At 63.9% G+C, this 56219-nt stretch carries 56 protein-coding genes and 1 pseudogene; 29 read left to right on the top strand and 28 right to left on the bottom strand.

The features are described 5' to 3' along the window. Positions 1 to 18 precede the first annotated feature (18 nt). Positions 19 to 447: a VOC family protein gene (locus tag HV798_RS22700; RefSeq protein WP_025138363.1), complete on the bottom strand. Its 429-nt coding sequence runs from the start codon at positions 445 to 447 to the stop codon at positions 19 to 21. A gap of 112 nt (positions 448 to 559) precedes the next feature. On the opposite strand from HV798_RS22700, the gene HV798_RS22695 reads away from it, so the two are divergent. The 13 genes from HV798_RS22695 (at position 560) to HV798_RS22635 (ending at position 12521) form a co-directional block, all read left to right on the top strand. Then, entirely contained in the window at positions 560 to 904 is a 345-nt protein-coding gene (locus HV798_RS22695; RefSeq protein WP_175216540.1) for a GFA family protein, read from the top strand. Positions 905 to 1195: 291 nt separating this feature from the next. Beyond that, the gene (locus HV798_RS22690) at positions 1196 to 2086 is read left to right on the top strand and encodes a nitrilase family protein (RefSeq protein WP_025138365.1); all 891 of its coding nucleotides are present in this window, start codon (positions 1196 to 1198) and stop codon (positions 2084 to 2086) included. Positions 2087 to 2147: 61 nt separating this feature from the next. Next, positions 2148 to 3326 (top strand): substrate-binding protein, encoded by a 1179-nt coding sequence (locus tag HV798_RS22685; protein ID WP_025138366.1) that lies wholly within the window; start codon positions 2148 to 2150, stop codon positions 3324 to 3326. A 59-nt stretch (positions 3327 to 3385) separates the two neighbouring features. Continuing rightward, positions 3386 to 4219: a branched-chain amino acid ABC transporter permease gene (locus HV798_RS22680; protein WP_025138367.1), complete on the top strand. Its 834-nt coding sequence runs from the start codon at positions 3386 to 3388 to the stop codon at positions 4217 to 4219. Then, positions 4212 to 6035 carry an ABC transporter permease subunit gene (locus HV798_RS22675; RefSeq protein ID WP_175216539.1) on the top strand — a complete coding sequence of 608 codons (1824 nt, stop codon included), beginning with the start codon at positions 4212 to 4214 and terminating at the stop codon, positions 6033 to 6035. Before HV798_RS22680 ends, HV798_RS22675 begins: the two co-directional genes overlap by 8 nt. Continuing rightward, positions 6032 to 6745: an ABC transporter ATP-binding protein gene (locus HV798_RS22670; protein WP_025138369.1), complete on the top strand. Its 714-nt coding sequence runs from the start codon at positions 6032 to 6034 to the stop codon at positions 6743 to 6745. The genes HV798_RS22675 and HV798_RS22670 overlap by 4 nt, the downstream gene beginning before the upstream one ends. 30 nt (positions 6746 to 6775) lie before the next feature. Next, positions 6776 to 7936 (top strand): transporter substrate-binding domain-containing protein, encoded by a 1161-nt coding sequence (locus HV798_RS22665; RefSeq protein WP_175216538.1) that lies wholly within the window; start codon positions 6776 to 6778, stop codon positions 7934 to 7936. 2 nt (positions 7937 to 7938) lie between these two features. Further along, complete coding sequence (locus tag HV798_RS22660; protein ID WP_025138371.1) at positions 7939 to 8586, top strand: ANTAR domain-containing response regulator; 648 nt, start codon at positions 7939 to 7941, stop codon at positions 8584 to 8586. Then, a complete protein-coding gene (locus HV798_RS22655) occupies positions 8583 to 10076 on the top strand; it encodes a M81 family metallopeptidase (protein ID WP_175216537.1) in 1494 nt (497 codons plus the stop codon). Before HV798_RS22660 ends, HV798_RS22655 begins: the two co-directional genes overlap by 4 nt. A 297-nt stretch (positions 10077 to 10373) precedes the next feature. After that, complete coding sequence (locus HV798_RS22650; protein ID WP_175216536.1) at positions 10374 to 10781, top strand: carboxymuconolactone decarboxylase family protein; 408 nt, start codon at positions 10374 to 10376, stop codon at positions 10779 to 10781. A 9-nt stretch (positions 10782 to 10790) separates the two neighbouring features. Continuing rightward, complete coding sequence (locus HV798_RS22645) at positions 10791 to 11399, top strand: LON peptidase substrate-binding domain-containing protein (protein ID WP_175216535.1); 609 nt, start codon at positions 10791 to 10793, stop codon at positions 11397 to 11399. A gap of 125 nt (positions 11400 to 11524) precedes the next feature. Then, on the top strand, positions 11525 to 12346 hold the full coding sequence (locus HV798_RS22640; protein ID WP_175216534.1) for a ParB N-terminal domain-containing protein: 822 nt from the start codon (positions 11525 to 11527) through the stop codon (positions 12344 to 12346). Between the two features lie 16 nt (positions 12347 to 12362). After that, complete coding sequence (locus HV798_RS22635; protein WP_175216533.1) at positions 12363 to 12521, top strand: hypothetical protein; 159 nt, start codon at positions 12363 to 12365, stop codon at positions 12519 to 12521. A gap of 260 nt (positions 12522 to 12781) precedes the next feature. Here the strand turns inward: HV798_RS22635 and HV798_RS22630 are convergent. The 4 genes and pseudogenes from HV798_RS22630 to HV798_RS22615 all read right to left on the bottom strand — a co-directional run. Next, positions 12782 to 13021 (bottom strand): annotated as a pseudogene (locus HV798_RS22630) (integrase core domain-containing protein); the annotation flags it as partial. Between the two features lie 401 nt (positions 13022 to 13422). Beyond that, positions 13423 to 14568 (bottom strand): phosphorylase family protein, encoded by a 1146-nt coding sequence (locus tag HV798_RS22625; protein ID WP_175216532.1) that lies wholly within the window; start codon positions 14566 to 14568, stop codon positions 13423 to 13425. Further along, positions 14565 to 15017: a response regulator gene (locus tag HV798_RS22620; protein WP_175216531.1), complete on the bottom strand. Its 453-nt coding sequence runs from the start codon at positions 15015 to 15017 to the stop codon at positions 14565 to 14567. The genes HV798_RS22625 and HV798_RS22620 overlap by 4 nt, the downstream gene beginning before the upstream one ends. After that, the gene (locus tag HV798_RS22615) at positions 15014 to 18004 is read right to left on the bottom strand and encodes a hypothetical protein (RefSeq protein WP_175216530.1); all 2991 of its coding nucleotides are present in this window, start codon (positions 18002 to 18004) and stop codon (positions 15014 to 15016) included. Before HV798_RS22615 ends, HV798_RS22620 begins: the two co-directional genes overlap by 4 nt. 340 nt (positions 18005 to 18344) lie before the next feature. Here HV798_RS22615 and HV798_RS22610 point away from each other — a divergent pair, with 340 nt between their 5' ends. Together HV798_RS22610 and HV798_RS22605 are read left to right on the top strand one after the other, a co-directional pair. Next, positions 18345 to 18680, top strand: coding sequence for a hypothetical protein (locus HV798_RS22610; RefSeq protein ID WP_175216529.1), 336 nt, complete (start codon positions 18345 to 18347; stop codon positions 18678 to 18680). Positions 18681 to 18742: 62 nt separating this feature from the next. Next, a complete protein-coding gene (locus HV798_RS22605; RefSeq protein ID WP_175216528.1) occupies positions 18743 to 19744 on the top strand; it encodes a LysR family transcriptional regulator in 1002 nt (333 codons plus the stop codon). Here the strand turns inward: HV798_RS22605 and HV798_RS22600 are convergent. Together HV798_RS22600 and HV798_RS22595 are read right to left on the bottom strand one after the other, a co-directional pair. After that, on the bottom strand, positions 19679 to 20446 hold the full coding sequence (locus HV798_RS22600) for an SDR family oxidoreductase (RefSeq protein WP_175216527.1): 768 nt from the start codon (positions 20444 to 20446) through the stop codon (positions 19679 to 19681). The genes HV798_RS22605 and HV798_RS22600 overlap by 66 nt on opposite strands. Positions 20447 to 20590: 144 nt before the next feature. Beyond that, the gene (locus HV798_RS22595; protein WP_025140497.1) at positions 20591 to 20842 is read right to left on the bottom strand and encodes a hypothetical protein; all 252 of its coding nucleotides are present in this window, start codon (positions 20840 to 20842) and stop codon (positions 20591 to 20593) included. Between the two features lie 217 nt (positions 20843 to 21059). Here HV798_RS22595 and HV798_RS22590 point away from each other — a divergent pair, with 217 nt between their 5' ends. After that, complete coding sequence (locus tag HV798_RS22590) at positions 21060 to 21368, top strand: hypothetical protein (protein WP_175216526.1); 309 nt, start codon at positions 21060 to 21062, stop codon at positions 21366 to 21368. Positions 21369 to 21488: 120 nt separating this feature from the next. Here HV798_RS22590 and HV798_RS22585 read toward each other — a convergent pair whose 3' ends face one another. From HV798_RS22585 to HV798_RS22570, 4 genes are all read right to left on the bottom strand, one after another. Continuing rightward, positions 21489 to 23183: a nicotinate phosphoribosyltransferase gene (locus tag HV798_RS22585; RefSeq protein ID WP_175216525.1), complete on the bottom strand. Its 1695-nt coding sequence runs from the start codon at positions 23181 to 23183 to the stop codon at positions 21489 to 21491. A gap of 36 nt (positions 23184 to 23219) precedes the next feature. Beyond that, positions 23220 to 24077, bottom strand: coding sequence for a ribose-phosphate diphosphokinase (gene prs, locus HV798_RS22580; RefSeq protein WP_175216524.1), 858 nt, complete (start codon positions 24075 to 24077; stop codon positions 23220 to 23222). Positions 24078 to 24176: 99 nt separating this feature from the next. After that, complete coding sequence (locus tag HV798_RS22575; RefSeq protein WP_175216523.1) at positions 24177 to 24830, bottom strand: NUDIX hydrolase; 654 nt, start codon at positions 24828 to 24830, stop codon at positions 24177 to 24179. A 153-nt stretch (positions 24831 to 24983) separates the two neighbouring features. Next, positions 24984 to 26261, bottom strand: a complete 1278-nt coding sequence (locus tag HV798_RS22570; protein ID WP_246289057.1) for a DUF1254 domain-containing protein — start codon at positions 26259 to 26261, stop codon at positions 24984 to 24986. Between the two features lie 322 nt (positions 26262 to 26583). Here HV798_RS22570 and HV798_RS22565 point away from each other — a divergent pair, with 322 nt between their 5' ends. Beyond that, positions 26584 to 27879: a DUF1254 domain-containing protein gene (locus tag HV798_RS22565; protein ID WP_175216573.1), complete on the top strand. Its 1296-nt coding sequence runs from the start codon at positions 26584 to 26586 to the stop codon at positions 27877 to 27879. A 54-nt stretch (positions 27880 to 27933) separates the two neighbouring features. On the opposite strand, the gene HV798_RS22560 is transcribed toward HV798_RS22565, so the two are convergent. From HV798_RS22560 to HV798_RS22530, 7 genes are all read right to left on the bottom strand, one after another. Further along, positions 27934 to 30144, bottom strand: coding sequence for a TonB-dependent siderophore receptor (locus HV798_RS22560; protein WP_425486165.1), 2211 nt, complete (start codon positions 30142 to 30144; stop codon positions 27934 to 27936). A gap of 357 nt (positions 30145 to 30501) precedes the next feature. After that, positions 30502 to 31524, bottom strand: coding sequence for a FecR domain-containing protein (locus HV798_RS22555; protein ID WP_246289052.1), 1023 nt, complete (start codon positions 31522 to 31524; stop codon positions 30502 to 30504). Then, positions 31521 to 32021: a sigma-70 family RNA polymerase sigma factor gene (locus tag HV798_RS22550; RefSeq protein WP_029954397.1), complete on the bottom strand. Its 501-nt coding sequence runs from the start codon at positions 32019 to 32021 to the stop codon at positions 31521 to 31523. Before HV798_RS22550 ends, HV798_RS22555 begins: the two co-directional genes overlap by 4 nt. Before the next feature lie 168 nt (positions 32022 to 32189). Then, positions 32190 to 32885 (bottom strand): phosphoglycolate phosphatase, encoded by a 696-nt coding sequence (gene gph / locus HV798_RS22545; RefSeq protein WP_175216520.1) that lies wholly within the window; start codon positions 32883 to 32885, stop codon positions 32190 to 32192. A 56-nt stretch (positions 32886 to 32941) separates the two neighbouring features. Beyond that, positions 32942 to 33382 (bottom strand): ribose 5-phosphate isomerase B, encoded by a 441-nt coding sequence (gene rpiB / locus HV798_RS22540; RefSeq protein WP_175216519.1) that lies wholly within the window; start codon positions 33380 to 33382, stop codon positions 32942 to 32944. Positions 33383 to 33472: 90 nt separating this feature from the next. Further along, positions 33473 to 34051, bottom strand: coding sequence for a sugar O-acetyltransferase (locus HV798_RS22535; protein WP_217481192.1), 579 nt, complete (start codon positions 34049 to 34051; stop codon positions 33473 to 33475). Between the two features lie 116 nt (positions 34052 to 34167). Next, complete coding sequence (locus HV798_RS22530) at positions 34168 to 35043, bottom strand: aldo/keto reductase family oxidoreductase (protein WP_175216518.1); 876 nt, start codon at positions 35041 to 35043, stop codon at positions 34168 to 34170. A gap of 115 nt (positions 35044 to 35158) precedes the next feature. On the opposite strand from HV798_RS22530, the gene HV798_RS22525 reads away from it, so the two are divergent. Next, complete coding sequence (locus tag HV798_RS22525) at positions 35159 to 36058, top strand: LysR family transcriptional regulator (RefSeq protein ID WP_175216517.1); 900 nt, start codon at positions 35159 to 35161, stop codon at positions 36056 to 36058. 8 nt (positions 36059 to 36066) lie between these two features. On the opposite strand, the gene HV798_RS22520 is transcribed toward HV798_RS22525, so the two are convergent. Continuing rightward, complete coding sequence (locus HV798_RS22520; protein WP_175216516.1) at positions 36067 to 36684, bottom strand: CGNR zinc finger domain-containing protein; 618 nt, start codon at positions 36682 to 36684, stop codon at positions 36067 to 36069. A 124-nt stretch (positions 36685 to 36808) separates the two neighbouring features. On the opposite strand from HV798_RS22520, the gene HV798_RS22515 reads away from it, so the two are divergent. From HV798_RS22515 to HV798_RS22505, 3 genes are all read left to right on the top strand, one after another. Then, entirely contained in the window at positions 36809 to 37720 is a 912-nt protein-coding gene (locus HV798_RS22515; protein WP_175216515.1) for an alpha/beta fold hydrolase, read from the top strand. Positions 37721 to 37849: 129 nt separating this feature from the next. Beyond that, complete coding sequence (locus tag HV798_RS22510) at positions 37850 to 38446, top strand: NAD(P)H-dependent oxidoreductase (RefSeq protein WP_175216514.1); 597 nt, start codon at positions 37850 to 37852, stop codon at positions 38444 to 38446. A 25-nt stretch (positions 38447 to 38471) separates the two neighbouring features. After that, entirely contained in the window at positions 38472 to 39080 is a 609-nt protein-coding gene (locus tag HV798_RS22505) for a TetR/AcrR family transcriptional regulator (RefSeq protein ID WP_175216513.1), read from the top strand. A gap of 29 nt (positions 39081 to 39109) precedes the next feature. Here HV798_RS22505 and HV798_RS22500 read toward each other — a convergent pair whose 3' ends face one another. The 3 genes from HV798_RS22500 to HV798_RS22490 all read right to left on the bottom strand — a co-directional run bounded on the left by HV798_RS22500 (position 39110) and on the right by HV798_RS22490 (position 42077). Then, a complete protein-coding gene (locus HV798_RS22500) occupies positions 39110 to 39853 on the bottom strand; it encodes a hypothetical protein (RefSeq protein ID WP_246289049.1) in 744 nt (247 codons plus the stop codon). A 147-nt stretch (positions 39854 to 40000) separates the two neighbouring features. Then, positions 40001 to 41029 carry a MerR family transcriptional regulator gene (locus tag HV798_RS22495; RefSeq protein ID WP_175216512.1) on the bottom strand — a complete coding sequence of 343 codons (1029 nt, stop codon included), beginning with the start codon at positions 41027 to 41029 and terminating at the stop codon, positions 40001 to 40003. 70 nt (positions 41030 to 41099) lie between these two features. Then, on the bottom strand, positions 41100 to 42077 hold the full coding sequence (locus HV798_RS22490; RefSeq protein WP_175216511.1) for an alpha/beta fold hydrolase: 978 nt from the start codon (positions 42075 to 42077) through the stop codon (positions 41100 to 41102). A gap of 68 nt (positions 42078 to 42145) precedes the next feature. Between HV798_RS22490 and HV798_RS22485 the strand changes: the two genes are divergently transcribed. Then, a complete protein-coding gene (locus HV798_RS22485; RefSeq protein ID WP_175216510.1) occupies positions 42146 to 42598 on the top strand; it encodes an RrF2 family transcriptional regulator in 453 nt (150 codons plus the stop codon). Here the strand turns inward: HV798_RS22485 and HV798_RS22480 are convergent. Further along, positions 42549 to 42887, bottom strand: a complete 339-nt coding sequence (locus HV798_RS22480; RefSeq protein ID WP_175216509.1) for a hypothetical protein — start codon at positions 42885 to 42887, stop codon at positions 42549 to 42551. The two genes, HV798_RS22485 and HV798_RS22480, sit on opposite strands and share 50 nt — an antisense overlap. 140 nt (positions 42888 to 43027) lie before the next feature. On the opposite strand from HV798_RS22480, the gene HV798_RS22475 reads away from it, so the two are divergent. The 7 genes from HV798_RS22475 to HV798_RS22445 all read left to right on the top strand — a co-directional run bounded on the left by HV798_RS22475 (position 43028) and on the right by HV798_RS22445 (position 49099). Beyond that, the gene (locus HV798_RS22475) at positions 43028 to 43708 is read left to right on the top strand and encodes an RraA family protein (RefSeq protein ID WP_175216508.1); all 681 of its coding nucleotides are present in this window, start codon (positions 43028 to 43030) and stop codon (positions 43706 to 43708) included. Then, complete coding sequence (locus tag HV798_RS22470; protein WP_246289047.1) at positions 43705 to 44991, top strand: aminotransferase class I/II-fold pyridoxal phosphate-dependent enzyme; 1287 nt, start codon at positions 43705 to 43707, stop codon at positions 44989 to 44991. The genes HV798_RS22475 and HV798_RS22470 overlap by 4 nt, the downstream gene beginning before the upstream one ends. A gap of 81 nt (positions 44992 to 45072) precedes the next feature. After that, positions 45073 to 45894, top strand: a complete 822-nt coding sequence (locus HV798_RS22465) for an ABC transporter substrate-binding protein (RefSeq protein WP_246289044.1) — start codon at positions 45073 to 45075, stop codon at positions 45892 to 45894. A 16-nt stretch (positions 45895 to 45910) separates the two neighbouring features. Beyond that, positions 45911 to 46600 carry an amino acid ABC transporter permease gene (locus HV798_RS22460; RefSeq protein ID WP_025140472.1) on the top strand — a complete coding sequence of 230 codons (690 nt, stop codon included), beginning with the start codon at positions 45911 to 45913 and terminating at the stop codon, positions 46598 to 46600. After that, positions 46593 to 47282, top strand: coding sequence for an amino acid ABC transporter permease (locus HV798_RS22455; protein ID WP_025140471.1), 690 nt, complete (start codon positions 46593 to 46595; stop codon positions 47280 to 47282). Before HV798_RS22460 ends, HV798_RS22455 begins: the two co-directional genes overlap by 8 nt. 23 nt (positions 47283 to 47305) lie before the next feature. Then, complete coding sequence (locus tag HV798_RS22450) at positions 47306 to 48040, top strand: amino acid ABC transporter ATP-binding protein (RefSeq protein ID WP_175216507.1); 735 nt, start codon at positions 47306 to 47308, stop codon at positions 48038 to 48040. A 117-nt stretch (positions 48041 to 48157) separates the two neighbouring features. Continuing rightward, on the top strand, positions 48158 to 49099 hold the full coding sequence (locus HV798_RS22445) for a LysR family transcriptional regulator (protein ID WP_025140469.1): 942 nt from the start codon (positions 48158 to 48160) through the stop codon (positions 49097 to 49099). Positions 49100 to 49175: 76 nt separating this feature from the next. On the opposite strand, the gene HV798_RS22440 is transcribed toward HV798_RS22445, so the two are convergent. From HV798_RS22440 to HV798_RS22420, 5 genes are all read right to left on the bottom strand, one after another. After that, entirely contained in the window at positions 49176 to 49562 is a 387-nt protein-coding gene (locus HV798_RS22440; RefSeq protein ID WP_025140468.1) for an I78 family peptidase inhibitor, read from the bottom strand. 106 nt (positions 49563 to 49668) lie between these two features. Next, positions 49669 to 50889 carry an MFS transporter gene (locus tag HV798_RS22435; RefSeq protein ID WP_175216506.1) on the bottom strand — a complete coding sequence of 407 codons (1221 nt, stop codon included), beginning with the start codon at positions 50887 to 50889 and terminating at the stop codon, positions 49669 to 49671. 54 nt (positions 50890 to 50943) lie between these two features. After that, positions 50944 to 51822 (bottom strand): amidohydrolase family protein, encoded by an 879-nt coding sequence (locus tag HV798_RS22430; RefSeq protein WP_175216505.1) that lies wholly within the window; start codon positions 51820 to 51822, stop codon positions 50944 to 50946. A gap of 132 nt (positions 51823 to 51954) precedes the next feature. Beyond that, positions 51955 to 55179 (bottom strand): error-prone DNA polymerase, encoded by a 3225-nt coding sequence (locus HV798_RS22425; protein ID WP_175216504.1) that lies wholly within the window; start codon positions 55177 to 55179, stop codon positions 51955 to 51957. Between the two features lie 27 nt (positions 55180 to 55206). After that, positions 55207 to 56219: Y-family DNA polymerase (locus HV798_RS22420; RefSeq protein WP_246289042.1), on the bottom strand; the 1013-nt coding region annotated here is incomplete at its 5' end.

Below are 56219 nucleotides of genomic sequence, written 5' to 3'. Positions count from 1 at the left end.
GCCGGCACCCGCAGCGCGCTAATGGGTCAACCGCCCGCCGCTGATCATCCAGCGGGTCTCAAAGCGGTCGATCAGCGCGCCATGGGCTTCGGCCCAGAACGTTTTCTGCAGCGGCATGGTAACGCTGCCGCCTTCCGCCAGCATGTCAAAAATGCGGTGGGCGTCCGACACCGTGGGATACGCCAGCGACAGCGCCATGCCCTGCTTGCCGGGGTAGGGGTGCCCGGCGGTGGCGTCGCTGGCCATCAGCAGTTGTTCGTCCAGCGCCAGGCGGGCGTACATGATGCGTTCGGCATCTTCGGCCGACAGGTCCGGCATGGCCGCGTCCGGCGGCGCGTCCGTGTAGCGCAGCAACGCTTCGATGCGCCCGCCCAGCACGCGTTCGTAGAATTGCATGGCCTCGGCGCAGTTGCCGTCGAAACTGAGATAGGCGGATAGTCGGGGCATGAGGGGTCTCCTTTGGTCAGGGGCCGCGACGGCAGGCGCCGCGTCGTTTTATGATGGCTGTCGGCAATCGCATCGGTCGCAGAGACACGACCGCCACCCAAGGAGCCAGGCCATGCAACAAGGAAGCTGCCACTGCGGAAAGATTACCTTCGAAGTCGAAGGCGAGCCGTCACAGGTACTGGAATGCAACTGTTCGCACTGTAGCCGCAAGGGCTACCTGCTGTGGTTCGTGCCGCGCGGCAAGCTGCGCATCACGTCATCGACAGACAGCCTGTCGACCTACAAATTCAACAAGCACGTGATTGCGCATCACTTCTGCGCCCACTGCGGCTGCGCGCCGTTCGGCTTTGGCGCCAGCCCCACCGGCGAGGCAACTGCCGCGGTGAACGCGCGTTGCCTGGTCAGCGTGGATCTGGCGGGCCTGACGCGTATTCCGTACGACGGCCGCAACGCCTGACGCCATTGTCGCACCGGGCCACGGCCCGGGAAATCCCCGCCGCAAAATCCGGGCCTCATCACGCTGTCCGGGAAACCTCTTATTGTCCGCGGCGCCAGCGCATCCCTATGATTCGCCACAGGATCAGCACTGATCCCAAGGCGCCAGGCCCAGGCCCGCGCCGCAGTACCCGGTAGCACCCCGCAGCAATAACTGCTGCCCGAACTTTCCGTCTGGCTATAGAAGCCCCCGACTCACACGCACTGCGTGGTCGGGGGCTTTTTCGTTTTCAAATCCGCAACAGGAGACCGCATGCAAGTTTCACAGCCGCAGGACGCCGCGCCGTCCGCGATCCGGGTGGCCAGCGTGCAGACCGCCCCGCAAATGGGGTGCGTGGCCGCCAACCTGGCGCGTTCCATCGAACTGGTCGAACAGGCCGCCGCCCAGGGCGCGCAGCTGGTGGTGCTGCCCGAACTGGCCAACACCGGCTACATGTTCGAGAGCCGCCAGGAAGCCTTTGCACTGGCCGAAACGGTGCCGGACGGCCCCAGCGCCCAAGCCTGGATCGCGCTGGCGCAGCGGCTGGGCATCTATCTGGTCGCCGGCATCGCCGAACGCAGCGGCGACCGGCTCTACAACGCCGCGCTGATCGCCGGCCCCGCCGGTTACCTGGGCACCTACCGCAAGCTGCACCTGTGGGGCGACGAAAACCTGTTCTTCGAACCGGGCGACCTGGGCCTGCCGGTGTTTCACACCGAACTGGGCCGCTTGGGCGTGGCCATCTGCTATGACGGCTGGTTTCCCGAGGTCTACCGCCTGCTGGCCATGCGCGGCGCCGACATCGTGGCCGTGCCCACCAACTGGGTGCCTATGCCGGGCCAGACGCCCGACGGCCCGGCCATGGCGCATGCGCTGGCCATTGCCGGCGCCCACAGCAACGGCCTGACCGTGGTGTGCGCCGACCGCGTCGGCACCGAACGCGGCCAGCCGTTCGTGGGCCGCAGCCTGATCGTCGGCTCGCAAGGCTGGACGGCTGCCGGCCCCGCCAGCTTCGACCAGGAAGAAGTGCTGGTCGCCCCGGTGGACCTGGCGGCCTCGCGCCGGGCGCGGCAGTTGAACGCCTTCAACCACGTGCTGCGCGACCGGCGCTGCGACCTGTATGACGAACTGCTGGGCGCCACCGACGCGCCCCGGCAGGGCTGAACCCGACTCTCTTCACACCCCACGTACAACGGCGGATAGCCGGCCCCCAAGGAGAAATTCCATGACGTTCTTGCAGCGCAGCTTCCCCCGCAGTTTCCTTACCCGACTTTCCTTCGTCGCCTTGCTGGCCGGCGCGGCCGGTGCACAGGCCGCCGAGCCCTTGCGCATCGGCGTGCCGGTCGGCCTGTCCGGCGCCAACAGCGTCGTCGCACCCGGCGTGGTGCAGGCTTCGCAACTGGCCGCCGACGAAATCAATGCGGCCGGCGGCATCCTGGGCCGCCAGGTCGTGCTGGAAATCGCCGACGACGCCTCGGGCGCGGTCGGCGCGCAAAAGGCCTACGACACGCTGGTGTTCCAGAAAAAGGTGGATGCCATCATCGCCATGGAAACCAGCGCGGCCCGCAACGCGGCGCTGCCCATCGTGTCGCGCGGCAAGGTGCCGTACATCTACACGTCTTTCTACGAAGGCCGCTCGTGCAACCGCTGGATGCACGTCAACGGCTGGGTGCCCGAACAGCAGGTGGCGCCGGTGGTCGACCACTTCATGAAAGAACGCGGCGCCAAGACCTTCTTCCTGGTGGGCAGCGACTACGCGTTTGGCCGCGGCATGCTCAAGTTCACCCGCGAATACATCGAAAAGCAGGGCGGCCGCGTCGTGGGCGAGGAATACCTGCCCATCGACGGCTCCGACTGGACGCCCGTCGTGTCCAAGATCCGCTCGGCCAACCCCGACGCGCTGATCAGCTCCACGGCCGGCGGCGGCCCCAACGTCAGCCTGGCCAAGCAGGTCAAGGCCGCCGGCCTGACCATGCCCTACGGCAACCTGGCCATCGACGAAGCCACCGCCAAGACCATGGGCGAAACCGCCGTGGGCATGTACCTGTCCGCGTCGTACCTGACCAGCATCGATACCCCGCAGAACCGCAAGTTCCTGGACGGCCTGAAAGCCAAGTTCGGCGCCGACGCCAAGACCGCCAACGAGTTCTCGGGCCCGCAGTACGAAGCCTTCTTCCTGTACAAGGCCGCGGTCGAGAAGGCCGGCAGCACGGATTCGCAGAAAGTCGTGCAGGCGCTGAGCGAAGTCTCGTTCGACGGTCCGCGCGGCCCGGTCAAGATGGACCGCCAGCGCCACGCCGCCCTGACCATGCGCCTGGGCCAGGTGCAGCCGGACGGCTCCATCAAGATCCTGCAGACCTTCAACCAGGTGGACCCGGGCGCGCAATGCCCGGACCTGAAGTAACGCTTCCTGGCATGACGCAACACGCGCCGCCGGCCTGGCCGGCGGCGCTGGAGAGCACTATGGGTTTGATGCTGGACATCCTGAGCACGGCCGCCATGCTGTTCATCGTGACGGCCGGGCTGATGATCATCTTTGGCGTGATGAAGATCGTCAATTTCGCGCACGGCGCCATCATCACGCTGGGCAGCTACGCCAGCCTGGTGGTCACGCAGCTGGGGCTGGACCCCTGGCTGGCGCTGCCCTGCGCACTGGCGGCCGGCGTGCTGGTGGGCATGGCGGTCGAACGGCTGATCGTGCAGCCGCTGTACAAACGGCCGCTGGACGCCATCCTGGCCACCTGGGGGCTGGGCATCGTCATCGGCCAGCTCATCACCATGGCCTTTGGCCGCGAAGTGCAGTTCGTGGATTCCCCCATCCAGGGCGCCGTGCCGTTCCTGGGCACCGAATATTCCGCCTACCGCCTGTTCCTGGTGCCGTGCGCGCTGCTGCTGTATGCCGCCATGACGCTGCTGCTGAACGGCACCCGCTTCGGCGTGCGCACCCGCGCGGTCATCATGAACGAAGACCTGGCGCGCGGCCTGGGCATCAACGCCGAACGCATCCGCTTCACCACCTTCGGTCTGGGCGCCGGGCTGGGCGCGCTGGCCGGCGCGCTGATCACCCCGCTGTCCAGCGTGGACCCCGGCATGGGACTGCCCTGGCTGGTCAGCGCCTTCATGCTGGTGATGGTGTCCGGCAACTCGATCACCGCGCTGCTCGTGACCTGCCTGGTCTACGGCGCCTGCCAGGTGCTGGTGAGCGTGTACGTCAGCCCCATCCTGGGCGGCGTCACCATCGCCGTGCTGGCGGCCCTGACCCTGCGCCTGCGCCCCAAAGGATTCGCCCATGACTGATACCTCTCTAGCGCAACAGGCACCGGCCGCGCCCGCTGCCGACGCCCGCCGCAGCGCGCGGGGCCGCGACCTCTTGTGGCTGTCCGTGCTATGCCTGGCCCTGACGGTCGCCGGCCCCTGGCTGTTCGACACCTACCTCTTGAACGTGCTCATCAAGGCGCTGTTCTTCGCTGTCGCTGCCGTGACGGTGGACATCCTGTGGGGCTACACCGGCTACCTGACCTTCGGCCAATCGGCCTTCTTCGGCGTGGGCGCCTATGCCGCCGGGCTGGCCTTCACCCACTACGGTTTTTCCCCCGCCACGGCCGGGCTGGCCGTGCTGGTGGCCGTGGGCGGGGCGGCCCTGCTGGCCCTGGTCACCGGCTGGCTGTCGTTCTACCGCGGCGCCTCGCCGTTCTTTGCCACCGTCATTTCGCTGGTGCTGCCCATCGTGCTGACCCAGGTGGCGCTGTCTGGCGGCACCTACACCGGGTCGTCCTCGGGCCTGACCGGCTACGACACCTTCGACCTGTCGCTGGAAGCCTGGTACGTCATCGCCGCCGGCGGCCTGTCGATCGTGTCGCTGCTGGCCTGGGTGGCCGTGCGCAGCGACGGCGGCCGCATCCTGGTGGCGCTGCGCGACAACGAGGCGCGCTGTAGCTACCTGGGGCTGAACACCGCCCAGTGGCGCATCGCGCTCTTGGTCGTGTGCGGCGCGGTCGCCAGCCTGGCGGGCTTTGGCTACGGCGCCTTCAGCGGCGTGGTCGCGCCGGAACTGACCGGCCTCGTCTTCGGCACCGAGCTGATCATCTGGGTGGCGCTGGGCGGGCGCGGCACCATATGGGGTCCGGTGCTGGGCGCCATCCTTATCAACGTGGCCGGTTCCTACCTGAGCGGCAACCTGCCGTTCGTGTGGCAACTGCTGCTGGGCGTGACCTTCATCCTGGTCATCCTGCTGCTGCCGCGCGGCCTGTTGCCGCTGCTGCTGGCGCCCCTGCGCAAGCGGCGTCCGGCCCCGGCGCCGCACCTGGTGGCCCGCCCGCTAGCGGCTGCAGGGCAGGGCGGCCCGGCCGCCCCGCGCGCCCTGGGCCTGTCCGGCGTCGCCAAGCGTTTCGGCAGCCTGAAAGTGCTGGAAGGCATCGACCTGCAAGCGCGCGGCGGCGAACTGCTGGGCCTGATCGGCCCCAACGGCGCCGGCAAGACCACGCTGATGCGCTGCATTGCCGACGGCGCCGAGCGCACCGACGGCGAGGTCGAACTCTGCGGCCATCCCGTGCGCCGCGACGGCCCCGAGCAATGCGTGCGCTTCGGCCTGGGCCGCAAGTTCCAGAACGCCAACATCTTCGACACCCTGACCGTCGCCGAAAGCCTGCGCATCGCCACCACCCTGCGCGAACGGCCCTCGTGGCGCCGCCGCGCGCCGCAGCTGGCCTTGCCGGCCTACGCGCTGGAAGTCCTGCGCATGACTGGCCTGGACCAGCAGCTGGACAGCATCGCGCGCGACCTGTCGCACGGCCAGCAGCAGGCGCTGGAACTGGCCATGGTGCTGGCGCTGGAGCCGCGCGTGGTGCTGCTGGACGAGCCCACCGCGGGCCTGTCCAAAGACGAACGCGCCCGCATCGGCCAGGTGCTGTCATCCCTGGCGCACACCCACGGCCTGTGCTGCCTGCTGGTCGAACACGACCTGGACTTCGTGGCCGAAGTCGCCACCCGCATCATCGTGCTGCACCAGGGCCGCATCGTCATGGACGGCAGCTTCCGTGAAGTCGTCGAATCGGAACTGGTGCGCACCATCTACGCCGGCAATGCCCCCACGCCCCAAGGAGCCGCCACATGACCCCCGCCACCCCGGCCCTGCACCTGGAAGGCGTTGCCAGCGGCTACAAGGGCGCCGTCGTGCTCAACGACATCTCGCTGTCGGTGCCCAGCGGCGCCTGCGTGGCGCTGCTGGGCAAGAACGGCATGGGCAAGAGCACGCTGCTCAAGACCGTGATGGGCTACCTGCCCAAGCTGCGCGGCCGCGTCAACGTGGGCGCGGTCGACGCCACCCGCCTGCGGCCGCACGAGGTCGCCCGCTGCGGCGTGGCCTACGCCGCCCAGGAACAGCCGCTGTTTCCCGACCTGAACATCCGCGACAACCTGCGCCTGGGCCTGGCCCACGACAAGCTGTTCGACGAACGCTTCGGTGAAATCGCCGACCTGTTTCCCGTCTTTGCCAGCCGCCTGCGCCAGCAGGCCGGTACCCTGTCGGGCGGCGAACAGAAAATGCTGCTGGTCGCGCGCGGCCTGATGCAGCGGCCCGCCTTGCTGCTGCTGGACGAAATCACCGAAGGCCTGCAGCCGTCCGTCATCGACCGGCTGGGCCGCGCGCTCAACTGGGAACGCGAGCGCCGCGGCACGTCCATGTTCATCGTCGAACAGAACGTGGCGTTTGCCCTGGACGTCGCCGACCGCTACCTGGTCCTGAAGCAGGGCGCCATCGTCGACCAAGGCGAGGCTGGCGCACCCCAGGCGGTCGGCCATATCATGGGCCACTTGAAGGTATGAAGCCCAACACACTTTGCAAAGGATGCCGTTATGACCCCCCGCAATGACAGTGACGCCGCCGGGCAGGGTTGGCGCATCGGCGTGCTGTACTCGCGCAGCGGGGTCACCGGCACCACCGAAACCCAGCACTTCTTCGGCACCGTGCTGGCCGTCGAAGAAATCAACGCCCTGGGCGGCGTGCTGGGCCGCCCGCTCGAACCCGTGGTCTACGACCCCCGCAGCGACAGCGAAGAATACCGCCGCCTGGCCGCCCGCCTGCTGCTCGACGACGAAGTCAGCGTCATCTTCGGCGGGTGCACCTCGCACTGCCGCAAAGCCATGCTGCCCGTCGTCGAACGCAGCAATTCACTGCTCTGGTACGCGTCCGTCTACGAAGGCTTCGAATATTCGCCTAACGTCATCTACACCGGCGCCGCGCCCAACCAGGGCAGCATGCAGCTGGCCGCCTACCTCATCCAGCACTGCGGCTCGCGCATCTTCCTGGTCGGCGCCGACTACATCTACCCCCGCGAAACCAACCGCATCATGCGCGACACGGTGGAAGAACACGGCGGCGAAATCCTCGACGAAACCTACCTGCCGCTGGGCTGCGACGACAGCGACATCATCGACGTCGTGCGCGACATCCGCCGCATCCAGCCCGACGTGGTCTTCTCCACCCTGATCGGCGACGACGCCCAGCGCTTCTACCGCCGCTACCACGAAGCCTGCCAGGCCGACCCCGCCGCGCCCCACATTCCCATCGCCAGCCTCACCATGGCTGAATCCGAGGTTGCCGAAATCGGCGCCGAACTGTGCGTCGGCCACATCACCGCCGCCACCTACTTCAACACCGTCGACAGCCCCGCCAACGCCCACTTCCTGGCCCGCTGGCACGCCCGCTTCGGCGAGCGGCCCGCCAGCGTCTACGCCGAAAGCGCCTACAGCCAGGTGCACCTGTTCGCCCGCGCCCTGCAACGCGTGGGCAGCATGGACACCCGTAAACTGGTCCAGGCCGTGCACCAGGTGGGCTTTGACGCACCCGAAGGCCGCCTGTCCATCCTGGCCGAAAACAACCACTGCGTGCTGACCCCGCGCATCGGCGTCTGCCGCGCCGACGGCCGCTTCGACATCGTCTGGGAAAGCGGCGAACCGGTAAAGCCGGACCCCTACCTGACCGCGTTCGGCCTGGACGAATTCTGGTTGAAATAAGCATGGACCATAGCCTTCGCCGCCTTTATGAAGACCTGCGCAGCGTCGCGGTCGCCGTGGCCTATCCGCCCGGCGAAGACCGCGACCTGCTGGTCGAACAGCTCAAGCGCATCGGTTGCCGCATCCACCTGTGCTGGCCGTTTCCCGACAAGCCCCCGGCGGGCGCCGACGTCGTCTTCTTCCAGGTCTCGCAGTGCGGCCAGAACAGCTCGGCCTGGTCCGCCAGCGAGGTCGAGGCCACCCTCATCGCCCTGTCCGAATACGAAACCCCCACCACCTTGAAGCAACTGCTCAAGAGCAACGCGCACGGCGTCCTGACCCGGCCGTTCCGGTCCGCCGGCATTCTCAGCACCCTGGTGCTGGCGCGGTCCGCCAAGCAGTTCCAGAGCCGCCAGCAGAACAAGATCGACAAACTCGAAAACACCATCAAGGCACGCCGCGTCATCGAAAAAGCCATCCGCGTGCTGATGGACCACCAACGCCTGGACGAGCGCGCCGCCTACGAACACATGCGCACCCGCGCCACCGGCCTGCGTGTCAGCGTCGCCGAGGTCGCCGCCATGATCATCGAGGCCAGCGAAGCCATGGAAAAACTGGGGCTGGGCGGCGCTGCACGCCCCGACCCCACCCCCGGAGGAGGCAAGGCATGAAAGTCCTGATCGCCCGCATGAACCACGAGACCAACACCTTTTCGCCCGTGCCCACGCCTTTGTCGGCCTTTGGCAACGACGGCCCCACCTATGGCGCCCAGGCCTATGAAGAAAACAAAGGCAAGCGCACCGCCATGTCCGCCTTCATCGACCTGGCCGAGGCGCGCGCCGCCACCCTCGTCACCCCCGTGTCCGCCACCGCCTACCCCAGCGGCCGCGTCGACGGCGACGCCTACCGCCAACTGTGCGACCGCATCGTTGCCGGCGCCCACGGCTGCGACGCCATCCTGCTCGACCTGCACGGCGCCATGGCCGTCGAAACCACCGACGACGGCGAAGGCGATCTGCTCGAACGCCTGCGCCAGCAAGCCCCCGACGTGCCCATTGCCGTCGCCCTGGACCTGCACGGCAACGTCACCCAGAAAATGGTCGACAACGCCGACGTCATCATCAGCTTCAAGACCTACCCCCACATCGACATGTACGAAACCGGCGAACACGCCGGCCGCATCCTGTTCGACTGGCTGTCTGGCGGCCCCCGGCCCACCATGGCCTGGCGCCGCCTGCCGCTCATGAGCCACACCCTGCGCAGCAACACCGCCGAAGGCGCCATGCGCCGCGCCGTGCAGGCTGCCCGCGGCGCTGAGGCCGGCGGCATGCTGGGCGTGTCCGTGCTCGCCGGCTTTGCCTTGGCCGACATCCCCGATCCCTGCCTGACCGTCGTCGTCGTCGCCGCCCGGGATGCGGACGGCGCCGACCGCGTCGCCGCGGGTCTCGCCGCCGCCATCTGGGAAGACCGCGACGGCTTCGTCTACGAAGCCGAACCCCTGGCCGCATCCCTGGACCGCGCTGTTGCCGTCGCACGTGGCGCGGATCGTCCCGTGTTGTTGCTGGATCATGGCGACAACTGCATGTCCGGTGGCACCTGTGACACGATGGATGTGCTGACGGCCGCCGTCGACGCCGGCCTGACCGGCATCGTCGCCGGGCTGTACTGCGATCCCGAAGCGGTCGAGGCCATGATCCAGGCCGGGGAGGGGGCGAGGGTGGAACTGCCAGTCGGCAACAAACGGCCCATCCCCTCCATCGGCCGCCCCGCCGCACCCGTGACGCTGCGCGGGGTTGTGCGCGCCATCACCGACGGCACCTACGTCATCAGCGGCCCCACCTACACCGGCCAGACCGCCTGCATGGGCCGCAGCGCCGTCCTCGACATCGGCGCCGCCCAGTTGGTGGTCACGGAAAGAACCCACGAACCCTGGGACCTGGGCGTCTTCGAAAGCCTGGGCATCAACCCGCGTGAGGCTCGCTTCATCCTCGTTAAATCGCGCATGTACTGCCGCCCGGTGTTCGTGCCGATTTCGTGCGCCTTGATTGAATGCGACAGCCCGGGGGTGACCAGCTCGGATTTCTCGTTGTTTCCGTATCAACGGAGAAATCGTCCGCGGTATCCGCTGGACCCGTTCAAGCCGGCGTCGGTTTCGCCGTGACGCTGTGCGGACCCGTCCATGGTGCTGATCAGTACGTTTCCCTGAATCCGTAGGGCACATTCGCAAGGGGATGCCTGTCGCTTTCGTAGGATGTCGCCCGGCATCCTTTCTAGGCGGGCTGTCCGACTCCTTCCTATGAATCCGTCTGACTATCCCCTCACGAGGCCGTCCGACAGTTCTTCATGAAAGAGTCCGGCACCTTTCCCACGGCTTGAACCGAGCCAGCCTTTCCAGTTCAATGGAACATTGCGCGGGCGGCACTGTCGCCGCCCGCCGGTTTTCCTGTCGGAGTGGCGTATGGCAACGGTGCATTTGCTGTCGGACGAAGAAGTCCGCAAGAATCCCCAGGCGTGGGCGGTGTTCGAAGACATCCGCGCCACCCGCAAGTCCGATTTCGTCAATAACTTTTGGCGCGCCCTGGCCAACGACCCGCCGCAACTGGAGCGCGTCTGGGCCCAGCTGAAACAAGTCATGATGGCCGAAGGCGAACTCTCGCCCCTCGTCCGCGAAATGATCTACATCGCCGTCTCCACCGCCAACGGCTGCACCTACTGCATCCATTCCCACACCGCCGCCGCCCGCGCCAAAGGCATGACCGACGGCCAGCACGCCGAACTGCTCGGCGTCATCGGCATGGCCGCCCAGACCAACGCCCTGGTCACCGCCATGCAGGTGCCCGTCGACGACGCCTTCGCCGTGAAGTAGGGCGGCGCCGTGGCCACCATCCCCCTGTTCCCGCTATCCAACGCCCTGTTCCCCGCAGGCGTCATGCACCTGCGCATCTTCGAAGTGCGCTACCTGGACATGATCCGCCGCTGCATCGCCGACGGCACCGAATTCGGCGTCGTCGCGCTGCTGGCGGGCAACGAGGTGCGGTCCCCCGAAGGCACCGAGACCCTGGCGCCCGTCGGCACCCTGGCCCGCATCGACGCCTGGGACGCGCCCATGCCCGCGCTATTGCAGTTGCGCTGTGTCGGGACAAGCCGTTTTCGGCTGGTTTCCAGCCAACTGGCAAAATACGGCCTTTGGATGGGCGAAATCGAACCCATCCCCGACGACCCGATCCTTCCCGTGCCTGCCGCCTTGCAACCCTGCGCCGACGCGCTGGGCAGTTTGGTCGCCCAATGGCAACAAGAAGGCCTACCCGCCGACCGCATGCCCCTCGCGTCGCCGTACCGGCTGGATGAGTGCGCTTGGGTGGCTGATCGCTGGTGTGAGTTGTTGCCGATGCCGGCGGCCGAGAAGGTTCGGTTGCTGGCGCTGTCGGACCCCGAGGTGAGGCTGGCGGCGGTGCATGCTGCGCTGGATGGTCGGCTGCCGTAAGACGGGGTTGACGTGCGCGACTGGGGAAGAGCGGCCTAACCGCAGCAGACGCTTGGCCTCAATCGGGCCGTAACGGGTCGCGGCGGAATCGCAGCGGGTCGGGCAAGCATTATTTTTTGGACACCATGAATATAAGAATCGACGAAGGCCTGCGCGCCTATATTGACCCCTTGACCGACGACGAGCGCGAAGCCCTCGAACGCAGCTTGTTGGCTGAAGGCTGCCGCGACGCCCTGGTCCTGTGGGGCGACTTGCTGGTCGATGGTCATAATCGCTACGCCTTGTGCATGAAGCACGGTATCGAATTCCAGACGCGTCAGAACACGTCCTTCAAGTCCATGGAAGACGTCCATCTCTGGATGATCGAAAACCATCTGGGGCGTCGCAGCGTCTCCGACTTCCAGCGCGGGGTGTTGGCCCTGCGCAAGAAAGAAATCTTGCAATCCCGCAGTGTGCCGCCTTGGGAAGACGACGGTAGCACCCCGCCACCTCCGATTCCCCCCGCGCCGCCCGCCGCTGCCATCAGCCGCCAGACCCTGGCGCGCGAAGCGAGGATTAGTAGCAGCACCCTAGGCCAGATCGAAAAAATCCAGAAAGCCGCTGCCCCGGAACTGGTGCGTGCGGTCAAGGACGGCGCCATCTCCATCAACGCAGCCGCCGCCGTCTCCACGCTTCCCCCTGAACGCCAGGCCGCCGCCGTCGCCGGCGGCAAGAAAGAACTACAACAAGCCGCCCGCGAAGTCCGCCAGGCCAAGGCCCCGCCACCGCGCGAGGCTGTGCCGGATATTCCTATCGAGAATATCGCTGACTTGCCTGCCGAAGTGACCCGGCTGCGGGAACTGCTGGCGAGGTTGACGGATGAGCGTGATCAGTTGAAGAAGAAGATCATGCATTTGACCGTGGCGCTGGCGGAGGCGCGTAATGCGACGGGTAGTGGGGACGACTAAGGACTTGGAGCAGAACATGCCCCAACAGCAACTATTCTCAGAAGACCGTCTCGACGCATGGTTCGACGGCTCCGCCATTTGCGTCGTTGCGGTCGGCACGCATGGTGATCCGCTGGATCTAGACGAGGAAGAGGTTAGGGCACTGATCGCCGAGCTTGAGTTTTGCTTGGCGTAATCCAAAGGTGTTGATCAATAAGCCCATCAGCCCACTTCATCAACGTTGTTGATTCGGGCAAAGTATCTACAGGACCGCGCGCCCTGCATGCGCTCGTACAAAGGGTATACGCACACGCACTGTGATATGCAATAAAAAGCTCATAATCCCGCGCAAAGTTATTGATGCATTATAACAAAATCAATTTCTCAAGGTCGCGAAATGGGGCTAGTCAATGAAGGTAATCCCCCCATTCTTAGCGATTGCCAGAAGTAGGAACGCTACGCGGCCATGGCCAACCGCTGTTTTGGGGTAAATCCGCCCAGGGCCATATTTGGGCGCTCATAATTGTAGGACCACCTCCATTGCGTGGCGACGCGCTGTACGTGGTCCAGATCTTCCCAGTGATATTGGGACAGCCATTCGTAGCGCACGGTCCTGTTGAACCGTTCGACGTAGGCATTCTGTTGTGGCTTGCCCGGCTGGATATATTCGAGCTTTATACCCCATGCCCTGGCCCAATCGACAATTGCCGCCTCATCGCTTTTGCGGGGGGGGGGGGATTACTGCCGCATTCGGTCAAAAATTCCGAATAAATAACAGTGGTCTGAGCTGACACCATTTTTTCGGCAGCACTTACTTTGGGCTCTTTCGCACCTTCGACATTATATAGCTAATCGGTTTCGGCTTGAGCAGCGGCTTTTCCACCTTCCGACACCGCTCCGCACGCAACGAAACCGTAGCCTGACACCATTGATTCCACGATTCAGAGGACTGAACAAAAAATATACCTCGTAAATAAGTTCTAGTGCCGCCTTATTTGACGCATCAATGAGGAGTAAATGGGTAAGACTACGTTTTCGAGGGATCTCTCGTCGAAAACTCAATCTGACGCCCCACTATTGCGTCGGGATAATACATGTTACTGTGGATTTGCAGCTAACAGATGTTCAATCGCCGCTAAAACAAATTTTGCGGATATTAGAGCTCCATACTCGTGGAGCTTGTCATCCTTGTCATCGTCGCATAAATCGACGACAACTTTTGCGCAGACATAATGAGGGTTGTAGCCCAATATTTGGACTGCCCGCTTAATTCCAAATATTTCCATATCTAATCCGCCGACCTTTCTATGAATTTCTCCAACTTGCGTCATGAACTTTGGATCAGCGATGACGGCCGAACCGCTAGTAAAAATAGCTAGAGATGGGGAGTTTTGTGCAGTAGGACGGTATCCGCGAAAACCGGATTCTAGAGATGATAGAAAATTTTCGTCTCCAATTAAATGGCGCAGTGCAGCTAGTGTAGTTACCGAAGTCGATACTTGGTACGGATCCTGGGAGAAGCCGTCGACAGTCCATTTTCCCGACTGATATTCATAAACCATCTCGGAAATCAGCAGCTGCCCCAGAGCGACTCGGCCTTTGAACCCTCCGCAGATCCCGCTCATGGCCACTATGCTTGGTTTGTACCGATCTACACACACCGCCGCTATAGCAGCAGCGTTAACCAAACCCATTCTGGGTAGCAAAATAGCTGCTCCGACTTTTCCCGAAATACTAAAATCAAAGGAGGTGAAGCTGCCCCGTGTTGTTTTCTGGCCGTTATTTGAAAGGGCATAATATGGTCGCATTTCCTCCTCCAAAGCGCAAAATATTAAGAAATCCATTTTGGTATTCTTTTTTGCTTGAACGAGCAAATGATTTAATGTGGATTTCCAACTATCGCTTGCAAAATCCGAAAGTATGCATCCATGCGCTTCGAAATATTGTCTTAATATTTTGAATTCATCTGGATATGCACTTATGGCTATAAGCTGAGCCCCACTCTTCCCCGATTTTACAATCGATTCAATTATCGTCCTGCCATTTTCAGTTTCGGTTCCACCTTTGTAACTTGGAATCCGAATATCGATAATAAAAAGATCAATATCTTGTTGGAGGTGGGCAGTAAATTCGGGTATGCAATCGGCAAGGAGTATGTCGCTGGGTCTAACGCCGGAAGCATGGAGATGCTTTACGATGGCATCGCGCTTTTCATCGTTGTCTTCAATTACTAGAACCTTCATTTGCGTATTTTCCGGAGACTCGAGGTTATATTCTTAAGTACGTCTTTGGAGTTGTATTTGTATAAGATGGACGCTAATACCTTTTGGCCGTATTTCTCAAGGATCGGGCGGGCGCATTCCTTTAACTTGACTTTGACCCCTGCAATGACAAAGTCAGGATATTGAGTAACAATTATTATGTTGGTCGTCCGGCCTGCTGATTTGAGCGCGCGGAGTATCTCCACTCCACCTTGTGCTTGGTCGTGTCCTTTGGTTTCGTTTCGCTCCTCTGCTGTAAAAGTTGGCAGTGCCATGTCGAGAATAATTAAATCATATATATTTGTTCTGACCGTCAATACGGAGTTTCTGACGCTGTCTACGATTTCTGGACAAACTCCAAAGACTTCTTGTACGCACTGCATGAGTTCGTCACGCTTATGGATTTCGTCCTCAACTAGAAGTATTTTCATGGCGCCTCTTCGATGTCAGAAGAATCACTACTGATTTCAGCTCTTAATTTGAACCTCAAAGAAATTTCTCGGGTAGCCGCATCGGTACTGAAAGAAACGGTATGGCGGCCCTCGCTTAAACGAGATAAAAATTTTACTTTCTTTATTCCACTATATCCTTCGGTAACCATATCGCTACCCGATTCTCTGGCTTGAATGGCGCGTTCGATTCTTGATACGCATTCATAGTATTTGTTTGTTTTGGCCTTGGAAGTGACTGCTATATAAACCTCGTCTAACAGTGAATCTCCAACTTTTTCATTGTCCATTTTTATAGATATCGTCTGGCCTTCGTCCCCATGTGTATAGGCATTTTGCAATAAAACTGCCAAGCAATCATATATCCGGTGGACAGAAATTCCTGTATATTTTTTGTCCAGGCATTCTCCGGTCCAAGATACTGTCGCCTCCGACTGGCTTAGATCCAAGAGAATAATCTGAATTAGTTCTCGCACGGATGCAGGAACAAAACCTGTCTGCGGAACTTGAAACCAACTGGCGACCTTTCTAAAAACACCGTTGATAGCCTCAAACAAATCTGCTTTTAAATTATTTTCTAATGCGCTCTCGTATTTGAAAAAGTGTTGTGCGATTGATTCTTTTGCTTCATTTAGTAGTGTTGTAGTAATAAATCTGGAAGCGTTCTCCAATTGTGGAGATATCTGTTTCCAACACGTTCTAATAATTAACTCATTGAGAAGTTCTGCGCCGCCAGCGCTTCTTAACGTTCGCGTTAATTGTAATATATTCTCTTTGGTGCTCGCCTCTTCTGGATCAATCTGTGCGTTAAAAAGGCTGGAATTTGACTTGAATTGAAGCTGTTCTTTGCGGAGCTTTTCTAGCATAAAGCTGTAGGACGCCATCCAGCTTTTGATGCACTTTCTAAAATTCGGACTTGCCCAAAGTGATCGATATGCGTCTTTTTTGAAAACTGTATCTACTGGCGCTAGTAGCACGCCCTGAAGTGTGTTGTGTCGAATACGGCGTCCCAAATATGACTCAATGCCGAATTCATTATTCAGGCAAAATTCTTCAAATGCATCTTTAAATATTTCAGATATAAGTGTGTGGTCGGTGTTGAGTAATTTAATAATTACAACTTCGTTTTGATTGGATTCAAGATTTTCATTGGCGCTATTTATCGCTGCGATAAGCTTGGGATAAATGTTGCGGTACTCTTCTGCGTAAATAGATGGATTTGCGTCCAACCACTTCTTCATGGCGACTCCATCGACATACATACGGCTAGAGTCGAAATATTTCTGGAGCGTGGCTACCTTGAATCGAGTGACAATGGCGTCCGCTTCCATAATATATTCGATGCGGTTTAATTTTGTACCAATTGATCGAAGAATGTCGCGTCGAATTTCGGAAGCCTCTGAGGCACTTTTTATTAATGTGTAAAGTTTTTCTAGCGTTACTTCATCGAGAGATACTACAAGATAATTTGCGACTGACGGAGATGTGGCTACTAGCCAACTTATAAAATCTCGTATTGATCCGTTGTGGTGTGTCTGTACATAATTTATAAACTCCTCACGAAAGTCAAAGTCGACGTCTGGATCAATTGATTTTTTTCTGTACAAAGCTAAGGCTAGTACCGCCACCAGTCCCTTTGAAGTTCCGGGGGCGGTTGAATATAGAGTTTTGAGTTCATTCTCTGTAAGTAGGACCTCTAATCCTGTTGTGTTGTCGAATAAAAATTGAATGTCCTCAGCGGTTAGACGGATAATGTTGAGTCGGCTTGAGATGAATCTTAAGAAAAGATAAGTCCTATAAAAATCGTCTAATTCTAAAGAGTTTGATAGTACTTTCGTGGTCTCGACATCCATGCGGGATGTCAAAACATCCTTGTCATGAAATTCGTCACCGATGCCTACCGTAGGTGTGCCTTTTATGTCCTGAACAAGTCGTACGCCTATGACTCGGTCAAGATCGTTACGAATTCTTGTATAATGTTTGCGCTCGAGGAATGCGGAGCTGGCTCGGTAAAGATCCAAGGCCGGTTCATTGTCCGAGTTTTGATTGGAATAGTGCGCCGTAATTATCGATTTCGTGGGTTCGCCGGAACAAGTACTTGAAATATCGTCTAGTTCTTTTAGTAGGTTGCTATCCAGATGAGTGCGAATATTTAAGCTCGCGGTTGATAGCCTATTTTCCAGATTTAATATAATAATAAAAGAATAGATTGTATCTACGAGTGAGCTTTCACATGCTCGCAGAAGAAAGCCTGCCACGTCGGCTTCGTCGACTGGTGTGGGTACCAGATTACTGAGAGCAATAGAACAGCGAAAATCACCGTTTTTGATTCGACTAGCCATACTTCCGGTGCGTCGACTGGCGACGGCGAACAGCGATAGTTTTGTACCTATGTTCTCTAGTGCGCTTGATTGCAGTCCAACAGCATCAGCATGTTGAGCGTTTTCTTCTATGCTAGCTATTAGTTCTAAATGATCTGATGTTAGTATTCTGCTAGTTCGAATATAGGCAAGTTTGAAGAAGAGGAAATTGGATGCGCCGAAGCGCTCGCTAAGAGATTCAAGTAAAAGCAGAGCTTCGGTTGTTTCCTTTTCCTCAATAAATGAGAGTTCTCTTATTAATTTGCAGATTTCGAGCGAATCGGTTATGGATGAATTGACGTAACCGACTGTGTAGCAAACTTCAGCCCGTACTTCGAGAGGGACGAGGCTGTATGTCTTGTAGATATCACTGGAAGTTGCTTTGTTGCCTTTCCGCGACTTGAGCCCATTAGGACCTTTAACGATTGCCCCCGCCAGCATGCCGTCAGCGCAAGAGTTGCCCTTTCGAATAGCAGCAACCTCTTTGGCGCTAAGGCGAGGTTTCAAGCTGTAACCCCTAATCAAGTTTCTTTTGGCCTTGCTCTCTAATCGTCCAATCAGGCTATAAAGGTCTGACGATAATTTGCGCTGGGGGGGCTGAAAAGTCATGTCTTTGCTTCCGGAGTCTGGTTAGGATAAGTCTCTCAATTTCGTACTTTACCTGAAATGTAAGATTTTGCATCAGTGAGGGGATTATATGTATCGGTAGTAGAGCATCGAGTTTCCCGGCGGTCATGAGCAAGGGGGTCAAACTACGGTTTCCGCCCATCCCGCCCACTACGGACGCTCAACCAGCAGCAAAAACATCCCTCCCCACAAAACCTCCCCATCCCACGCCATATACTCCCCCCACTACCTCCCCAAAGGTAGTCCGGACTGGAAGCCGGAAAGCTATAGGCGTACAGCCGCAACGCATGCGGCCTGACTCAGCCCTATAGGAGGCAGCCCCATGCTGCACCACCCCCTCACGCAAAACCCCTGGTCCGTCGACACCGACTGCGAATTCGGCCCAGTCTCCCTCTCGCATCTCCTCCAGATAGACCGCGCCCGCTACGCAATCCAGACCATCGTCCGCATGGTCGGCAATAGTGCAGCTGAACCCGATGCGACGGGCGCATTGCCGCTGGACGCCTGGGCAGTAACGGCGTTGATAGGCGGGGTGGAGGGGTTATGCGAGCACATCGGCACGTTGACCGACGCGATGCTTGAACAAGCACAGTCGGGCCAGGGCGGCAACGCAGACGGTGACGGCGCGACGCACGACGCGCCGGCTGCGATTCAATAGTCAGGCAAGGCCGAGTTGGGTTAACTTGATCCGCTCGGCAAACCCCAAATCCCTCACCCCCCATGTTCCAGCTACGCCAACTGAAAATCTTCATCGCGGCAGTGGAAACGTTGAGCTTCACGCAAGCCGCAAAACGGGTGCACCTGTCGCAACCCAGCGTGACGGAACAGGTAAGGGCGCTGGAAGAGGCCGTCGGGCAGCCGCTATTCCTCCGCCAGAACAATCGCCTGCAACTGACCCCAGCGGGAGAAAAGCTGGCAGTCCGGGCCCGCGAGTTACTAGCCCTGGCGGACGACACTTTCCGCGAGGTTCGCGATAATGCCGCCGAGCCGGCCGGCACGATCCGCGTCGCGGCCCCGCAAACGCTGTGCACCAGCATCCTGGTCCCGCAACTGCTGCACTTCGCCGCGACGCACCCCGACGCCCAGGTGGCCGTCCAGGAAAGAAACTCCCAGGCCACCGCCCAGGCCGTGCTCAACGGCACTGCCGATCTGGGGCTGGTGCACGGGTGGCCGGCCAGCGACGCCAATCTGCACGTGGAAGTCATTACCCGGGATATGCCGGTGGTGGTTTTTTCGGCTGAACATCCCCTGGGCCTGTCGTCCGGCCTGGTCACGCCGGATGCCCTGGCGGCGTTGCCGCTGATTGTCACGATGGAAGGGTGTCGCTATCGGGAATATCTCGAGGCCCTGTTGCAGGAAGCCCCGGCGCGGCCCCGCATCCGCGGCGTTGCCGACAGCGTTCCCGCATTGATGCAGATGGTGTCCGCTGGGTTGGGCGTATCAATCTTGCCGAGAATGGCCATGAACCCGGCCGGGACGATGCCTGGCCCGTCGGGAGGGGCCATGAAGCCCGCTGAGGCAATGCCCCGCGTCGAGTGGCGGCCGCTGGCGACCCGCAGCGGGGAAGGGCTTCCCATCTGCCTGCTCACCCAGCCCCGGCCACCAGCCCGCCACGTCGCCGCGTTCATCGACATGATCCGCCTGGCGGCTACGCCGTCAGACGAGCCGATGCCCGCCGTCCACGTGCAGCACCGTGCCGGTCGTGTAGCCATTGCCAAGTAGAAAGACGATGGCATCGGCGATGTCGTCGCCGGTGCCGACCCGGCCGACCGGTAGCCGTTCGGCCATGGCAGCCAAGAGCGATTCACTGTCCGCGCCCGCGACGTCGTTCCAGATGGGCGTGCGTACCCACCCCGGCGATACGGCGTTGATGCGCAGCGGCGCAAGCTCCACGGCCATGGCACGCACGACGCCTTCCAGGGCGGCATTGATGGCGGCGACGGCGACGCCTTTGGGTCTGGGGCGGTAGGCGGCAATGCCGGATGTGAGGGTGATGGAGCCGTGCGCCGGCATGCGCGGTGCACCGTGTTTGGCCAGCAGGATGGGCGCGATGACCTTTGAGCGGATGGCGCGGTCCAGCGCGTCCAGTGGCAGCTGCGGCAGCAGTTCGTAGGCGCCGCGGATGTCGGCGGCGGTGCAGATTACGTGGTCCACCGGGCCTGACGCTTCGAACAGTTGTTGGACTTGTGCTTCGTCGGACACGTCTGCTTGAAGCAGGATGGGGTCGTTGAAGGCGGGCGCTTGCTTGGGGGCCTTGTCGCCCAATGCTCTCAACTGCTCGCGCGCCGCCTCAAGCTTGTCGCGGGACCGGCCCACGATCAGCACCTGGCAGTGCATTTTCATCAAGCGCGCACTGACGGCCAGGCCCATGCCCGAGTTGCCGCCGACGACCATGACCCGCTGTCCTGCAAGGCTGTTGCCCATGTTCCATTCCTTGAAATCTGTGTGTGGAATGGGCGATGTTGGCGCGCCGCTCGGCCAGGCGCCAGCAGGAAGGTCTGATAGGGGTATTGGTCTTGCCGATGCGGCTTGCGAGCCTGTAGCGCTCGGCAGCAGGCCGGTTGCCGATCAGTTGCTATTGATCCAGGTCTGCGTATCTCGAATGAACCACGGCAGATTCAGCCTTTCCCCTTCGCCCGTCTGAATGGTCAGGTTCTGCCCCGAGGACGCAGCGCCGCTGGGCACGGGCTTGGCCGCCGTGGGCGGCCGGCTGCGGTAGTCCATATCGGTGCGCTTGGGCGGCGCGTCCGCGCAGGCAGTCAGTGACGCGCAGGCGACGGCGATCAGGATGGGGGTGAGGGCGGAACGAAGGGGCTTCATGGTTTGCGGATTCCTGCGAGTGGCACAGGCCGGGGTGCCGGACTATCAAGGCCTCGTATCCAATACCTTACTCGCAATGCTGAGCCTCTGTGCGGGATAAGATTGTGGGTGGTCTGTGTGGCGCTCAAAGGGCTTGGCCAAGCTGCCGGCGCGCACTTTCAAGTCTTGAGGCATCCTACGCGCAGGCCGTCCACATTCACGATGTCACGGAGCCGATATGAAATTCATTCAGACATTGCAAACGTCGTTCAAGAATCGTCGGCGCTATGCGCTTGCTGATCTTCCGAGCTGGCTGGTGTTGATAGCGACGATGGGGGCCATCGCCATAGCGGGGTTTTGGGGGAAGCAGGCAATCGTATTTGGAGACCTTTTTGTTGCCGAGTTTGATAGATATGGGCCTTTCTACTGGCAAGCGCTTTTCTGCTTTGTCGGGCTTGGTTGCCTTGGTTTCCTGGCGCTGATGTGGGCTCTCATAGCCGATCATTTGCGAAAGAACTTGCAGAGCAGGTTGTTCTCAAAAGCATAGTTTGGTCCCACCCACTTCTGAGTGGATAACAAAAGTGGGCTAGAGGGTGCTCTGCTGGTGAAACGGTGCCAGGCTAGTTGTCGAACGCCGACATATAGCCTGACATCGTTGGCCCCTCGATTAGCGACCCGCCCAATCGATAGTCCCCGCTTCCGGGCAAACCCACGACCCTTGCAGCCGTTCCCGAATCTCCGCCAAACTCTGTTCGACCAGCAGCTTCCCATCCCGAAACACCGCCACCAACGCGCCGCCTTCCGCTTGCTCCGCCGTCTGTTGATCACGCAGCACATACCCGGTGGCCGTTTCATTGACCCGCAGCAAGCCCTTGGCCGACCGCTTCACGCCTGAATCCGTCACGGGGTCCTTCACCAGTTCCTGGGCCTCGCCGTTGACCTCGGCGTACGTCGCCTTCAACGCCCACCCAAACGTGTCACGCGTCAGATACTGATAGGTATACGACCCGATGCCCAAGACAACGTTGCCCGACGCAAAACCCTTCTTCTCCAGCCGCACCAGAATGTCCCGACCCCGGGCCAACGTGATCGAATCGCCGTAGATCAGGCCGACGTGCGAGTCCAGCAGTTTGTAGCCGCGGTCGGTGACGACGCCGCCGAAGGTGTCCCACAGGCATTGCACGGTGCCTTTGACTTCGGGTTCGCGCAGCGTTTGGGCGGCACGTGCTTCCTCGTCCAACCGCCAGTACATGCCGGTCGCAACATCGCGCACCGCTTCGAAGCCTTCGCAACGGGCGGCCGCCAGTGCCGCGGCGTCTTTCACGCTGGCCACGTCGGTGCAGAAATAGCCGGTCAGGATCTTCACCGGATCCCCCGAGTCCGGGCGGAACACGACCTTGGCGTTGCCGAACGGATCGGGCTGACGGGCCAGGATTTCCGGCTTCAATGCCGCCGCAAAGTCCGTGACGACTTGCCAGAAGTCCCAGGTATCCGACACGACCGACACGATGCCGGCCGGATAGACCTGGGTGACCAGGCGGCGGATGGTTTCGATTTCGCCTTCCTTGCTGCCCAGGCACATGACCGAGTGTTCGGTGGCGGGGACCGAGCCGCCGATCAGTTCGCGATCGGAATCCGCGCCGTACAGGTCTTCCAGGTAGTCAATGGCCGGAATGGTGTCGGTGCCGGTGAACGACAGCAAGTGACCCGCGCCGCTCTTGCGGGCGTCGTACAGGCCGGACATGCCGCGCATCGAGAAGTCATGGCCTTGCCAGTTGACGAAGTCCATCGGGCTGCCGGTCAGGCGGGCGAAGTAGGTGAGAAGCTTGCGGTATTCAAACGCGATGGTGGCGACGGTGGAGGCCTTCCAGGATTCGCAGCTGAACAGGGTTTCGATGTAGGTCACCAGCCACGCGAATTCCGGGCGGGTGTTGACGAAGGTGACTGGGGGCACGCGGATGTCGACGCGGGCGCCTTCGGGCAGCGAGCGGATTTCCAGGGGCAGGTAGCCCAAGTCGTACAGGGCTTGCAGGTGGTCGACGGTGACGGCGCCCTTGCCCAGGGCGTTGTCGACGCGGCGTTGGTACTGGCGCACGGCGGCGCCTGCGGGCTTGCCGAAGAATTCGCGGTTGAACAGGTCGATCAGGATTTCCTTGATGAAGCCTTGCAGGCCGAACCAGACGATCTTGTTGTCGAACAGTTCAGGCAGCACGGGCGCCAGCCGGGCCGAACGGGGCGTGAAGTTGGCCAGGATCTTGTTGGTGCCCTTGGGGTACTGAAAGGGGTGGCCGGTCTTGTAGAAGTCGGCTTGCAGGAAGGGGTTGATGCCGTTCTTGACGGTGAGGGGAGCGGGGGCGTTCATGGTGCGGACTCCTTCTTGATACTTGATCGTTGATGCTTAGTTGTGGGGGCCGGCGGGCGTGGGGTTGACGACGACGGGCGCATCGGCGCCGTCGGAACCGGTCCAGTCGTAGGCGGTGTAGATGCCGGCAAAGCGGGCATTCAGTTCGGCCATGCCTTTGCTGAAGAGGCCGTGCGTGACGTACAGGTACAGGGGCTGGCGGGTCGTGTCGCGCAGGGCGGCGGCCAGTTCCAGGAAGGTGCGGCCGCCGTCGCAGATGTCGTCGACGATCAGCACGGGCTGGGCGGGGATGTCATCGGGCACGCGGGTCTCGGTGATGCGGCCGGTTTGCGGATCGCGGACTTTTTCGGCGTAGCGCACGTCGGGCACGCCCAGCTTCTTGGCCAGGGCCTGCACGCGCTTGCGGGCGCCGGCGTCGGGAGCCATCAGGGTGACGCCGTTGGCAAAGGCGGGGGCGGCCAGGGCATTCTTGAGAAAGGCGCTGGCGTCGACCACGCGCACGCGTTGCAACAGCGCGGGGGTGACGTCGCTGTGGGGCTCGACGATGGTGACGGTGGCGTATTGCTGGTCGTTGATCAGTTTGCAGAACACCGCGGCGCCCAGCGCTTCGCCCGGGTTGCAGACGCGGTCTTGCCGGGCGTAGGGCACGTAGGGCATGTCCAGGTGCACGGGCACGGCGGGGTTCAGGCGGCGCAGGGCGTCGGTCAGCATGAGCAGCTGCATGACGTCGTCGGCGGACTTGAGCAAGGCGTGGATGCGGAATTCGCTGGCGGCGTCGGCTTGGGCTTGCAGGCCGGCGGGCACGGTGACCTGGCTTTCGCCGCCGGGGAACACGAACGCGGCCGGGGTGGCGCTGTGGCGTTGTCCTTCTACTACCGCTGTGATGGTGAACATGATCAGGCCTTAGTGGCAAATTAAAACTAAGTGAGGCCAGTATAAGCCTACTTATTGTTTGTTTGCAACTATGTTGGGTTCAAGAGAGAGGGGGGACGCTTATCCGACGCTACGGTCGAACAGGGTGAAGTCCTTCAGGCGATAGAGGCGGGCAGGGCGTTGGGCGCCTAGCACGTAGTCCTCGGTGGCTTGCAGCACGTCCCAGGCTTCCATCTTGCGGCGGAAGTTGGATTTCTCCAGGCGGGTCTGCAGGATGGCTTCGTAGGTGTGCTGCAGTTCGGTCAGCGTGAAGCGTTCCGGCAGCAGGAAGAAGGGCAAGGTGGAATAGCTGGACTTGCCGCGCAGCCGGGCAACGGCGGCGGCCACGATGGCGGCGTGATCGAAGGCCAGGGGCGGCAGGGCGTCGACGCTGACGAATTGGAAGGCGGCTTGCGTCGAGGCTTCCAGCTCGGCGGCGGGCACCAGCGCGACGTAGGAAACGGACAGCGACCATTTACGCGGATCGCGGTCGGGGCCGGAGAAGACCTGTAATTGCTCCAGGTAGCGCGGCTCGAACCCGGTCTTGTCCCGCAGCACGCGGCGGATGCTGGCTTCGGTGGTGGCGTCTTCGTCGACATGCACGACGCCGCCGGGCAGGGCCATGGCGCCCTTGAACGGCTCGCGGCCGCGCGGTTGCAGGGCGATTTCCAGGCCGGTTGCGCGCAAGGTGAGCAAGACGGCGTCGACGGTGACAAGGGGTTGGGGGTGGTCCAAGTGGGGTTCCGTAGGCGATGCTTCGGGGTAAGGTGCCACTAAGCGGGGGATTGGTCAACCGCGCCTGGCCGTATGACTGCGCAGGTCAGCTGGCCTGAGCCTTCAGCCTCTCTGATCATCCGGTGCGTCGTCGATCGCCAGCCGTCCTGATCTTCAGTCGACCCGCTCGAAATCCGGCAATTTGAAGGTCTTGTTGTTCAAGGCATCGGTGCCGCCGTAAAAGCGCATCGCGGGAAGGGGGCGCTTGCCGGCAGTGGGTATCCAGTTGCTTTCCAGGCCGGCGGGGGCCTTGGGGCCGACGTAGAGGGTGACGCCGCCGTCTGCGTTTTTCTTCATCTGGCCCAGGTCGTAGGAAGACAGGGTGGTGCGGTTGGTGTCGCTGTAGATGAACGACATGGTCGCGCGGTTGTAGACGGTCAGGGCCCAGAATTGCTTGACGGGCATCTGTGCGGGCACGTCGATCTTGTAGAGCTTGCCGGCTTCCAGCGGCTTGCCGTCGCGATCGGCCATCGCCATCAGGTATTGGGTGGCGGGCGAGTCGCTCAGTTTCTTGGGCATGTAGGTGCACCAGTAGTATTCGGCGGCCCGCCCGATCAGGTCGATGCTGTCTTCGTATTCGAAGGTAAAGCGCTTGTTCTGGTCGGCCATCAGCAGCGACGCGTAGTGCCTGTCGGGCCAATAGAATTTGTCCTTGGGCATGTTGTCGAACCAGTGCTGCAGGTAGAACCAGGCATCGATCGCGGCCTGGCGCATGGCTTTTTTCGTCAGGTCGTCGGGGGCGAAGGGTTTGCCGCGTTCGATGCCCAATGAACGCAACATGCCGAACATCACTTTGTCCTGCGGGCGCGGGGGCTCTACGCTCATGACGGCATACATGTCTTCGAAGTGGCGTTCGTCATAGAACGGCAGGGTGGGATAGACCTGGTCGATGGGGTCCAGAAAGCGTTGCTGGGGCGGGTGCTGCGCGTCGGCCAGGTAGTACATGCGCAGACGCTTGGCATAGCGATAGGCGTCGGCGGCCGTCTTGCCCGCGGCCGGCACCGAACGAAACGCCAGGGCGATCCGATAGTTGGGCGATGCGATGTGGATGTAGCCCGCAGGCACCTTGCCGGTGTATCCGGGCGGTGTGAACAGCAGCTTGCCGCCTTTGCCTTTGTCGACGCCGGACGGGCCGACGTCCGCGATGGTGAACTGCCACGCATCCACGACTTGCCCATAGACGCTGCCATCGGCCCCGGCGGCGGGCAGCTCCAGCACGACCGGGCCTTTTTGCAGGTCGGTAAAGGCGGCGATATAGGGCGTGGTGCTGTTGGCGGTGATGGCTTCCAGCTTTGGCGTGGCCGGCGCGGAATAGGCAATGATGTCGTTGTCCTTGGCCCCCAGGTTGTCGAACGCGGCGCGCCTGAAACTGTATATCGCAATGGCGGGCATATTCCACAACACGGCTTCGAAGGCGCGCTGGTATTTGATTTGATAATCGAAGTCCTGGATCGAGCTTTGGGCGCCCTGGGGGGGCTGGCCCCCCTGCGTTTCAATACCATTTTGCGCAAAACCTGTCTGAATGTTTATCAGCGAGGCGGCGAGCATTGCGGTGACAAGCGGGGTGACTTTCGACATGGCCAGTGCTCCAGGCTTGGATTTACGGGCAAACACGCACGAATCACTATAGTCAGGCGCAAATCGTTCCGCTACTCTCATTTTTGCGCCTATGTCACGGCACAGAGATCGAATTTGTCTGCATCCGGGAGCCATCATGAAGAGAGCTATCGTTGCTGCAAGTCTGTTAGTCATCGGCCTGCCGGCCGTTGCGCAAATTCCAGATAATCTCGCCAAGGACGCCTACATCTATGGCTATTCGATAGACGAGGCCTATAAATTCTTCTATGAAACCGCCGTCAAGACGGACACGCCCTTGAACCGGTTTCAGAATATCCGCCACCTGGCGGATGACAAATACACCGCCCACCCCACCATCAATAACGACACCCTGCACCTGATGGGCTGGCTGGACGTGGCCGCCGAACCCGTGATTGTCAGCGTGCCGGACATGGACAAGGGTCGGTATTGGATCCTGCACACGATGGACATGGGGCACTACACGACCTCGATGCTGGGGTCGCGCACGCGGGGCAACAAGGGCGGCCATTTCATGTTTGCGGCCGCCGACTGGAAGGGCGAGGTACCCGCCAGCGTCGATGAGGTGATCCGGGTCGATTCCAACCTGATCAAGCTGATGGGCCGCATCATGGCGACGACGCCGGACGACGAAAAAGTGGCGCTCAACTACATGGATGACTGGAACGTGCGCACGCTGTCGGCGTATCTGGGCGTGCCGGGCCCCAAGGCCAAACAGCGCACCTATATCGACCCGGCAAAGAGCAACTGGATCACCCGCGTGAATTTTGTGCTGTGCGACGGCAGCATGGGCCGGGCGGATAAGAAATGGCTGGATCAGTACAAGGCCGTGGGTCTGGCACCGTGCAAGAAAGATCTGACCAAAGAGCAGCTTGCCGCAGCCAAAAAGGGTGAACAGCTGGGCATGGCGCATATCAAGGAACTGGCGCCCAAGATGACGAAATCCGGGCAACTGCTGGGCACGCGCGAGCAACTGGGCCAAGGGCCGCGCGAGCTGTTCGCGGAAGGCACGTATATCGGGCAATGGGGGCTGCCGCCCGAGGAAAGCATCTACCTGAAGTCAGAGACGGGCAGCGATGGCAAGCCGCTCAATGGCTCGGGCGGTAAACAATACCGCATTCAGTTGAAGGCGCCTGACGTCAGCCAGTTCTGGTCGTTCACGGTGTATGGGTCGGATAACCGGTTGATGGCCCATAACGCACTGAACCGCCATAGCCGCGGCGACCGCAGCCTGAAACCCGATGCCGACGGCACCTACACGATCGAACTTGCCGCCAAGGGCGACGCCAGCAATCCCAATTACCTGCCCATTCCCGAGAAGGACGCGTACATCATCATGCGGATGTACGGCCCCAGCAAAGACATTCAAGACGGCGGCTATAAATTCCCGCCGATCGAAGTGGTCAAGCCGTAGCGCGTTTGGGCGGCATGGGCGTTGGGCGCCAAGCTGGCGCTCAACGCGGAGGCGCTACCAACGATACGTCGCCGTCGCCATCACCCTGCGCCGCTCGCCATACCCGCAGTTATACGAATCGCAATTGCGCCCCAGGTAGACCTTGTCGGCCAGGTTCCGCGCATTCAACGTCAGGCTCCAATGCTGGAAGTCGTAGCCCAGCATGGCGTCAAACAGGGTGTAGGCCGGCACCTTGGCGGGGGCGGAACTGTTGGCGCCATCGGTGGCGCCGACAAAGCGCACGCCCATCCCCACCTTGATGCCGTTGGCAAAGCGATAGTCGCCCCAGGCCGAGGCCTGGTTGCGCGGGGTGGCGGTGAGCTGGGTGCCGATCTTGTCGGGGTTGGCGTTCTTGGTGACGCGGGCGTCGGGCGTCCAGGTGTAGGACAGCAGCAGGTTCATGCCGGTGATGGGCTGCATGGCCATTTCCAGTTCCATGCCACGCACCATGACTTCGCCCGTCTGCACGGGCACCATCTCGCGGTCGAAGGTCATGACGTTCTGGCGACGCAGGTCGAACAGCGCGATGCTGTAGCTGTCGCGGGTGCCGGGCGGCTGGTAGCGCAGGCCCACTTCGTATTGACGGCCGGTTTCCGGCTTGAAGGGGCGGTTGGTCTTAGGGTCGACGGTGGTGATGGGCAGGAACGACGTGCTGTAGCTGGCGTAGGGTGCCAAACCGTTGGGCGCCAGATACACCAGGCCGGCGCGGCCGGTGAATTTGCTGTCGGTCTGGCGGGACGAGCTGCTGTCCAGGTGGTTGTCGGTATCGATGACGGACCGGTCATAACGGCCGCCCAGCGTGGCGACCCAACGGTCCGCCCATTTGATCTGGTCTTGCAGATACAAGCCGGTCTGGGTCAGGGTGGACGTGGTGTCCTGATAGGGGTCGGGTATGGTGACCGGCTGGCCGTACACCGGCGAGAAGATGTCGATGGACGGGGCTTCGCCGAAGAAGGTCTTTTGCTGGTAGCGGCCGCGTTGCAGGTCCAGGCCGACCAGCACGGTGTGCAGCCAGTCGCCCGAACGCAGCTTGGCCTGCACCTGGTTGTCGAGGGTACCCAGGCTGCCGCGTTCCCGGCTGCCGAAGACCACGCGGCCGACCTGGCGGTAGTTGGCGGGCGAATGCGGGTTGGCGGCGTCTTCGGTCAGGAATCCGCTTTGGTAGACCTGGCGGTAGTCGGTCTTGATCTCGCCGTAGCGGGCGTTCTGGCGCACGGTCCAGACGTCATTGAACCGGTGTTCGAGCTGGTAGCCGACATTCCACTGATCCTGGTTGTAGCGGTCTACGTCCGGTTCGCCGACGAAGGTGTGGGTGGGTATGCGGCCGTTGGGGGTGGACAGCAGCGTGCCGTCGACCGGCAGGAAACCATAGGAATTGCCTGCGCGTATCTGCGATACCTGGCTCAGCAGCGTCAGTGTGGTGTCGCTGGACGGGCGCAGGGTCAGGGCGGGGGCGATGTAGAAGCGCTTATCCTTGACGTGGTCGACCTGGGTGTTGCTGTCCAGGCCAATGCCGGTGATGCGATAGAGCACTTTGCCGGCCTCGTCCACCGGCCCGGAAAAGTCGCCCGCCACCTGGCGCTGGGAATAGTTGCCGACCTGAACCTGCAATTCATGCAGGGGCTCTTCGGTGGGGCGCTTGCTGACGACGTTGACCATGCCTCCCGGCGAGTTCTGGCCATACAGCACCGACGTCGGCCCGCGCATGACTTCGATGCGTTCGGCGCCGTAGCCTTCCACCCGCCAGATGGAATAGCCGGCGTTGTTGCGCAGCAGAAGGCCGTCTTGGTAGAAGCCGGGCGAATACGCGTCGAAGCCGCGAATCGACAGCCAGTCGTAGCGCGTATCGAAGCCGTCGAAGGTCTTGACGCCAGGCGTGTAAGCCAGCGCGTCGGTTACGCGCGAGGCGGCCATGGCGGCGATGCGGTCCGCGGTGACCACCGAGATGGACTGCGGCGTTTCGATCAGGGCGCTGTCGGTCTTGGTGCCTGTGGCGCTGCGGCGGGCGACGTAGCCGTCAACGTGGCTGTAGGCGGTTTCTCCGGCGCCGGTGACCACGACGGGCGCCAGCACGGTGGCGGCGCCGGACGATTCGGCAAGGGTGCGCACGGCGTAGCTGTTGTCGCCCACGGGCACCGCCTGCAAGCGGTGGCGCGCCAGCAGGGCGGCCAGGCCGTCGCGAACGTTGGCGGGGGCGTCCAGCGCATCGCTCTGCTTGCCGCGCATCAGCGTCGGGTCGAACGACAGCGTGATGCCCGCCTGGCGGGCGTAGCTGTTCAGCGCGTCTTCCAGGTTGCCGGCAGGGACGCGAATGGGCTTGCGGGCGGCGTCCGCGCTTTGAGCCCGGGCGGTCTGCGGGGCCAAGGCCGGCGCCAGGGCGGCGGCCGCGATGAATGTCCAGGCCGTCAGGCTGCCGCGGCGAGGCCGTGTCCTGGATCGGTCGGTGGGGGGTGTGGGGCAAGGCAGGCGCGAAAAAGCGGGGCGGCGCGGCGGCATGGCAGGCATATCCTTGGATTCAAAAGAGGCAATACCTGGTTGCCGGACGAACCCCGCAAAACCCGCAATCGATCTGCAAAATATTTTCTAGCGCGCCGTGACCGTCAAGGCATCGGCCGGCCCAGCGACCACGCGCACCGGCAGGGTGCTGGCCAGCACCTTCAGCGCCCGGGCCGCGGGGTCCGCGCCGTCCAACTGGAAGACGCCCGACACCCGCAGGTCCGCGGCGTCGGGGGCGCAGGCCAGCCCGGCCGACCGATAGCGCGCCAATTCCGCGACGAAGCGGCCCAGCGGCATCTGCTTGACCACCAATACGCCCTGGGTCCAGGACGACGCGTCGAACGCGGCATCGGCCAGGCGCTCGGGTGCGGCGCCGGGTGCCCGCACGCGGATGCTGTCGCCGGCCTGCGCCAGCACGGGCAGCTGGTCGCCGGAATGCACGGCCACCTGCCCCTGATCCACATGCAGCCGGGTGGCCAGGGCCGCGCCGTCTTGCTCCAGCCGCACCCCAAAGCGCGTGCCGATGGCGTGCAGCCGCGCGGCGGGGGTGTCCACCCACAAGGGCCGACGCCCCGAGAACGAGCCGGCGTCGTCGCCCGTGGTGATGAAGATTTCGCCCTGGTCCAGCACCAGCAGCCGTTGGGCGGGCGTGAACACGACGCGGGCGCGCGTATCGGTGTTGAGCCACAACTCGGTGCCGTCCGGCAAGACAACACGGCGCCGTTCGCCCACCGCGGTGTGGTACTGGGCCCGTTCCTGCCAGGCCGACAGGCGCAGGCTCAAGAGGCCCACCATCGATGCCATGGCGCCCAGGCCCAGCAGCTTGAGCGCGCGGCGGCGCCCGTGGCTGCGGGCCTGCATGGCGCGGGCGGCCTGCAAGGTGCCGTAGGCCACGGGGCCCGCGGGGCTTGCGGCCATCTCTTGAAAAGGTTGTTCCACCGCGCGCACTTGCTGCCAGGCGGCTTCGTGGGCGGGGTCGGCGGCGCGCCAGGCGTCGCAGGCGGCGCGGTCTTGCGCCGTGGCCGCGCCGGAGGCCATGCGCACGGCCCAGGCGATGGCCTGGTCCAGCGGATCGGGCGCCAGGGCGCGGGGTTGGGCGGCCGGCGTCACGATGCCGACTGCAATGCCAGGCAGTGGCGGATGGCGGTGGCCATGTACTTTTCGACAGAGCTGAGCGTGACGCCCAACTGCTCCGCAATGCGGGTGTAGGGCAGGCCTTCCAGCCGCGACAGCAAAAAGGCGCTGCGCGCCTTGGGATTCAAGCCGTCGAGCATGGCGTCGACGCGCACCAGCGCCTCGATCAGCAGCAGGCGGCCTTCGGGGGACGGCGCCTGCGGTTCGGGCAGCGCGGCCACGGCCTGTTGGTAGGCCCGTTCCAGCGACAGGCGGCGCACATGGTCCACCACCAGCCCGTGCGCGATTGTGGTCAGCCAGGCGCGGGGTTCACGGGCTTGCAGGGCGGCCTGGGGGCGCACCAGTACCTTGACGAAGGTGTCGTGCGCCAGGTCGGCCGCGTCGATGGCATTGCCCAGCCGGCGGCGCAACCAATGCCGCAGCCATTCGTGATGGTCGCTGTAGAGCGCGTCGACAGTATCGGGGGAGGGCATTGCCGGCACGATGGAAGGCCAAATGGGGCAAGTACGGCCTGGGGGTGCCGCGTTTTCTTAATAAAAATCGGACTCAATACGGATTGTCGTCGGGAATGCGGGGTTCGGCAATAGGGGTTATTGCGCCCGGAAATCGGGACATCGACGTGCCGTGGCCGGCAGCGCTCGTTACGCCTGTGGGTTGAGCAGGCGGACGCAAGCGTCCACCAGGTCATCGAAGTGATGCAGCAACACGTCCGGCTTCAGGTCTGCCGCCGGAATCTCGGTGTAGCCGAAGCTCACCAGGATCAACGGCGTGCCGGCCGCCCGCGCCGCGCCGGCGTCGGGGGCGGCATCGCCCACCATGACTGTGCGGGACAGGTCGCCGCCCACGGCCTGCACGGCCTCGATCAGGTGGGCCGGGTCGGGTTTGGAGGCGGTGACGGCGTCCAGGCCGACCACGCCGTCGAACAGAGGCGCCATGTCCAGCAGGGTCAGCAGGCGAACGGATAGCGCGGTGGGTTTGTTGGTGCAGACGACGAGCTTGGCGCCGGCGGCCTTCAGTTGCTGGATCGCATCGATCACGCCGGGAAAGGGCCTGCTTTCGTCGGCGATATGTTCGCGGTAGCGGTCGACGAACTGCGGAAAGAGGTCGGCGCTGCGGGCTTCGGGTTCCGGCTCGCCGGCCTGGGTCAGCGCCCATTGGATCATCCATTTCGCACCGCGGCTGACGTGCGCCTTGGCCTGCGGGTAGGTCACGGCGGGGTAGCCGGCCGCTTGCAGTACGGCGTTGATGGCGCCGACCAGGTCCGGGGCCGATTCGACCAGCGTGCCGTCCAGGTCGAAGGCGATGGTGGCGTCTTGCAGGGCGGTATGGGTGGTCATGGGGGGGCAGAGGCGGGGTCGGCGGGATGAAATGAACGGCGGCAGCCTGCGCGTTGTCAGGCCTGGTTCGGGTTCGCCTGGCTCAACATATCGATCCGCCGCTGATGGCGTCCGCCTTCGAACGGTGTTTCCAGGAACGCGCTGACGCATTCCCGCGCCACTTCGAATCCCGTGATCCGGCTGCCCAGCGCCAGGACGTTGGCATCATTGTGCTGGCGGCTCAGGCGGGCCATGGTGCTGTTCGTGCACAGCGCCGCACGGACGGCGGCAAACCGGTTCGCGGCGATGGAGATACCGATGCCGGACCCGCAGATCACCACGCCTTGCTGGGCCTTGCCTTCGGTAATGGCCTGCCCCATGGCAAAGCCAAAATCGGGATAGTCGACCGACGCCGAGCCATGCGTGCCCAGGTCCAGCCATTCGATGTCTGTGAACGCCTGTTTGAGTTGTTCTTTCAGGTCGTAGCCGGCGTGGTCGGAGGCGATGGCGATGGGCATGGGGGCTTGGATTTCAATCGGATTGGCGTGGGGCGTTGCAGGGGCAGTCGTGGAGGGCCACTGCCGTGCAATTGTGACATCAGTCACGCATCAACGCCCGCACCCCGGATCCGCATCCTCGGCAATCGCGCGAATGACCCGCGCCGGGTTGCCGCCCACCAAGGTGTTGGCCGGCACGTCCCGCGTCACGACCGAGCCGGCACCGATCACGGCGTTGTCGCCCACGGTGACGCCGCCGATGACGGTGACGCCCGCGGCGATCCACACGTTTTTTCCGATGACGATGGGCTTGGCAACGACGCTGCGGTGGCGTTCGGCTGGGTCCAGCGGATGGCCCGAGGTGATGAGGCTGACGTTGGGGCCGATCAGGACGTCGTCGCCGATGTCGATGCCGCCCAGGTCGTACATGGTGCAATTCTGGTTGATGAAGACGTTGCGACCGATACGGATGCTGTCGCCGCCGGTGGTGTAGAACGGCGGGATCAGCGAGAAACGTTCGTCCAGCGTCTGGCCGATGAGTTCGCTGAACACCGCGCGGATCTGATCCGTGTCGTCGTAGGTCAGGCGGTTAAGCACCGGCGTGATGCGCAGGGCGCGCTTGACACTGGCCACCATCGCGGCGGATTCCGGGGTTTTGCGGGGAATGGTGGTGCTAGGCGGATTGGGCATGGTTTGAACGGACAACGTGGACGACGCGGACGCCTTGCCAGTGTCGTCCAGATTGGCCGGTTGAGCCATACCCGTCACCGAAAGCGCGACGCTTTCAGTTCGTCTGGCCGATGGCGTTACGCGCCGCTGGCCCCGATTCCATCCAGTTCCGCTACGGCCTGCGGCGACAGCTTCAGCTGCGCCGCCTGGACGTTCTGCCGCAGATGCGCCACGGACGACGTGCCGGGAATCAGCAGGATGTTGGGCGAACGCTGCAGCAACCACGCCAGCGCGACCTGCATGGGCGTGGCCTGGCAGTCGGCGGCCACGCGTTCCAGCGTGGCGGACTGCAAGGGCGAGAAGCCGCCCAGCGGGAAGAAGGGCACGTAGGCTATGCCTGCCTGCGCCAATTGGGTGATCAGGGCGTCGTCGTGGCGATGCGCCAGGTTGTACTGGTTCTGCACGCAGACGATATCGGCAATGCCGCGGGCCTGGGTCACCTGCTTGGCGGTGGCGTTGCTCAGGCCCAGGTGGCGCACCAAGCCTTTGCGCTGCAGGTTGGCCAGGGTGGAGAACATGGGTTCGATGTCGCCCTCGGCCGGCCCGGCCACGTCGAACATGAGCCGCAGGTTGACCACGTCCAGCACGTCCAGACCCAGGTTGCGCAGGTTGTCGTGTACGGCGGATTCCAGTTCGGCCGGCGTTGCGGCCAGCAGCCACGAGGCGTCGGCACCCCGGCGCGCGCCGACCTTGGTGACCAGGGTCAGGTCATCGCGATAAGGGTGCAGGGCTTCGCGGATCAGTTGGTTGGTGACGTGCGGGCCGTAGAAGTCGCTGGTGTCCAGGTGGTTGATGCCCAGTTCGACGGTTTCCTTCAAGACGGCGATGGCCTGGGCCTTGTCTTTGGGCGGGCCGAAGACGTGGGGGCCGGCCAGTTGCATGGCGCCGTAGCCCAGGCGGTTCACGGCGCGGTCGCCCAGTGAGTAGGTGCCGGCTTGTTCGATGGAGGTCATGACGCGGGTTCCTGAGGGGAGGGGGAATGGACGTCAGTCTAGGCCTGGGAGTACCGTACGACAATCCAGCGTAATCGCACAGCTTGTGCGGAATTCAGAACAATCGAGACCGGCCATGCAAGACCTGCAAGACATCAGCGCTTTCGTGGCCGTGGCCACGCACGGGGGCTTTCGGGGCGCAGCCCGCCACACGGGCGCCAGCGCATCGCAACTGAGCGAGGCCGTGCGCCGGCTGGAAACCCGGCTGGGCCTGCGGCTGTTCAACCGCACGACGCGCAGCGTGGCGACCACGGCGGCCGGGCAGCATTTGCTGGAACAACTGACGCCGGCGCTGAACGCGGTGGAATCGGCGCTGGACGTGGCCAATCGCTTTCGTGACCGGCCGGCGGGCAGGCTGCGGCTGAATGTGCCGCTGTCGGCGTCCCGGCTGGTGCTGCCGCGCATCATCCCGCCGTTTCTAGCGGCGTATCCCGAGATTCGGCTGGAAGTGGTGGTGGACGACCGTTTTGTGGAATTGCTGCAATCGGGCTGCGACGCGGGCATACGCTACGAAGAAAGCATGGACCAGGACATGGTGGCCATTCCGATCGGCCCCAAGCGCCAGCGGATGGGGGCGGCGGCCTCGCCTGCGTACCTGGCCAGGCACGGGCGGCCGACGCATCCGGACGATTTGCGCAACCACCTGTGCCTGCGCGGGCGCTTTTCCAGCGGGGCCATGCCGGCCTGGGTGTTCGAGCAGCCGGGCAAGCGTGTGACGGTGGACGTGGACGGCCCGTTGATCGTGAGCCTGGGCGAAGCGGCCGACCTGGCGGTGGATGCCGCCGTGGGTGGCGCAGGCGTGGTGTATCTGTTCGAAGACTGGCTGCAACCCTACCTTGACCGCGGCGAGCTTGAACCGTTGCTGCAAGACTGGTGGCCCAGCTTTACCGGGCCGTTGCTGTATTTCCCCGGGCGCCGCTATCTGCCGGCGCCGCTGCGCGCGTTCGTGGATTTCGTGCAGACGCAGCGCTGGTAGGGGCGTGCCTATTTTCCCGGGCTTGCTAGCGCGCCGCTGCTGCGTTTTCTGAACTGCGCCGCTTTGTAGCGGTTGCCGCATTGGGCCATGCTGCACCAGCGGCGCTTGTGCGACTTGGTGCGGTCGTAGAACCACAGGATGCAGTCCGGGTGTTCGCACTGCTTGACCAGCGAGAAGTCGCCGTCGATGAGCAGGTGCGCGGCCGCTTCGGCCACGGGCCCCAGCAAGGACGCGATCGCGTCGCCCTGCGGGCGGCGGGCCAGCACGAATCTGCCCTGGTCATCGCGTTCCAGCCGCGGGGACGTCAGATACCCCTGCAAGTATTGATTCAGGCGGTCGACATCGACGTCTTGCCCCGCTTTGCGGGCGGCGATCAGGTCATGCACCACATTGCGCAGTTGCTTGCCCTGGGCCAGCAGGTCTGCCGAGGCCACGCGCGGGGGCTTGCCCGGGGGCGCCACGTGGTGGCGTTCGAGCCAGCGCATGACGTCGTCGCCGCTGTTCCAGAAATCCACGATCTGGTCGTCGCTGCGGGCCTGGGTGTTGAGCAGGTCCATCGCCAGGTGGTCGCCGATCATCGGCGGCTCGGTCGCGGCGCCGTCGTGGCGGTGTTCTGCGGTGGTCATTGGGTAACCCTTAAAAATGATGTTGACAGGTTATCACGATCTGAGGCAGACTGCGCAAAAGTAACCAGTGAAAGTTAATTTAAAAAGTTACTTTGTCACGAACCTCCCTTTGCAAGGAATCGCCATGAATGCCACCCCTCCCGCTGTCGATCACGCCAACGCCGCCCTTCGCCCCGAGGCCGTGCGCCACGCCACCCTGGAAGTCGACGGCGTCAGCGTCTTCTACCGCGAAGCCGGGCGTGCGGATGCGCCCACTGTGCTGCTGCTGCACGGCTTTGGCGCGTCGTCGTATATGTTCCGCAACCTGATACCGGCCTTGGCCGGCGACTACCACGTGATCGCCCCGGACCTGCCGGGCTTTGGCCAGACGACGGTGCTGCCGGGCGTGGATTTCGCCTACACCTTCGACAACCTCACCTCGGTTATCGATGCCTTCACGCAGGCCAAGGGCCTGACGCGCTACGCGGTGTATGTGTTCGACTACGGCGCGCCGGTGGCCTGGCGCCTGGCGGTCAAGCATCCGCAGAAGATCAGCGCCGTCGTCAGCCAGAACGGCAACGCCTACGAAGAAGGCCTGAGCCCCGGCTGGGCGGACATGCGCCGCGCCTGGAGCGCGCCGACCGCCGAAAACCGCGAGGCCCTGCGCCGCTTCAACACGCCGGACATGATCAAGTGGCAGTACGTCGAAGGCGTGGAAGACGCGTCGCTGATCGCGCCCGAGACCTACCAGCTGGCATCGGCCGCCATTGCCCGCATTGGCGACGAGCCGCAAATGGATCTGTTGCTGGACTACGGCAGCAACGTCAAGCAGTACCCGCAGCTGCATGCGTTCTTTCGCGAATACCAGCCGCCGACCTTGGCGATCTGGGGCAAGAACGATCCTTTCTTCCTGCCGCCGGGGGCGGAAGCGTTCAAGCGCGATAACCCCCGGGCCGAGGTGCGGTTCGTGAACAGCGGCCACTTCGCCATCGAAACCCACGGGGCGGAGATCGCGGCGGCGATGCTGGAATTCCTGAACCGCAACGTCAAGGCGTAGCGCTGTGTAGCGCGAGAACGGCGGGGCTCGGCGAGCGCCGCCGTCGGGGTGTGGGGGCAGGGGCTTTCATAACCTACTAAAAGTAGGCTACGATTGGTACATAGCAATTTCACCCCAAAGGTCCCCGACATGCATGCGCTTATCGTTGTCTCCCACCCCGACAAATCTTCCTTGACGCACGCCATTGCGAATCACGTGGCGCAGGGCGTCACGGCGTCCGGCTCGCAGCATTCGTTTGAAATCGCGGACCTGACCGCGGAAGGCTTCAACCCCACCTTCACGCAGGAGGACTCGGCCTTGCTGCTGTCGCGCGGCACGCCGCCGGCCGATGTGGCTGCCGAACAGGCGCGGATCGACCGCGCCGATGCGCTGGTGCTGGTCTACCCGGTGTACTGGTGGTCGTTTCCCGGCCTGCTGAAAGGCTGGATCGACCGCGTGTTCACCAACGGCTGGGCCTATGACGACGACATGGAAGGCAAGCTGGTCAAGAAGCTGGAACGCCTGAACGTGCACTTGATTGCCAATGGCGGCGCCGATATGCGAACCTACGCCCGGCATGGCTATTTCGGTGCGATGAAAACGCAGATCGACCACGGCATCTTCGGTTATTGCGGCGCGCGTGTCGCTTCGTCGGAATTGATGGTGCCGTCGGATGCGGGTTTTCCGACGTCGCACCTGGATGCCGCCCATGCCATCGGCCAACGCATCTTTGCCGCGCCGCGATGATTCAAACCCCCTGAACCGAGACCCCATGCCTGCTGCCCCAGCCCCCGAACCCCGCCGCCGTTTCACGAAGGAAGGGCGGCTGCGGCAGTTATTGGATGTGTCCTGGCAGTTGATCCGCGATGAAGGCACCGATGCCTTGACGTTGGGGCGGCTGGCGCAAGAGGCGCAGGTGTCCAAACCCGTGGTCTACGACCATTTCGGCACGCGCAATGGCTTGCTGGCCGCGCTGTACCAGGATTTCGACCTGCGCCAGACGGCCATCATCGACGAGGCCATCGCGGCCAGCAAACCCACGTTGAAGGACTTGGCCGACGTCATTGCGTCGCGGTATATCGCATGCGTGTTGACGCAGGGCCGCGAGATTCCCGGCGTGCTGGCGGCGCTGGACGGCTCGCCTGAACTGGCCGCAGTAAAACGCCAGTATCAGCATGCCTTCATTGAAAAGTGCCAGCAGATATTTTCGCCGTTGGCGGGTTCGAAGACGCTGACGCTGGCGAGTCTGTGGGGCATGCTGGGGGCGGCCGACGCGCTGTCGCAGGCGGCGGTGGAAGGCGAGATCACCCCCGAACAGGCGCGGGAAGAGTTGGTTCAGACCATTTTGAATATGGTCAAGCGTCGGTCACGCGAGCCTTGATTCTTATTTGGCGGATTCATTTGGCGGATTCATTTGGCAGAATCGCGATAGGCGACGGCGTACAGGGCCGTCAGCACGAACGTGATTGGCACGCACAGCAAGACGCCCACTGCGCCCCACAGGGCATCGATATTCGTCAGGTCGAGCCGCAGTTCGACCAGGTCGCTATTGAAATAGCCGGCCACTGAAACCAGCAACAGCAGCATCGCCATCAGCGGCCAGCGCGGATAGCGCATCGTGGCGCGAATGCTGCGAAAGCCGTATTCACCAGTCGCCGCCACGCGCGGCAGGCACAGGCCATACACGGCCAGCAGGTAGCAGACCGGCACCCAGATCAGCAATTGCACGGCCACCAGCGCGGCCCAGAAGCGCGCATCTTCCGCGCCGTTGAGCAATACGTAGACGATGAACGGCACGTCGCCGTTGGCGCGGGTCAGCACGGCCAGCGCAATGGCGAACAGGGCCAGCAGCACCAGATGGCGCGCGTCGCCCGTACTGCCTTGTGTGGCATCGTTGCGGCCGGCATCGCCAAGGACTACCACGCGATGCCAGGCGTACGTCATTTTTGCAAAGGCGATCAGGTTGACCAGCGCCAGCACGACCCACAGCAGGTCGATGCGCTGATACAGGCGCGTGGTCATCAGGGCGAATGGCAGCGACAACGTGAAAATGGCCAGCGACCACGGCGCGGCGGCCAGCATGGCGCTGCCTTGCCGGCGCAGGGTGTGCGCAGTTTCAGCGATAAAACGACCCGCCCCGAGAGTGTTCGACACAAGATTCCTAGCTGGAAATAATGGGCCTCGTTTATACCCCAGCCGTGGCATCAAGTATGAATAATGGTTTCAGACTGAGAACATTGTTGTCGGGCGGCGAAAATCGTGACGAGGTTCGCCGCCCGATGACGCTTCAGTCTGCGGCGATCAACGCGCTGCCGCCAAAGCCCCCATGGCGTGTCGCATGAAAGTCAACGTGGCGTCGTCGGCCCAGGTGCCGGCGGTGAGTTCAGGCTCGGTCATCAGCGCATGGCGGAATTTGGCGTGCGTGGCCGGGTCCTTGCCGGCGTAGGTGCAAAACAGTTCCAGCCATTGCCGCGCCAGGTCCAGGCCCGTGGGCGACGTCGGTGCCTGGCCGGCGTCGATGGCATCGCGTACGCGGCCCATCAGCGCCGGCCATTCGCCCATGCGGTCGCGGTAATGCGCGCGCATGAACCGGGCTTCTTCCTGCGTCAGGTGCTTTTCGTACAGGCGCAGTTTGCTTTCCGAGAAGGCTTGCAGCACGTAGTCCCGCATGGCCGGCGAAATGCCGATGTGTTCCTGCATGGCCGGTTCCTGCTCGTGCATCTGGTTCAGTTTCACGAGCAGGCGCGGATCGCCATTGGTATCGCGCAGCAGCAGCGTCATCCAGCGCAGCGCCAGGGCTTGCGAGCGCGCATCTTCGAAAGGGACGCCGCTGTCCATCTGCTGGCGCACGTCCTTGATCAACGCCAGCCAGTCGGCGTCGTCATCGCGGCTGCGGCCGTACATCGGCAGGCGAGCCAGTTCTTCCGGGGAAAAGTATTTGTCGTACATGGTCATGAGTTCCAAAGTGGTCAGCCAATCGGCCAGCTCCGGTTCGGCGCCCCTTGCCAACTGGCCTTGCAGCTGCGCGAGGCGTTCGCGCAGCCGGGCGGCCTGTTGAATCTGGCGGTCGAGCATCGTGATCTGTTTGGCGATGATCTCGTCCAGCGGCGTGCCGGGCTGGTCCAGGGTGGCGCCGATTTCAGCCAGCGGCAGTCCGAAGCGACGCAATGCCTGAATCTGATGCAGTCGGGCAATGTCGTCGCGGCCGTATAGCCGGTAGCCGTTGTCGGCGCGCGCCGAAGGCGTCAAGAGGCCGATCGCGTGATAGTGGTGCAGCGTGCGGACGGTCAGTCCGCTGCGCTTGGCCAGTTCTCCGACTTTCAGTCGCATGAGGTTCCTTCGTTGTTTACGCAGGCCGGACTTTGGGGGATGACGTTACGTGAGGGTCAAGCGGGGGATATTAAAGACTGCGCAGGAAATCGATCAACGCCCGGTTGACCTGTTGCGGGGCTTCCTGCTGCAGCCAATGCCCCGCGCCGGGAATGATTTCACGGGCGCGCAATTGCGGTACCAGGGCGGGCATGGCGTCGATGATCTGGTCCATGCCGGGAATGGCCAGGCCGGTGTCGCGTTCGCCCACCAGAAACAGGGCGGGTACGTCGACCTTTTTGCCTTCCAGCGCGCCCTGCAATGCCCAGTTGCGGTCCAGGTTGCGGTAGTAGTTCAGGCCGCCCCGAAAACCGCTGGCTTGATAACTTTGGACGAACACCGCCAGGTCCGATTCGGTCAGCCAGGCGGGCAAGGTGCCGGGCACGGGCAGGGCATCGAGCAGGCCGCGCCCGGTGGGCACCATGCCGAAGGGGTTGGGCGTGGTGGGGTCGTTGCGCGGCCCGGCATCGCCCGACGCGGCGAAATAAATGGCACGGAGGGTGGCGTCGACGTCGCGTTCGAATTCCCGTTCGGCCACGCCCGGTTCGTTGAAGTAATGCGTGTAGAAGCGGGCGGCGTCGGTCTTGGGGAACAGGCGGCTGGGCGGGATGGGCGCGCGGCCCATCATGGGTACGCCCAGCGCGGCCACGGCGCGAAAACGGTCGGGGCGCAGTTGCGCGGCTTGCCAGGCGATGTTGGCGCCCCAGTCGCCGCCGACGATCACGGCGGTGTCGGCGCCTTCGCTGTCGAGCAGGGCGACCAGGTCGCCGATGACGTCCAGCGTGGTGTAGGCGGCGGCGTCTGCCGGGCGGTCGCTGGCGCCGTAGCCGCGCAGGTCGGGGGCCACGGCGCGAAAGCCTGCCTGGGCCAGGGCGGCAAGCTGGTGGCGCCAGGCATAGGCGGTTTCAGGAAAGCCGTGGCACAGCAGGACGAGGGGGCCTTCGCCCTGGGCGGTGACGTGCAGCGTGATGCCGTTGACGGTGACGTGGCGGGTTTGCAGATCGGTCATGGTGGGGCTCGCAGGCGGTATCCAGTGCGGATATAATACCGTAACAGTCAAAGTTACGGTATTTCAACATGGCCTACGACACCCGCTTTGCCCGCCTGCTGCATGTGCTGGTCCACATGCATCTGCGCGGCGGCACGACCACGTCCGGCACGCTGGCGCAGATGCTGCATACGAACGAGGTCGTGGTGCGGCGGACCATGGCGGCGCTGCGTACGGCGGGCATGGTGACGTCGACCGGCGGGCGCAAGGGCGGCTGGACGCTGGCCCGGGCGCTGGACACCATTACGGCGCGAGACGTGTACGAGGCCATCGGCCACGGCGCGGTATTCACGATCGGGCCGGCTGACGATAATCCGGCGTGCCCGGTGGAGCGGGCGGCGAACCAGCTGGTGGCGCAGGCGCTGGGCGAGGGCGAAGCCGCGCTGTTGCAGCGGCTTGGGGGGACGGTGTTGTCGGACCTGGCGGCGCAGATCACTCCTCTGGCGGCATCCGATCGGCAAACTCCGCTGCCGACAGGCTGAAATCCTCGATCAAGGCGTTGCTCAATTCAGGGCACACGCTGCCCTGCATCTGCCGCAACCATAGGTGGAATTCGGCAAAGAACGCATCGGTAGCCGACGTCAGTTCAAACACCCCGGAATCCGTATGCGTCAGCGCGAGCGCGGCCACGATGCGCTGGAACTGCGTGGGATGGGCGGCGATATTGTGCGGCGGCACCTGCATCAGCGCGCGGATCAGCTTCATTTCCTGGGCCAGGTCCAGGATGGTCGGCAGGCCGGCCAGTTGCTTGCTCAGGCTATGGATGTCCATGTCTTTGTCCCTCCAGCAGCACTATTCACGAAAATAATTCGTAGATAAGCGGGAATTTATATCGTTTTGAGGAATAGGGCGCGCGGCTTTGTAATGCAGGTTCGCTTAACGCCATTCACGCTTCGAAGACTTTCCTCTCTATGAATCCCATCGGATACCGCATTCTCCCCCGGTCCGCGCCCGCCGTCTCTGCCGACGTGCTGGCCGGTTTTGCCGCCATCGGGTCGGCCCAGATCAGCGACTGCATGAATCGCCTGTACGGCGTGGCCGGGCTGCGGCCATTGCATGCCGGCCACCAGCGCACGGTGGGCCTGGCGCTGACCGTGAAGACCCGCCCGGGCGATAACCTGATGATCCACAAGGCGATTTCGCTGGGTGGCGCGGGTGACGTGATCGTGGTGGATGGCGCGGGCGATACCAGCAACGCGCTGGTCGGCGAGCTGATGATGATGGACGCGCAGGGCCGCGGCATCGAAGGCTTCGTGATCGACGGCGCGGTGCGCGACCTGGACGTGTTTGCGCAGGGCCAGTTCGGCTGCTTTGCGCGGGCGGTGTCGCACAAGGGGCCGTACAAGGACGGCCCGGGCGAGATCAATGTGCCGGTGTCGGTGGGCGGCCAGGTGGTCAACCCCGGCGACGTGGTGGTGGGCGATGCCGATGGCGTGGTGGTGATTCCCGCCGAGCACGCCGAAGCGGTGCTGGCGCTGGCCATGAAGAAGGAAGCCGACGAAGCCGTGGCCAAGGAAAAGCTGCGCGCCGGCACGTACACCAAGCCCTGGCTGGAAAAGACGCTGGCCGAGAAGACGGGGGGCGCGAAATGAGCCAAGCAACCCCTGGCCAGACCGGCGCCGAAGGCGGCCGCCCGGTGGACCCGAGCGCAGCCGCTGCCGCGCCCGCGCGCCCCGGCATCGTCGCCGACCGAATCAAGCGCATCAAGCTGTCGCCCAGCGTGGCGGCGCGCGCCATCATTGCGGAACTGCGCGAGCAGGGCCGCCGCATCATCGACCTGACGATCGGCGAGCCGGATTTTTCCACCCCCGAACACATCCGCCAGGCCGCCACGGCGGCGATGAACCGCGGTGAAACCAAGTATCCGCCGGCCCAGGGCACGGTGGCGCTGCGCAAGGCGGCCCGCGGCCATCTGCTGGAGGCGACCGGGGTGGACTACCCGGTGGCCCGCATCATCGTCAGCACGGGCGCCAAGCAGGTGATCTTCAACGGCCTGGCCGCCACGCTGAACGACGGCGACGAGGTGCTGATTCCCGCGCCGTTCTGGGTCTCGTACCCGGACATGGTGCTGGTGAACGGCGGCGTGCCGGTGGCGGTGGCGACGACGCCGGCCACGGACTACAAGCTGACGCCCGACGCGCTGGAACGCGCCATCACGCCGCGCACGAAGTGGCTAATGATGAACGCGCCGAGCAATCCGACGGGCTCGGTCTACACTGCCGACGAGCTGCGCGGCCTGACCGAGGTGCTCAAGCGCCATCCGCAGGTGTGGCTGATGACGGACGACATCTACGCGCGCCTGAATTTCACGGACACGCCCACGGTGCACCCGCTGCAGGTGGCGCCCGAACTGGCCGACCGTACGCTGGTGGTCAACGGCGTGTCCAAGGCCTACGCGATGACGGGCTGGCGCATTGGGTATGGCGCCGGGCCGGACGAGCTGATCAAGGCCATGGCGATTCTGCAATCGCAAAGCACGTCGGGCGCATCGTCGGTAAGCCAGGCGGCGGCGCTGGAAGCGCTGGCCGGCCCGCAGGATTGCGTGGCCGAATTCGCCCGGGTGTTCCGCGAACGCCGCGACCTGGCGGTGGCCGAATTGTCGGGCGCCCCGGGGCTGGACATCGTGGTGCCGCAAGGCGCGTTCTACGTGTTTCCGGACTGCTCGGGCCTTTTGGGCAAGCGCACGCCGGGCGGCGACGAGATCCGCACCGATACCGACCTGACGCATTACCTGCTGCGCGAAGCCGGCGTGGCGGTGATCGATGGCCACGCGTACGGCGCGCCGGGCACGTTCCGGCTGTCGTTCGCGGCATCGCTGGACGATATCCGCCAGGGCTGCTCGGCGATCCGCGAGGCGTGCGCCAAGCTGGCGTAGGGCGATGGCCCGCACTGGAAAGCCATGGCGTCCGGCGGGCCTATTCTATTTTCTTGACCATAAACACAAGGGGAATCAACCATGACTTACCGTTCACGCATCGCCGCCTGCCTGGGCCTGGCCACGCTGTTGCTGGGCACTGCCGCCCAGGCCGACCAGGTGGCCGACATCAAGGCGCGCGGGGAATTGATCTGCGGCACGCTGGGTACGTCGCAGCCGTTCAGCTTCCAGGACGCCGCGTCGCGCCAACTGGTGGGCTATGACGTCGACGTGTGCAAGCTGGTGGCCGACAAGCTGGGCGTGAAGGTCAGCTACAAGCTGCTGTCGGTGGCGGCCCGCGTGCCCGAACTGAACGAAGGCCGGGTCGACATCCTGGCGGCCAACCTGGGCTATTCGCCGGACCGCGCGCAGCAGATCGCGTTCAGCCACGCCTACTACGTCAGCCCGCAGAAGCTGCTGGTGCGCAAGGATTCGGGCCTGGACACGATTGAATCGCTGAACGGCCGCCGCGTTGGCGCGACCAAGGGGTCCAGCTCGGAGCGCGAGATCAAGCGCATCCTGGACAAGTCGCAGGTCATTGGCTATGGCGACAGCTCGGCCACCTACCTGGCCCTGCAGCAAAAGAAGGTGGACGCGCAGTTTGCGTCGGAACTGGTGCTGGCACGCCTGGTGCTGCAAAGCCCGCCCACGGCGCCGGTCAGCGTGATCGCCAAGTCGGTGTTCGACGAGCCCTGGGGCCTGGGCGTGCGCAAGACGGAGCCGGGCTTTCTGCAAGTGGTGAACCAGGCGCTGGACGAAGCCGAAAGTTCGGGCGTGGCCGCGCAGCTCTTTGACAAGTGGTTTGGCGCGCAGACGCCGTACAAACTGGAGCGCGGGTTCAAGATCGGCCCCATCGCGGGTTGAGCGGCGGTTGCGTTTCATGAGCCTACTTGACGCTTCGCAATACCAGCTGCTGGTGAGCGGCATGGCGGTGACGCTGCAGCTGTTCCTGGTGTCCTGGGTGATGGCCTTCACGATCGCGGTGACGCTGGTCGTGGTGCGGGCCACCAACCTGGCGCCGTGCCGCTGGCTGGTCGATGCCTATGTGGAATACCACCGCAACGTGCCGCTGCTGGTGCAGGTGCTGTTCTGGTATTTCGGCATGCCCGAGCTGCTGCCGGAAGGTTTCCGGCTGTGGCTGTACCAGCACAACGCCGAGATGTCGCTGGCGGCCATCGCCCTGGCGCTGGGGTCGGCCGCGTACATCGCGGAAGACATCCGCAGCGGACTGCGCGCCATTCCCGGCACGCAGTTCGAGGCGGCCCGGGCGCTGGGCGCCAGCTACCTGCAATGCATGCGGTTCGTGATCGTGCCGCAGGCGGTGCGGATTTCGATCCCGCCTCTGGTGGGCCGTGCCTTGCTGCTGTTCAAGAACACCAGCGTGGCCATGGCCATCGGCGTGATGGAACTGACCTACCAGGCGCGCGAGATCGAAAACGAAACCTACCGCACCTTCGCTACCTTTGGCGCCGCCACGCTTATGTACCTGCTGGGATCTTTCCTGATCATGCTGATCGGTTCGCGCATCTATGCCCGCTACCGCCTGAACCGCGGAGGCCACGGTGCTTGATCTGCTATTGCAATACTGGCCCACGCTGCTGGTCGGCCAATACCCGAATGGCCCCTTGGGCGGCCTGGCGCTGACGCTGATCCTGGCGGCCTGCGGCCTGGCCTTGTCGCTGCCGCTGGCGCTGGCCATCGCGCTGGCGCGGGTCAGCCCCTACGGCTGGCTGCGCGTGGCCAGCAAGACGCTGGTCAACGTGGTGCGGGGCATGCCGCTCTTGATGCTGATCTTCTGGGCCTATTTCGTGGTGCCCAAGCTGACGGGGCAGGTGATCAGCGGCTTCTGGACGCTCATCGCCGCGCTGGTGGTGTACGAAAGCGCCTACCTGTCGGAAGTGATCCGCTCGGGCATCGAGGCGGTGCCGCGCGGCCAGATCGAGGCGTCGCGCTCGCTGGGCGTGGGCTACTGGACGACGATGCGGCGGGTGGTGTTGCCGCAGGCGCTGTTCAATGTGCTGCCCAGCCTGACCAGCCAGTTCGTGTCGACGGTGAAGGAAACCTCGCTGGGCTATGTGATCAGCGTGAACGAACTGACGTTCGCGGCCAACCAGGTCAACAACCTGGTGCTGACGCAGCCGCTGCAGGTGTTCGGCATCCTGGCGATTATCTACTTCGTGGTGTGCTTCAGCCTGAGCCGCGGCCTGTCGTGGCTGGACCTGCGCATCCGCCGCCAACGCGCCATGGCCTGAGCCGGCGCCAACGGAATCTTTTCATGATCAAGCTTGAGAAAGTCAATAAATGGTATGGCGAGCACCACGTCCTGAAGGACGTGGACCTGTCGGTGGCGCGCGGCGAAGTGCTGGTGGTGTGCGGGCCGTCGGGCTCGGGAAAATCGACCATGATCCGCACGGTGAACCGGCTGGAACCCATTGAGAAAGGCCGCATCCTGATCGATGGCGCCGACATCTACGCCAAGGGCGCCAACCTGAACGCGCTGCGCCAGAAGATCGGTTTCGTGTTCCAGCAGTTCAATCTGTTTCCGCACATGAGCGTGCTGGAAAACGTGATCTTCGCGCCGGTCAGCATCCGCAAGCAGCCGCGCAAAGAGGCCGTGGAACTGGCCCGCCAGTTGCTGGCGCGAGTGGGGCTGGAGCACAAGATCGACGCCTATCCGGGGTCGCTTTCCGGCGGCCAGCAGCAACGGGTGGCGATTGCGCGGGCGCTGGCCTTGCAGCCGCCCGTGATGCTGTTCGACGAACCCACCAGCGCGCTGGACCCCGAAATGGTGGGCGAGGTGCTGCAGGTGATGAAGGGCCTGGCCAAGGACGGCATGACGATGGTCTGCGTGACCCACGAAATGGGATTCGCGCGCGACGTCTGCGACCGGGTGGTGTTCATGGACGCGGGCGAGATCCTGGAAATGGATACTCCGGAACGCTTTTTCAGCGCACCCAGCCATCCCCGGGCGCAGCGTTTCCTGGCGGACATCCTGCATCCGCGCGGGTAGGCGGCGTCTTGCGCAGGGCCGGCCGCCTGGCGGGCGCCTGCGCAGGCCCCGAGGCAGCGCGGCGCCGCGGTCGACGATAATGTGAGGGTTTCCATGCGATTCGCATCCACCGCCGCGATGTACACCCTTAAACAGCTAGAGGCCTTCTACTGGAGCTCGCAACTGGGCAGCTTCAGCGCCTCGTCGCGCAAGCTGCACACGACCCAATCGGCCGTGGCCAAGCGGGTGGGCGAGCTGGAAGCCTTTGCCGGGGCACCGCTGTTCGAGCGCCGCGCCAAGAAGCTGGTCATGACCCCGCAGGGGCGCAAGCTGTTCGAACTGGCCCGCGAAATGCTGGACCTGAACAGCCGCATCGTGCAGAACATGGCCGACCCGGCCAGTTTCGAAGGCGTGGTGCGGCTGGGCGTGACCGAGCTGGTCGGCATGACCTGGCTGGCGCGGCTGGTCAGCCAGATCAGCCTGCGCTATCCGCGGGTGCAGCTGATGCCCGAGATCGACGGCGGCATCACGCTGTACGAACGGCTGGAACAAGACCAGCTGGACCTGGCGATCATGCCGGGTCCGTTCTGGAGCTACCAGTACGACTGCGTGCACCTGGGGGCGGTGACCAACGTCTGGATGGCCAGCCCGGCGCTGGACATCGATTTCTCGGCGCGGCTGACGCCGCAGGACCTGGCGCCGTATCCGGTGATTTCGCAGCCCACCAATTCGGCCTTGTCGCACCTGTACGACGCCTGGTTCGCCGAACAGGGCCTGCCGGTCAAGCGGGTGCTGACCTGCAACAGCCTGGGCATGATGGCGCAATTGACGATGCTGGGCCTGGGCATCAGCTACCTGCCGGGCGCCTATTTCGCGCCGCTGGTCGAGCGCGGCGCGCTATGCCAGCTGGACGTCAAGCCCGACCTGCCCACCATCAATTACTACGCGGTGCACAAGAAGAACATCGTCAATCCGGTGGTATCGCGGGTGATCGATATTGCGCGCGAGGAATGCGGCTTCGAGGTCGCGGGGGCCTTCTTGCCGCATGTGCCGCCGGCCGCCCGGCCGGGCGAGGCGTAGCCGGGCCGGGGCTGGGCCGGCACGAGGCGGTTGCCGCCCCGGCGCCGCCGGCCGTCCATGGCCGCAATGATCGGGCTTAACCGCAGCGGATGGCGGTCATGACGTCCTGTTTGTCCACGATCAGGTTCAGGCGGGTGTCGTTGTATTCCATGGTGACCAGTTGGCCCGGGCGCAGGATGCGGCCGGTGGTGGCGCCGCTGCGGCCGCGCAGGTCTTCCAGGACGGCGGGGGTGGCTTTCTGGCCGATCTGCGATTGCAGGCCGCTGGCGTCGCAGGTCTTGCCGGTGGGGCGGCCCGACGACGAGGCGCCGTAGGACGGGCTGGACGAGGAGTCGGAAGCGGAAGCCGGGCTGCTTGAGCTGGAATCGGTGGACGCGGAAGCGGACGAGGAACGCGGGGCTCCGGTATTGGCGCAGGCGCTCAGCGCGGCGACCAGCAGGACGGGAATCAGCTTGCGAATCATGAATTACTCCTGAAAGATGTCCGAGGCGCGTTCACCGTGAAAGTTTCAGCGCCGGGGAAAAACATCATAGACCAGCCGCCTGCGCCGCGCTTGCCGGGGAAAATATCTATTCCAGTTGGCGCCCCTTGGTCTCGGGCAGCAGCAGCGCCGTCAGGATGACGACGGCATAGGCGCCTGCCGCGAACACGCCGATCGCCCAGCCCAGGCCGTGCTGCTGGCTGAGAAACCCCACCAGACTGGGAAACAGGGCGCCCACGCCGCGCCCGAAGTTGTAGGCAAAGCCCTGGCCGGTGGCGCGGACGTTCGAGGGGAACAGTTCGGTCAGGTAGGCGCCGATGCCGCTGAAAATACCCGAAGCCGCGAAGCCCAGCGGAAAGCCCAGCACCAGCATCTGGCCGTTGGTCAGGGGCAGTTGCGTATAGACGTAGACGCTGACCGCGGACAGCACGGAGAAAATCAGCAGGTTGGCGCGGCGGCCGAGGCGGTCGGCCAGGTAGGCGCCGGTGATGTAGCCGCAGAATGAGCCCGCGATGATGACGAGCAGGTAGCCGCCGGTATTGAGCACGGACAGATTCCGTTCGACTTTCAGGAAGGTCGGCAGCCAGGTGGTGATTGCGTAGTAGCCTCCCTGGACGCCGGTGCACAGCAGCGACGTGACCACGGTGGTCTTGAGCAGGGCGGGCGAAAAGATGGTCCAGAAGGATGCCGCTGCGATGCCGCTGGCCTGGCGTCGCTGGAACATTTCGGGTTCGGGGACGTGCTTGCGGATGTAGAGCACCAGGAAGGCGGGCAGCACGCCGATCCAGAACAGGCTGCGCCAGGCCCATTCAGGCGGCAGCACGGAAAACGCCAAGGTATAGAGCAGTGCGGCGGCGCCCCAGCCCACGGCCCATCCGCTTTGCACGGTGCCTACCGCTTTGCCGCGATGCTGGGCGCGGACGATTTCCCCCATCAGCACCGAGCCGACGGCCCATTCGCCGCCAAAGCCCAGGCCTTGCAGGGCGCGCAGGACGAACAGTTGTTCAAAGTTCTGCGCGAAGCCGATGGCGACCGTGCAGACTGAAAACCAGATGATGGTGTATTGCAGGATGCGCACGCGGCCGTAGCGGTCGGCCAGGATGCCGGCCAGCCAGCCGCCCACCGCCGAAAACAGCAGGGTGACCGTACCCAGCATGCCGGCCTGGCCCTTGTCGATATGCCAAAGGGTCATCAGGGTGGAAATCACGAAGGTAAAGACCATGAAGTCCAGGGCGTCGATGGCCCAGCCGCCGAACGCGCCGATGAAGGTGCGACGCTCGGTCGTATTCAATTCTCGAAACCATTGCATGCTGTGTCTCAGTGATGGGGGGACGGATGTTTCGGCACGGCGGCCGCGGCGATCTCAGATCGCGGCAAAGCCGTAGAGGTGTTGGGGGTTGGTGACGAGGATGCGTTGGCGCAGGTCGGCGTCGGGCGCCCAGTCAGCCAGCTGGTTGCGCAGGCGGCCGGTGTCGACCATGCGGGGGATGTGTACGTGCGGCCAGTCGCTGCCCCAGAGCATCCGGTCGGGCGCCGTCTCGATCAGCGCACGCGCCCAGGGCGTGACGTCGTCGAAGTCGTCGAAGCGTTCGCTGATGCGATAGGCGCCGGACAATTTGACCCACCAGCCGTGGTCTCGCACCAGGTGCTGCATGGCCTGAAAGCCGGGGCTCTGGATGCCGTCTGCGACGGGGGCATGGCCCATGTGGTCGATCACGCCGACGACGGGCAGCCGGCGCATGCGGGGCAAGAGCTCGGGCAGGCGGCGTGCGTCCAGCAGGAATTGCAGGTGCCAGCCGCGTTCGGCGCAGCGGTGGGCCAGGGTATCCATGGCGTCAAAGCCGACGCCGCCGCCGAACAGGACATTGATGCGCAGGCCGCGCACGCCGGCGGCATGCATGGCGTCGAGCTCGCGGTCGCTTGCCGACGGGTCGACCACGCCGACCCCGCGCAGACGTTGCGGGTGGCGCCGCAGCACTTCCAGGAAGTAGCGGTTGTCGGTGCCGTGGACGCTGATCTGCACGAGGACGCCGCGCGTCATGCCGGTGGCGTCCAGCATGGCCAGGTAAGACGCCTCAGGGGCTGGCGGCGGCGTGTAGGTGCGCTCGGGGACGAAGGGGTAGGCGTTGTTGTCGGCGGCGACTACGTGGGCGTGCGTGTCGCAAGCGCCTGCAGGCAGGGGGAACCGGGCGGCGGCGACCGTGGGCAGGGGGCCCAGGCAGAGCGGAGGGGCGGCGGGCATGAAACGTGTCCTTGCGGGGGAGGGTTGCGAAGGACACTATCGTAGATAAGAAAATTGCGTATGTGATCAAAAGCGCCGGGATATAGGACGGGCAGAGAGAACCTGCAAAGGTTTGCTTGCGGACGCCAAGTCTTAATGGAAATTGCGGCTGGGCGTACTGAGCCCGCCGAGCAGGTCGGACAGGTCCACCAGCCGCTGCGCGATCAGGTGGCGCACGCCGTCGACGTTCTGCCAGGTGCCGTACACGCCGAGCAGGCTGGAGCCGAGCAGTTCGCGGCGCTGGCGTTCGATCAGTTCGGGACGCACCACCACGTTGACGGGGCCGGTTTCGTCTTCGAGGGTGACGAAGATGACGCCCTTGGAGGTTTGCGGCCGCTGGCGCACGGTGACGATGCCGCAGGCGCGAGCCACGCGCTTGTCGGGGTAGCCGTTGAGCACGGCGGCAGGCTGGAAGTTGCGGGCGGCCAGTTGCGGGCGCAGCAGGTCCACGGGATGGCGCCGCAGGGTCAGGCCGACGCTGCGGTAGTCGGCTGCGACGGTCTGGCTTTCGGACGGGGCGGCCAGCACGGGGGCCTCGGTTTCGTGGATGGAGGCGTCGCGCAGCAGATCGCGGCTGTGGACGCTGGCGGCGGCTTCCCAACTGGCCTGGCGGCGATGGCCGGCCAGGGTCAACAGGGCGTCGCTGGCGGCCAGGGCATTGAGGTCGTGGCGGTTCAGGGCCGCGCGGCGGGCCAGGTCGCCGGTATTGGCGAAGGGGGCGTCGGCGCGGGCGGCCTCGATGCGGCGCGCGGTGTCTTCGCGCAGGCCCTGGATCAGGCTCAGGCCCAGCCGCACGGCGGGGCGGGCTTGGTCAGCGGGCGGCGCGTGCGGATGCGCGGGGCGCGGCGCTTGCCCGTCGGGCAGGGCTTCCAGCGCCGAGTCCCAGCTGCTGACGGTGACGTCTGCCGGCAGGACCCGCACGCCGTGGCGGCGAGCGTCCTGCACCAGTTGCGCCGCGGGGTAAAAGCCCATGGGCTGGGAATTGAGCAGGGCGGCCAGGAAGGCCTCGGGTTCGTGGCGCTTGAGCCATGAGCTGGAATAGGCCAGCAGGGCGAAGCTGGCGGCGTGGCTTTCAGGAAAACCGTATTCGCCAAAGCCTTCGACCTGCCGGAACAGGGCTTCGGCGAATTCCAGCGTGTAGCCGTGGGCCAGCAGGCCGCCCACCAGCTTGGTGCGGTATTTGTCGACGCCGCCCTTGCGCTTCCAGGCCGCCATGGACCGTCGCAACTGGTCGGCTTCGCCAGGGGTGAAGCCGGCCGCGACCACGGCGATCTGCATGACCTGTTCCTGGAAGATGGGCACGCCCATGGTGCGGCTGAGCACGCCGCGCACGCGTTCGCTGGGGTAGCTTTCTTTTTCGCGGCCCTGGCGGCGGCGCAGGTAGGGGTGCACCATGCCGCCCTGGATCGGGCCGGGCCGCACGATGGCCACCTGCACCACCAGGTCGTAGTATTTGCGCGGCCGCAGGCGCGGCAGCATGCTCATCTGGGCGCGCGATTCGATCTGGAACACGCCGACGGTGTCGGCGTCGCAGATCATGTCGTAGGTGGGGTCGTCGCCTTCGGGGATGTCTTGCAGGCGCAGCGGCTGGCCGCGGCGCTGGCCGGCCAGTTCCAGCGTGCGCCGCAGCGCCGACAGCATGCCCAGCGCCAGCACGTCGACCTTGAGCAGCTTGAGCGCGTCCAGGTCGTCTTTGTCCCATTGCACGACGCTGCGGTCGGCCATGGCGGCGTTTTCGATGGGCACCAGCCGCGACAGCTTGCCGCGCGAAATCACAAAACCGCCCGGGTGCTGCGACAGGTGGCGTGGAAAGCCCATCAAGGTCTGGGCCAGCGCGGCCCACTGGCGCGCCACCTGGGATTCGGGGTCCAGCCCGCAGGCGCCCAGGGTGCGCAGCATTTCCTTCTTGCCGTCCCACCACTGGTGGGCGCGGGCCACGGCGTCGATCACGCCCAGGTCGACGCCCAGCGCGCGGCCGGTGTCGCGCAGCACGCTGCGCGGCCGGTAGGAAATCACCACCGCGGTCAGGGCGGCGCGCTGGCGGCCGTATTTTTCGTAGATGTACTGGATGACTTCTTCGCGGCGCTGGTGTTCGAAGTCGACGTCGATGTCGGGCGGCTCGTTGCGTTCTTTGCTGATGAAGCGTTCGAACAGGTTGTTGCCGCGCTGCGGGTCGACTTCGGTGATGCCCAGGCAGTAGCAGACGGCCGAGTTGGCGGCCGACCCGCGGCCCTGGCACAGGATGCCGGCCTTGCGGGCGAACAGCACGATGTCGTAGACGGTCAGGAAATAGGCTTCGTAGTGCAGGTCGGCGATCAGGGCCAGTTCTTTTTCGATCTGCTCGGAGACGTTGGCCGGCACCCCGGCCGGAAAACGCCGCGCGGCGCCGGCCAGGGTTTCCTGGCGCAGGAAGGTGGCGGGCGTGTGGCCGCGCGGGACGATTTCGTCGGGGTATTCGTAGCGCAGTTCGTCCAGCGAAAACGCGCAGCGGCGCGCCACCACCAGGGTCTGGGCCAGGGCGTCGGGCGGATACAGGTTGGCCAGCCGCATGCGGCTGCGCAAGTGCTGTTCGGCATTGCCGGCCAGCGCGTAGCCGCACTGCGCCACGGACTGATGCGTGCGGATGCCGGTCAGAGTGTCGTGCAAGGGCTTGCGCGAACGCACGTGCATCTGCACCTGGCCCAGGGCCACCAAGGGCAGCTCGGCGGCCTGCGCGGCCTGTTCGACGGCGGCGCGATGCAGGTCATCGCGCGAGCGGTACAGCAAGGTCAGGCCGACCCAGGCGCGGCGTTCGAAGGTGGCGGCCAGCCAGCGCGCCTGCTGGGCCATGCGGTCGGGGTCGTCGCCGTAGGTGGGCGACAGGATGGCCAGGCATTCGGGCAGGTGGCGCAGGTGCGCATAGCCGGGTGGCGGGTCGGTGAAGTCTTCGGGCGCCAGGCGGTATTCGCCCTTGGGGGCGCGGGTGCGCGCCAGGGTGATGAGTTCGGACAGGTTGCCGTAGCCCTCGCGGGTTTGCGCCAGCAGGGTCAGGTCCAGCGGCGCGGCGTCGGGGCCGGCGCGCAGCCGGAAGGTGGCGCCGATGATGAGCGGCAGCTTCTGGGTCTTGGCTTCCATGTGGGCCCGCACCACGCCGGCCAGGCTGCATTCGTCGGTGATGGCCAGGGCCGCGTAGCCGAGTTCGGCGGCGCGGGCGGCCAGTTCTTCGGGGTGCGAGGCGCCTTGCAGGAACGAGAAGTTGGATTGGCACTGCAGTTCGGCGTAGCCGGGCAGCCCGATCAGCGGATCGGGGGCGTCAGGGGAATCGTCGAACGGTTGCATGGCGGATCGCGGGGCGGAAGGGCGCCGTCAGGCGTACAGGCCGTGCAGGAACCAGCGGGCGTGTTCGTCGTCGCGTTCGCGGTAGATCCAGTAGCGCGCGCGGGCGGCGTCTTCGGCCACGAAGTAGTCGCGCACGGTCAGGGCCGGGTCCCACCAGCCGCTTTCGATGCGTTCGGGGCCGCGCATCAACCGCAGGGCCTGGCCGGCGTATTGCGGGCGGTGGCCGGACAGCTTCAGGGGCTGCGGCGGATCGAGCAGCCAGAAGGGGCGGTCGAGCGTGGCGGGCAGGGGCTCGGCGCGTTGCGGGGCATCCAGCGCATCGCCCCAGGAATTGGCGGCTTCGGGGCGGTGGTCGGGCGTGGGACAGGGGCGGCGCACCTGGTCGCGCCCCAGCCGCGCGGCCAGCAGGTCGAGCAGCCGGGCGTGATCGGCTGCGGTGCCGCCGGGTTCGGGAAAGAGGGTGGTGCTGGCGGCCGGCTGGTCGACCGTGTCGGGGGCCAGCAGCGCCACCGCGATGACGGGGGCTTCGAGCGTCAGGCGGCCAAGCTTTTCGCGCAGCAGGTTGAGAATCTGGGGCGCCTGCCAGACGGGCTGGGCCAGGGCCAGTTCGAGTTCGGTGGGCGGGCGTGCGTGGCGGCCGCGTTCGTGGTCCAGCCGCAGCACCACGCGCCGCACCGCCAGTTGCCGCGCGGCCAGCCAGCCGCCCAGTTGTTCGGCCAAACGCCGCGCCACGGCCAGCACCGCGTCGGTGTGCTCGACGTAGTCCATGAGTTCGATGCGGCGCGAGAAGCTGGGCGGCGGTTCGATCCAGCGGTGCAGTTCGGGCGACTGGCCGTAGGCGGCATCCAGGGCCTGCAGCAGGTCGGGGGCGCTGCGCCGTTGCAGGCCGGCGCGGGGCAGCGCGCGCAGGTCGGCCAGCGTGTGACAGCCGATGTCGTGCAGCCAGTCCAGCCGCGGCTGCGCCTGCGGCAACAGGGCCACGGGCAGGGCGTCCAGGCGGCGCGCCAGCGTGGGCAGCGCCAGGGTGCGGCGCAACCGGG

Source organism: Achromobacter deleyi (assembly GCF_902859705.1).
GTDB lineage: Bacteria > Pseudomonadota > Gammaproteobacteria > Burkholderiales > Burkholderiaceae_B > Achromobacter > Achromobacter deleyi.
The sequence above is the reverse complement of the archived record's forward strand: the minus strand, read 5'-3'. Positions and strand labels throughout refer to the sequence as shown.

Coding starts and splice junctions, on each gene's coding strand:
- HV798_RS22635 (WP_175216533.1), top strand. CDS start 12,363: ATGCCCCAACAGCAACTATTCTCAGAAGACCGTCTCGACGCATGGTTC.
- HV798_RS22460 (WP_025140472.1), top strand. CDS start 45,911: ATGAGCCTACTTGACGCTTCGCAATACCAGCTGCTGGTGAGCGGCATG.
- HV798_RS22625 (WP_175216532.1), bottom strand. CDS start 14,568: ATGAAGGTTCTAGTAATTGAAGACAACGATGAAAAGCGCGATGCCATC.
- HV798_RS22680 (WP_025138367.1), top strand. CDS start 3,386: ATGGGTTTGATGCTGGACATCCTGAGCACGGCCGCCATGCTGTTCATC.
- HV798_RS22535 (WP_217481192.1), bottom strand. CDS start 34,051: ATGCCCAATCCGCCTAGCACCACCATTCCCCGCAAAACCCCGGAATCC.
- HV798_RS22510 (WP_175216514.1), top strand. CDS start 37,850: ATGCATGCGCTTATCGTTGTCTCCCACCCCGACAAATCTTCCTTGACG.
- HV798_RS22700 (WP_025138363.1), bottom strand. CDS start 447: ATGCCCCGACTATCCGCCTATCTCAGTTTCGACGGCAACTGCGCCGAG.
- HV798_RS22475 (WP_175216508.1), top strand. CDS start 43,028: ATGAATCCCATCGGATACCGCATTCTCCCCCGGTCCGCGCCCGCCGTC.
- HV798_RS22570 (WP_246289057.1), bottom strand. CDS start 26,261: ATGCCCGCCATTGCGATATACAGTTTCAGGCGCGCCGCGTTCGACAAC.
- HV798_RS22655 (WP_175216537.1), top strand. CDS start 8,583: ATGAAAGTCCTGATCGCCCGCATGAACCACGAGACCAACACCTTTTCG.
- HV798_RS22685 (WP_025138366.1), top strand. CDS start 2,148: ATGACGTTCTTGCAGCGCAGCTTCCCCCGCAGTTTCCTTACCCGACTT.
- HV798_RS22600 (WP_175216527.1), bottom strand. CDS start 20,446: ATGGGCAACAGCCTTGCAGGACAGCGGGTCATGGTCGTCGGCGGCAAC.
- HV798_RS22605 (WP_175216528.1), top strand. CDS start 18,743: ATGTTCCAGCTACGCCAACTGAAAATCTTCATCGCGGCAGTGGAAACG.
- HV798_RS22530 (WP_175216518.1), bottom strand. CDS start 35,043: ATGACCTCCATCGAACAAGCCGGCACCTACTCACTGGGCGACCGCGCC.
- HV798_RS22525 (WP_175216517.1), top strand. CDS start 35,159: ATGCAAGACCTGCAAGACATCAGCGCTTTCGTGGCCGTGGCCACGCAC.
- HV798_RS22650 (WP_175216536.1), top strand. CDS start 10,374: ATGGCAACGGTGCATTTGCTGTCGGACGAAGAAGTCCGCAAGAATCCC.
- HV798_RS22470 (WP_246289047.1), top strand. CDS start 43,705: ATGAGCCAAGCAACCCCTGGCCAGACCGGCGCCGAAGGCGGCCGCCCG.
- gph (WP_175216520.1), bottom strand. CDS start 32,885: ATGACCACCCATACCGCCCTGCAAGACGCCACCATCGCCTTCGACCTG.
- HV798_RS22515 (WP_175216515.1), top strand. CDS start 36,809: ATGAATGCCACCCCTCCCGCTGTCGATCACGCCAACGCCGCCCTTCGC.
- HV798_RS22550 (WP_029954397.1), bottom strand. CDS start 32,021: ATGCCCTCCCCCGATACTGTCGACGCGCTCTACAGCGACCATCACGAA.
- HV798_RS22665 (WP_175216538.1), top strand. CDS start 6,776: ATGACCCCCCGCAATGACAGTGACGCCGCCGGGCAGGGTTGGCGCATC.
- HV798_RS22675 (WP_175216539.1), top strand. CDS start 4,212: ATGACTGATACCTCTCTAGCGCAACAGGCACCGGCCGCGCCCGCTGCC.
- prs (WP_175216524.1), bottom strand. CDS start 24,077: ATGTTCACCATCACAGCGGTAGTAGAAGGACAACGCCACAGCGCCACC.
- HV798_RS22425 (WP_175216504.1), bottom strand. CDS start 55,179: ATGCAACCGTTCGACGATTCCCCTGACGCCCCCGATCCGCTGATCGGG.
- HV798_RS22660 (WP_025138371.1), top strand. CDS start 7,939: ATGGACCATAGCCTTCGCCGCCTTTATGAAGACCTGCGCAGCGTCGCG.
- HV798_RS22445 (WP_025140469.1), top strand. CDS start 48,158: ATGTACACCCTTAAACAGCTAGAGGCCTTCTACTGGAGCTCGCAACTG.
- HV798_RS22440 (WP_025140468.1), bottom strand. CDS start 49,562: ATGATTCGCAAGCTGATTCCCGTCCTGCTGGTCGCCGCGCTGAGCGCC.
- HV798_RS22490 (WP_175216511.1), bottom strand. CDS start 42,077: ATGACCGATCTGCAAACCCGCCACGTCACCGTCAACGGCATCACGCTG.
- HV798_RS22615 (WP_175216530.1), bottom strand. CDS start 18,004: ATGACTTTTCAGCCCCCCCAGCGCAAATTATCGTCAGACCTTTATAGC.
- HV798_RS22495 (WP_175216512.1), bottom strand. CDS start 41,029: ATGCGACTGAAAGTCGGAGAACTGGCCAAGCGCAGCGGACTGACCGTC.
- HV798_RS22485 (WP_175216510.1), top strand. CDS start 42,146: ATGGCCTACGACACCCGCTTTGCCCGCCTGCTGCATGTGCTGGTCCAC.
- HV798_RS22505 (WP_175216513.1), top strand. CDS start 38,472: ATGCCTGCTGCCCCAGCCCCCGAACCCCGCCGCCGTTTCACGAAGGAA.
- HV798_RS22560 (WP_425486165.1), bottom strand. CDS start 30,144: ATGCGCGGCAAGCAGAGCGATGCGCTGGACGCCCCCGCCAACGTTCGC.
- HV798_RS22435 (WP_175216506.1), bottom strand. CDS start 50,889: ATGCAATGGTTTCGAGAATTGAATACGACCGAGCGTCGCACCTTCATC.
- HV798_RS22695 (WP_175216540.1), top strand. CDS start 560: ATGCAACAAGGAAGCTGCCACTGCGGAAAGATTACCTTCGAAGTCGAA.
- HV798_RS22690 (WP_025138365.1), top strand. CDS start 1,196: ATGCAAGTTTCACAGCCGCAGGACGCCGCGCCGTCCGCGATCCGGGTG.
- HV798_RS22640 (WP_175216534.1), top strand. CDS start 11,525: ATGAATATAAGAATCGACGAAGGCCTGCGCGCCTATATTGACCCCTTG.
- HV798_RS22480 (WP_175216509.1), bottom strand. CDS start 42,887: ATGGACATCCATAGCCTGAGCAAGCAACTGGCCGGCCTGCCGACCATC.
- HV798_RS22590 (WP_175216526.1), top strand. CDS start 21,060: ATGAAATTCATTCAGACATTGCAAACGTCGTTCAAGAATCGTCGGCGC.
- HV798_RS22585 (WP_175216525.1), bottom strand. CDS start 23,183: ATGAACGCCCCCGCTCCCCTCACCGTCAAGAACGGCATCAACCCCTTC.
- HV798_RS22595 (WP_025140497.1), bottom strand. CDS start 20,842: ATGAAGCCCCTTCGTTCCGCCCTCACCCCCATCCTGATCGCCGTCGCC.
- HV798_RS22450 (WP_175216507.1), top strand. CDS start 47,306: ATGATCAAGCTTGAGAAAGTCAATAAATGGTATGGCGAGCACCACGTC.
- HV798_RS22430 (WP_175216505.1), bottom strand. CDS start 51,822: ATGCCCGCCGCCCCTCCGCTCTGCCTGGGCCCCCTGCCCACGGTCGCC.
- HV798_RS22565 (WP_175216573.1), top strand. CDS start 26,584: ATGAAGAGAGCTATCGTTGCTGCAAGTCTGTTAGTCATCGGCCTGCCG.
- rpiB (WP_175216519.1), bottom strand. CDS start 33,382: ATGCCCATCGCCATCGCCTCCGACCACGCCGGCTACGACCTGAAAGAA.
- HV798_RS22520 (WP_175216516.1), bottom strand. CDS start 36,684: ATGACCACCGCAGAACACCGCCACGACGGCGCCGCGACCGAGCCGCCG.
- HV798_RS22610 (WP_175216529.1), top strand. CDS start 18,345: ATGCTGCACCACCCCCTCACGCAAAACCCCTGGTCCGTCGACACCGAC.
- HV798_RS22670 (WP_025138369.1), top strand. CDS start 6,032: ATGACCCCCGCCACCCCGGCCCTGCACCTGGAAGGCGTTGCCAGCGGC.
- HV798_RS22465 (WP_246289044.1), top strand. CDS start 45,073: ATGACTTACCGTTCACGCATCGCCGCCTGCCTGGGCCTGGCCACGCTG.
- HV798_RS22620 (WP_175216531.1), bottom strand. CDS start 15,017: ATGAAAATACTTCTAGTTGAGGACGAAATCCATAAGCGTGACGAACTC.